Below are 54,944 nucleotides of genomic sequence, written 5' to 3'. Positions count from 1 at the left end.
CCCGCCGGTCCTTGCTGTCGGCGCTGCCCGGCATCGTGGGCCTGACGCTCACGGTGCAAGCGGCATTCACCGCGCTGCTCGCCTTGGGCGCCTACCTCGCGCTAGGCGGAAATATCGGTGTAGCAGAAGTTTTGGCGATCCTCGTGCTGGCCGCCCGCTGTGCGGATCCGCTGCTGTCGCTGTCGGAAATCGGTGGACAGATGCGCGGCGCGCGTGTCGGGCTCGCCGGACTCGACACAGTCTTGCGCACCGAGCCGCTGCCGGAAGCTCCCGAACCGATTCAGCCGGTCGGCCATGACGTGGCGTTCGAGTCCGTCGCCTTCGAGCACGGCGACCGCACGGTGATCGACGACGTATCGCTGCTCGTGCCCGAGGGACAGCGGCTTGCCGTTGTCGGACCGTCGGGTGCGGGTAAGAGCACATTGCTGCAGCTGCTCGCGCGGTTCTACGACGTGAACGCGGGCACGGTGCGTGTGGGCGGGGTGGATGTGCGCGCGATCAGCACCGACGTGCTGATGCAGCAGATCGCCATCGTCTTCCAGGACGTCTATCTCTTCGACGGCACCATCGAGGAGAACGTGCGTCTCGGCCGTCCCGATGCCGACGACGCCGACGTGCGGGCGGCAGCGACCGCGGCACGGTTGGACGAAGTGATCCAGCGACTGCCCGGCGGATGGGCGGCCAACGTCGGCGAGGGCGGCGCGTTGCTTTCCGGTGGTGAGCGCCAACGCGTTTCGATCGCGCGGGCGCTGCTGAAGAACGCGCCTATCGTGCTGCTGGACGAGGTGACCTCCGCACTGGACCCGGTCAACGAAGCCGCGGTCCACGAGGGAATCGAGCGTCTGATGGCAGGCAGGACAGTGGTGATGGTCGCGCATCGGCTGCGGACTGTCCGGCGCGCCGATCGCATCGTCTTCCTGGACAACGGCCGGATCGTGGAAGAGGGCAGCCACGACGAACTGCTGCGCAGCGGTGGCCGCTATGCCGACTTCTGGAGTGCGGCCCTGACACCACTAGCGAGCGAATGAGTCGCCGTACTGTGGCCGAATCCCTCCACGCCGTCGCCGCAGGCAACCAGCCGGACCTGGCCGAGACTCTGGTAGCGCACTCGCGGTGACGGCAATAGTCCACAACGTCGGCACCGTCCGCGACACCCACCGGGACGGGTTCGCGGTCGGAATGTTCAGCTCGGGCCACCCGTGGCTACCGCGCCATCCGCAACCGCCGCAATAGTTGGCGCCGACTATTCGGTATGGCTACCATCGCACGCGATGCATGTTGATCTAATGCTCGATTCACTCGATGGACTGTCTGTCGGGGATGCGTTGGGGGCGGTATACCCCATCATGGGCCGATCGATTCCGGATCTTCGGGCAGGCAATCTCCCTGCCCGACAGTGGGGATGGACCGACGACACCGAAATGGCCTGCACCGTGGTCGCCGAACTCTGCGGTCACGGTGGAATCGACCAGGATCGGCTTGCCGCCGCCTTCGCGCGACGGTTCGACCCGAGCCGGGACTACGGCTTCCTAGCAGCCGACACATTGCGCCGGATCCGGGACGGCGCGCACTGGCGGCAAGTGGCCGGAGCCGTGTTCGATCACCAGGGTTCCTGCGGCAACGGCGCAGCCATGCGGGTCGCCCCGCTGGGCGCCTTCTACGCGGGCGATCCGGAAAAAGTTGCCGCCGAAGCGGTCCGGTCGGCGCAGGTGACGCATCTGCATCCCGAAGGCGTCCTCGGTGCGGTCGCGGTGGCGCTCGCGGCCGGTCAGGCCGCTCATGCCCGCTTGCGCGGGAGTCGGCCCACATCAGAGGAATTCATCACCGCCGTTCTCGACCGACTCGACGACGGTGACACGACCCGACTGATTCGCCGCGCCCGCACCCTGCTCGGAGGCTCCCCGAGGGAGGCCGCGAGTGAACTCGGCAACGGATCTTTGGTAACCGCCCAGAACACGGTTCCGTTCACGATGTGGGTCGCCGCAACGTACCTGGACGACTACCCGGCCGCGATCACCACATGTATTGCGGCAGACGGAGATATCGACACCACCAGCGCAATCGTCGGCGGGATCGTCGCCGCCTACACCGGCACCAGCGCTCGCCCCGGTCCGAGCGCCGGAGTGCCGCAAAGCTGGCTCGCCGCGCGAGAACCGTTGCCCGGGTGGTTCAACCCGAACCGGGGAACACAACGGCGCAAGAATTCCGCATCCGGCCGCGTTCGACGATGGTTATCCGGCGCGTCGTGAGACGACCCAACCGATCGATCTCGCTGCTGATCGGCCGGTCAAGGACAAGTCCGGGATCGGAGATACACGGATGACCGACGCATCTCAACCGACCTACATCGATGCTCTGACGTGGGACAAGCAAGCGAATGCCGCCTACCTCGCCATCCGAGCCGAGGACGCCGGACAACGGCACGCAGCTCTTACGCTCACAGTCGAGACCGAGGACGGCACGGTTGTGGCCGCACTGGACTTCGGAGCTGACGGCACGCTGATGGGAGTGGAACTCCTCGACGCCGACAGGCAATTGACCGCCGCCATGAAGGCGTCCGCGACCGACATCACCTGAAGGCGCAGAGTTCCGATTCGACATTCCGTCGTGATGATCGGGCTCGGCGCCCGAGTTCGATCGCATGGCGGACACTCGAAGACATGCAAGATCTTACGATCCTCGAGCATGGGACCGGACCCGCGGTGGCACTCGTGCACGGTGGCTCCGGGCCGAAGACAACCTGGACCGGGCTGCACGCGCTCTCCGCACGGTGGACGCTGCTGCTCGTGCACCGACGCGGCTTCGGGGCTGGTCCGCCGCCACCGGGTGGGCGACAGGACTTCGAGATCGACGCGGACGATCTCGAAGCTATATTCCGGGACCGGCGCCCGCACGTGGTCGCCCATTCCTACGGGGTACTCGGAGCGCTTCTCGCCGCCGCCCGGGCACCCTGGACTGTGCGCTCGCTGACCCTCATCGAACCACCCCTGTACTTCCTCGCCCCTGATGATCCTGAAGTGGCTCGGCTGGAGATGCTGGGAAATACGGTGCTCACCGATGGTCTCGACGCCGACCCCGCAATACTGCGCGAATTCCTCACTCTCGCAGGGGCACCGGATACAGAAGGGATTCGGCTGTCCGATCGAGCCATTCGCCGCGCGTGGGGCGCTCGTCTGCCGGGACAAGCACGACCGAACCTGACCGCCGTGCGCGCGGCCGGGATTCCTGCGCTGGTCGCATCGGGCGGACACTCTCCTGGCCTGGAACGGATCTGCGACCTGCTGGCCGACGCACTCGGGGCACAACGGCTCATTGCACCGGGTGCGGGCCATTTCGTCCCGGCGGCACCGGATTTCGCCGACCGGCTCGAGGATTTTCTCTCCAGTGCTATCGCCCGCTGATCGGGCGATCCGGGACGGGGTCTGTCGGCCACCGAAGTCGACGCCGATTGGGGCGTGCGTAACGCCCCATCCGGTGTGATGCCAATCGGTCGTAGTTGTGAACAACCTTTCGATGGTGTGATCCATGCCACTGCTGTAGGAGTCGCGGCATTCGGACCTTGTCCCAAACCTGGACGTAAGTAACCAGGCCCCGAAGTGCGGTCTTCCCGACACGGCCAGCGGCAGTCACCATCGAGTCCGGCGCCGACACGATGTGCAGAACCGTACTGGAAGAGGAACGAAATGATGGCTGAGTCAGCTGGTTCGGTGACGGTTATCGGGCTCGGACCGATGGGGCAGGCCATGGTTCGGTCGTTGCGTGCGTCCGGCACGAAGGTGACGGTGTGGAATCGCAGCTCCGAAAAGGCCGAGGCGGTAGTGCGATTCGGCGCCATGCGAGCGGATACCGCGGCAGAAGCGTTGAGCGCCGGCGAGGTGATCGTCCTCAGCCTGACCGACTATGCCGCGATGTACGACGTGCTCGAGCCCGTGGCCGAGCTTCTGCCGGGCAAGACGATCGTCAACCTCTCTTCGGACTCGCCGGACAGCACACGCACAGCGGGGGCATGGATCCGTGCACGTGGTGGTCGATTTCTCGCCGGCGGGGTCATGGCCGACAGCGATGGCGTGGGAGGTTCGGCCGCCTATATCTTCTACAGCGGCCCCCGCGATGTTTTCGCTGCATGTGCCGACGTGCTGCGGCCGCTGGGCCGGCCGGAGTATCTCGGCGAGGACGATGGGCTCGCGCAGCTGTACTACCAGGCGGTCCTGGCAATGTTCCTGCCCGCACTGCTCGCGTTCGAGCAAGCACTGGCCATGATCGATCGATCAGGCGAATCGATCGAACGGTTCCTGCCGTACGCACAACGGTCGATGGGCGATATGGCGGGCCTGTACGCCGCGGTGGCAGCCATGGCCGCCACCGGCGGTTGGCGCGATATCGCCCACCTGCGGATGATGGCGGCCGGGGCGCAGCATGTCGTCCAAACCGCCACGGCTGCCGGAGTAGATACGGCGTTGGCGCACGCGGTGCGGACCTACTGGCGTCGTGCCCTGGCCGAAAGCGAGCGAGCAGGTGTACCGGTATCGACCCTCCAACTGCTCCGAGGCGACGTGGAACCAGCAGCCCGAGCGAACTGGAATGCCGATTGAACCGCCGCCGCGACATGTCCACCACGGCCGCTACAGTGACTGCGACAGAACCGCTACAACCGGGGGCCGAACGTGGGTTATGACATCAGCTTTCACCCTGTCGACATGGGCCTGGCCGAGGAACGGGTCATTCCGTTCCTGGCCGGTCACGGTGCCGACAACGATCTGGATGATCTGATCGCCGACGCGGTACGGCAGGCGAAGGTCCGCTTCCGCGCGAACGCGTGGGGCCTCGGCGTCCGAAAGGCATACAACGGCGGCGATTTCGATACGTCGCTCTACATCTGGGGCAGGCCGTTCTTCGTCACCGCCGACGATCCGGCGACCGTCGCCGAAACCGTTGTCCGCTATTGCGATTCCACCGTCGACCAGGTAGACGACCTGGCCCGCAGCCAGATCGCACTCCTCGATCCGGCCCTGCTGAAACATGTCGAACCCGACATGAACGGCACCCTGCCCGCCGACGAACAGCTCGCCGCCGGCTTCCGCTGGAAGCTCGACCTGCTCCGCGAGGCGGCGTCCGCCGTCCGTTCGGGCCGCGCGAGTACTCGCAACGGCGACGGCGACGAGATCTCCGCCGGGGGCGCGCTGACCGGCAACGCCCAATTCTGTCTGGTCGAATTCCTCGCCGCCTTGCTCCCCGGCTGGATCGAGCGCGGCAAAGTGTGGCCCACCGAACTGGCCGAACACGCCTCAACCGACGGCTACGCACCATTTTCCGACAATGCGCCGCTGTTCGGTTCTCTCCCCACCGAATTCCCGTCGCTGGATTGGGAATCCAACTGGACCATTTCCTCCAACTACACGATCGGCGGCTATGCCGCGCCCTCGAACATCCGGCCGCTGCGAAACTGGCTTTCCCACAATGCCGAACCGCTCACCGCTGTAGGCGACCAATGGGACGACCGCCCCTACGTTCGCAAGGCCCTCCGCAAGATCGATGAAGCCCTGGCTCTGGCCGAACTGACCGGCTCGGCCTTCGTCGAAGCCGCCGAAATCTACATCCCCATGCAGGGCACTATGAACTGACACTCACCCTGGGACATCCAGAAGCCGAAGAAATTGGCCGCCGACCCGAGTCCCGACGCGATGATCACGGGGACCCGGCCAGCGGTTTCAGGGCTGACCAGCAGACCCAGCGCGTTCGGGGCATAACGGCCGCATCCGCAAGCAGATCGGGTAGGCGGCTATTTCGCGGGATCCGAGCGGCCGGTAGCGCCGGGCAGCGCGAAGCCGGTTTGGTGTAGAAGGCTGCGCAGATATGCGGTCAGGTCGGATGGTTGCGGGCCTTCGGTGGTTTGGGACCGGGCGGGTTCCAGCAGCAGGTGGTGGATGATGGCGCCGTTGAGCATGTCGAGCAGGATGTCCAAGTCGGCGGTCGGTGTGAGGACGCCGGCGGCTTGGGCCTGCTGGAGCAGGGCGCGCGAGCGTTCGCGCCGGGGCAGCACATGGTGGTGCCAGTAGGCATTCAGCAGTGCCGGGTGGCTGGGGCCTGCTCCGAGCAGACGTGCCGCGAGCAGGCGATACCTGGGGTCGGCGAGGGCCGCACCCCACTGCGGGAGCAGTGCTTCGATCAGGTCGGGCAGGGCGGCGGCAGTGGTAGCCGGTGGCACGCCGGGAATGTCTTCGCGCGCCTGCTCGATAGCGTGGGCAAGCAGGTCCTCCTTCGACTTCCACCGTTTATAGACGGTGACCTTGGCGACACCGGCGCGTTTGGCGATGGCCTCCATACTGGTGTTGTCGATGCCGCGTTCGATGAGCAGATCGACGGCGGCACGCAGGATGGCGGCGTCGGCGTTGGGATCGCGAGGACGTCCCGGCCCTTCGCGTCGCGGGGTGTCGGTGCTCATGCCCCCATCCTGGAGTAGAGCGTGTTGGCGAACCAACCGTGCAGCGCGCTGGGGGCGTCGCCGCGCCAGGCGAGGTGTCCGTCGGGACGGACCAGCAGCGCGGGGTGCGGAGCAGCACGGTCGGTCAGCACGGTGACGTTCGAGTCGAGATGTTTCGCGACCACGCCGGCGAACGCATCGGCGGACGTATCGGGCCGAGCGAGGACGACCCAGGCGGGCTGCAATTCGGCATACAGGCGGGTCGAGGTGCCGTCGAGGCGCGCGCATTCGCGGTCGGGGATGCGGTCTCCAGGCCGGGGTCCGGGGCCTCGGCGGCTGCCGAGTGGTCCTTTCCGATAGGTGACCCAGAGCTGGGACGCGGTGCGCGTCGCTTTCTGCTGCACTTTCGCAGAATCGAGCAGCGGGATGAAGATCCGGTCCCGCACGAAGCGCGCCAGAATGCCATCGCCGACAAGGATTCTCGTGTTGGCGGTGGTGGCGCGGAGCACCTCGGTGGCCAGTGGACGCCGCTCGGCGCTGTAGGTGTCGAGCAGCCTCGCGTCCGCGCGACCGCCGACCACCAGGGCCAGTTTCCAGGCCAGGTTCTCGGCATCACCGATTCCGGTGTTCATACCCTGCCCGCCGATCGGGCTGTGGATGTGGGCGGCGTCGCCGGCCAACAGCACGCGACCGGACCGGTAGTCAGCGGCAAGCCTGCGGTGGATCCGGAAGACCGAGGTCCACACCGCTTCTCGGATACGGACCCCGGCGTCCCCCGCCCGTTCAGGCAGCATTTCCTCGAAGCGGCCGACGATATCCTCAGCCGAGAGATGCCGATCGGCGGGCGGGACATCTGCCATCAGCCGCCACCGATCACCGCGATCCTCATTGCCGCGCATGGGAATTGCCAGCAACAGACCGTCGCGGTGATAGAAGCCCGCCGAGATGGAGCGGTCACGGTCCCAGTCCGCGTGCACATCGGCGAGCAGGAACTGCTCCACCACCGGCACCCCGGGGAACTCGATCCCGGCGGCATCACGCACCACGCTGTGCGCCCCATCGCAGCCGACCAGCCAATCCGCCCGCAGCCGCGTCCCGTCTGTGAATTCCACTGTGACTCCATCGGCATCCTGGGTCGCGGCCGTGACTGTCCGGTCCCACTCGATATCCACCCCCAGCCCGGCGAGCCGTTGCCGCAACTTCTCCTCGATCAACGCCTGCGACACGAACAAGGCCTGCACCGACTCCCGGTCGTCCGGTGCGAACCGCATCGTCGCGATGGGACGCGACCGCACATACATCCGCATACCGACCGGCGCCAACGACCGTTCCCGCAGATCACCCATCGCCCCCAACCGCTGCAACACCTCGACACCCCGCGCATGCAGAATGTTCGCCCGCGACGTCACCGCCGGGCCGCTCGCCTTGTCGACCACACGAACCGCGACCCCCTGCGCCGCCAACCCACACGCCAGCACCAGACCCGACGGCCCCGCACCCACCACTACAACCGCTACCCGTTCCATCGCTACTCCAATTAATATACGGATACGTTTGCGTATGCTAATTCCGCCTTGGTCGGCCCGTCAACCGGTTCGGGACACGCTTCTTCGCGTTCCGGGCTGGCGCACTCTGGCGGACCGATGTTTGAAGTAGGGTTCGATCAGCCGCAGGCACAATGAGTTTCGAAGGCATCCGAGGCAGGAGTCAGCATGAACAGCCTGTTCAAGGGTGCGGTCGTGGTTCGTCGCTGATGCTTCCTTCCTCGCCAGCTGAACCTCGGCCCACAGGCAGGCGCTGCCTCCATTGATCTGGCTGGCGCGCATCGCGGCAAGCGCCAATGTAGAACGGGGAATGCCCGAATCGCGCTCCTCCCCTGCGTGATCACTGCCGGATTGATCCAGCCGGATGTAGCCGATCGCGACGTCTGCCATGCCCGCCCCTCGCTCGATTCGTGTGACGCGGCACCCGGCGCAGGGGATCTCGCGACCCTCCCCGCGTCGCCATAGACGCCGGTGGTGTGCCCGGATGAAGAACGGGCTCTCACCCCGCGCCGGGGGCCGGAACATGACTGTGACGACGAACAACACTGCGAAGCGGCAAAAGATTTGTCACTCTGGGGATAAGGGAAACTGTGGAATGGGATGCGTGATGACGATGACCCACGAATCCGGTGTCGGCGAGAAGGTGCGCATAGCGCGGAAGCTCGCGGGATGGAGTCAGGAGAAGCTTGCGCAGGAAGCCAACTTCTCGGCGAGTTTGGTCCGCAAGGTCGAGCGCGGCCGTGCACCTGCATCACCGGCATTCGTCGCGGCATGCGCCCGCGCTCTGCGCTTGAACCTCGCAGATCTCCTCGAGCAGCCCTACCCGCGGCAGACCCGCGATGAACAGCGCGTTCACGCCGGAGTGCCGGAGATCCGGCGCGAACTGGCCGTGTACAACATCGAGCCCGACGGCAGCATGAACCCCCGCCCCGAGCAGGAACTCGCCGCTGACGTCGCGAAAGCCTCCAAATTGCGGCATTCCGTCAACCTCGGCGACCTCGGTAGACTGCTGCCCGGCCTGCTCGCGGACCTCCGTGTCGCATGGCACTCTGCCACCGGCTCAGAACGCGAGCGTATCTTCGGGCTTCTCGCGGAGACGTTCGCAGCAACTGGGCAAGTCGTGTACAAGCTCGGCTATATCGACCTCTCCTCGCTGTGCGTCGACCGATACGAATGGGCAGCCGCACAGTCCGGCGATCCGCTGGCCGTCCTCGTGGGTGACTATCAGCGCGCGGGCGAACTGATCGGCGCGGCCGACTGGACGACCGCCATCCGGTTCCTCGAATCAAGCCGTGCCACAATCGAATCGGATATCTGCGGCAACGATCCAGCCGTTCTCAGCATGTGGGGCAACCTGCACCTGAAATCCGGCCTCGCCGCCGCCCGCGCAGGTCGCCGCGACGTCGCCGACGCGCACCTCGCCGAAGCGCGGGAAACCGCCGAGCGCATCGGCGTCGATCGTGACGATTACCGGCTGTGCTTCGGCGTTACGAATGTCGACATCTGGTCGGTCGGCCTGGCGGTCGAGATGATGGACGGCACCGAAGCCGTGAAACGCGCAGAGCGCGTGCATCTTCCAGCTACAACGCAACGAGAACGCGCAGGCCACCACTACATCGACTTGGCCAGGGGATACCTTCTCCACGGCGACCGCACGAAAGCCCTCGCCTCCCTCTTCGAGGCCAAGGAGATCGCGCCGACACAAACCCGCTACCACCCCATGGTCCATGAGACCGTCCGCGTGCTGGCACGCGACGACGCTCGAAGCAAAGAGAGCGTGCGCGGCTTTGCCGCCTGGTGCGGCGTCGACCACGCCTGAGCAGTTTCGGGCTGGAATCGCAACGCATACTCGCTTACTTGCGGGAGGTGCACCGCCGCCTCACGCCATACACTGCAGCGTCCTGTGCCTCGACCACGCGGACCACGCCCATGACGCGAGGAGTCCCGCGCGGTCGACCGTCCGGTGGAGTGCGCTGGCGAAGGCAGGTGGTGGACGACCGGCCAGCTGTGTAGGTATCGCTCAGAGGCGGTGGGGGCAATCGACCGCAAGCGAGCCCAGCAAACTTTCTGCCAAGTCGAGTAGTGCACTACCCACGTCATGAGCACTCGGGTGCGCCAGACTCGGAGAGTCCAGTTCATGCGTCTCGGTCTGGAGAGCGGGCGATAACGGATGCGGGCTCAGGCTCCGGAGCAGAATGATCGTCGGCAACGGCAGTCGTTCGATTACGACGCCTTCATCTCCTATGCCCATGATGATCGTCCGGTCGCCGCGGGGGTCCAGAAAGGCTTACACCGAATCGGCCGACGCATGGGTCACTTGCACGCGCTGCGGGTGTTCCGCGACGCTACCGACATCACCGCAAGCCCCGACCTGTGGGGAAGGGTCGCAGGGGCGATCGACCGCGCCCGTTATTTCATCGTGGTGCTCTCACCACACTCGGCCGCCTCGGGCTGGGTCAACAAAGAGGTTGCCCACTGGCTGCGGCGGCGCGGGCCGGACAAGTTGTTGTTCGTCGTCGCCGACGGGCATCTGGTCTGGGACGAAGACAGTGGACGGTTCGATCCGGAACGGTCCGACGCGGCCCTGCCGGTGCTGACGGAGCCGGGAGCGCTGCCAACCGAGCCGTTCTACGTCGACGTCAGCGAGGATGCGCCGTGGGATCCTCGCGCGGCGATCTTCCGGGAGAAGGTTACCGATCTGGCCGCCCCGATTCACGGCAAACCCAAGTACGAATTGGCCAGCGAGGATCTGCGGGAGCAACGCCGCTTCCGGCGGTTACGGCGGGCTGCGATCGCGGGCTTGGTCGTGCTGACCGTTCTTGCGGTCACCGCGGCGGCGATCGCGTTCGTGCAACGACAAGAGGCGGTACGCCAACGCAACGAAGCGATAGCCCGGCGACTGCTGTCGGAAGGCCAGGCCATACTCGCCGGCGTCGACCTCAGCGGCGACGCACGCGCGCTGAAGCAGATTTTGGCCGCGCAGTCGATCGCCTCGCAGCCGGACGAGGGCGCACTGCTCGGGGCAGCGCTCGAGCGGCGCAGGGTGCTCTCGATCATCGAGTCCACCGTGCGGGTGTCCAGCGTGGCGGTCAGCCCGGACGGGCAGCGGATCGTCTCCGACGGTGCCGACAACACCGTGCGGCTCTGGGACGCCAACACCGGACAACCCATCGGCCAACCGATCACCGGACATCAAGGCCGGGTGTTGAGGGTTGCGTTTTCCCCGGACGGGCGGCGCATCGTCTCCGGCGGCACCGACAACACCGTGCGGCTCTGGGACGCCAACACCGGACAACCCATCGGCCAACCGATCACCGGACACCAGAACTGGGTGCGGAGCGTCGCGTTCGCCCCAGACGGCCGACGCATCGTTTCCGGCGGAGACGACAACACCGTGCGGGTCTGGGACGCGAACACCGGACAACCCATCGGCCAACCGATCACCGGACACCAGAACTGGGTGTTGAGCGTGGCGTTCGCCCCAGACGGCCGACGCATCGTCTCGGGTGGCACCGACGAAACCGTTCGATTGTGGGATGCCGCTAGCGGACAACCGATCGGCGGACCTATGACCGGGCACCGAGGCACGGTCGAGAGCGTTGCGTTCGCCCCGGATGGAGAGCGAATCGTCTCCGGTGGTTTCGCAGGTCGCGCCGGACACATCCTGTTGTGGGACACGAATACCGGAGCACCGATCGGCGAACCGATCACCGGACACCGAGGCCCGGTCAGGAGCGTCGCGTTCGCCCCGGACGGCCGGCGCATCGTCTCCACCGGCGATGACGGCACCCTGCGGCTGTGGGACACGAACAACAGAACGCCGATCGGGGAACCGATCACCGGACACCGAGGCCCGGTCGGGAGCGTGACGTTCAGCCCAGATGGGCAACGTATCGTCTCCGGCGGCGCCGATGGCACGGTGCGAGTGTGGGAGGCGCGCACCGGCATACCAACCATCCCGGGCATCGTGCGGAGTGTCGCATTCAGCCCGGACGGGCGGCGGTTCGTCTCCGGCGGTATCGACGTGCGGTTGTGGGATGCGACTACTGGCCGACCTGTCGGCGAGCCGATGACGGGTCACCAAGACTCGGTGACGAGCGTGAGCTTCGCCCCAGACGGGCGGCGTATCGTCGCAGGCGGTGAGGATGGCACCGTGCAACTGTGGGACGCGACCACCGGCCAACCTATCGGCGAACCAATGACCGGGCACCATGAAGCGGTATTGAGTGTGGCGTTCAGCTCGAACGGGCAGCGCATTGTCTCCGGCGGCGCCGACAACACCCTGCTGCTCCGGGACGCGACCACCGGAGCGCCGATCGGCGAACCGATGACCGGACACGGGGACTGGGTGTTCAGCGTCGCCTTCGACCCTGACGGGCGGCGCATCATCTCCGGCAGCTCCGACACCACCGTGCGGCTATGGGACGCGGCCACTCGCCAACCCATAGGCAAGCCGTTGACCGCACCGGTCCGGATTTCCAGCGTGGCCTTCAGCCCGGACGGCCAACGGATCATCTCCGGCGGCGCCGACGGTACCGTCGGGCTATGGGATGCAGCTAGTGGCCAACCCATCGGCGAACCGATGGGTGCACACCAGGGAACAACGTGGAGTGTGGCATTCAGCCCGGACGGGCAGCGCATCATCTCCGGCGGGGTCGACGGTGCCGTGCGACTGTGGGACGCCACCAGCCGCGAACCCATCGGTCCTCCCATGACCGGACACCCCGGAACGGTGTGGAGCGTTGCATTCAGCCCGGACGGGCAGCGCATTCTCTCCGGCGGAGACAACGGCAGCATCTTCATGTGGGCCGCAACACCCGCTGAGTGGACAAAGGGTCTGTGCAGCAAACTCACGCGCAACATGAGCCACAAGCAATGGGACGACTGGGTCTCGCCGGATATCGACTACGTCAAGGTCTGCCCCGAACTACCGATTCCTCCCGACGACCCCCAGAACTGAAAGCGAGCGGCCCCCCGGCTTGCGCCGAACTGGTCGCCGTAAACACCTCGCCGAGAAGAAGGAATCCGCTCAGGAACACGACAACACGTCAGGAAGAGGGACAGTGCACCAGAACGACAGCCGGTCCGAACTCCGCCACCGACTCTGGAGCGACCCGGACGACAGAACCGGGCCCGCGCGCGGCACCACCTACGACAGCGTGGTACTCGAGCAGTACCGCCTCTACGTGGAGATGGCCGACCGCATCAGCGCGCGACGCGGCCTGACGAATTCGTTCTTCGTGACACTCAATACCGGCATCTTCACCCTTGTCGCCGCATTTGGGAAAACCCCACCGTCGAACAAGGAAGGGTGGCTGGCCATCCCGCTGGTCGCGATCCTCGGCCAGTGTTTCGCCTGGTTCTACCTGGTGCGCAGCTACCGGCTCCTCAACAGCGCCAAGTACCAGGTCATCGGCGCCCTCGAAGAACGACTCCCCGCCTCACCCTTCTGGCGCGCCGAATGGTGGGCCCTAGGCGAAGGGAAGGACCGCTCACGGTACTGGCCCCTCACCCACATCGAGCAATGGATCCCGATTCTCTTCGGCCTCGCCTACATCGCAGGGTTCCTCGCACTGGTTCTCGCTTGAGTTCGCTTCGCCGACTTCGGTTTACACGCCGAAAGGGCAGGCGGTGCGTACCGCCTGCCCTCTGGGTTCCGCTGGAATCAGTCGCCGAGCGTGCGGAAGAACTCTCGGATATCGCCGACCAGCAACTCCGGCACCTCCAGCGCCGGGAAGTGGCCGCCGGAGTAGAACTCCGACCAGTGCGTGATGTTGTGGGCGCGCTCGGCGAAGCGGCGGATGGCGTAGTCGCCGTCCTTGAACACCGCGACACCGGTCGGCACGGTGCCCTTCGGCTTCGGCGCGAACATGCTCGCGTCGTGGAAACGCTCGTAGTAGAAGTTCGCGACGCTGCGGGCGGTGTCGGTGAACCAGTAGATGCTCACCGTGGCCAACATCCGGTCCTTGTCGACGGCGTCCTCGGGCAGCTCGTGTGCGGAGTCGGTCCACTCCTGGTACTTCTCCGCGATCCAGCCGAGCTGGCCCGCCGGGGAGTCGGCGAGCAGCTGCGCGATGGTGTTCGGGCGCGAACCTTTCAGGTTCATGTAGGCCGAGCCGTCGTCCTGGAACTTCTTCATCGCGCCCAGCCGCGCCTTCTCCGCGCCGGTCAGTGCGGCCATGTCGGCGGGGTCGCCGGTCGGGAAGGTGACCAGCGCGTTGACGTGCACGCCGACCACGTGCTCGGTGTCGATCCGCCCGAGCGCCGGGGCGATGAACGCGCCGTGGTCGCCGCCCTGCACGCCGTAGCGGTCGTAACCGAGGCGCACCATCAGCTCGCCGAGCGCTGCCGCGATCCGGCCGTCGTTCCACCCGGTCTCGGTAATCGGGCCGGAGAACCCGTGTCCAGGCAGCGACGGGATGACCAGATGGAAGGCCGGAGCGTCGGGGGCGCCGTGCGCGGCGGGATCGGTGAGCGGGCCGATCACGTCGAGGAAGTCGACCACCGAACTGGGCCAGCCGTGCAGCAGCAGCAACGGGGTGGCGTCGTCCTTGGCGGAGCGGACGTGCAGGAAGTGCACGTTCTGGCCCGCGATGGTGGTGGTGAACTGCGGGTAGGCGTTCAGCTCTGCCTCGACGGCCCGCCAGTCGAACTTCTCGGCCCAGTACCCGGCCAGGTCCTTCAGGTAGGCGGTGGGCACGCCGCGTTCCCAGCCGGTGCCGGGCAGGTCGTCGATCCAGCGGGTGCGGGCCAGGCGCAGGCGGAGGTCGTCCAGGTCGGCCTGCGGGATGTCGATGCGGAAGGGGCGGATTTCGGTGTTCGTCATGCCAGTAATACTTCGGGTAACCAGGGGGTCGCCGAATCACGAGAATTCGTTATTTTGCCCTCGGATGTCTCTTTACCCGGCGGGGTTCTTCACCTTCGCACTTGGCAGCGACCGCAAGCTCCGGGCATGATCGCGCCCGTGGTGAGCCTTCCCGTATGCGGTGCCTTCGTCGGGCGGGCCGCCGAAGTCGCGGCATTGCAGGACGCCTACCGGGACCCGGCGGTGCGTACCGTGCTGGTCGCGGGCGAGGCGGGCATCGGCAAGTCGCGGCTGGTCGCGGAGTTCACGACGCGGGTCGGCGCGCAGACGGTGGTGTTGTGCGGACGTTGTCCGGAGTTCGGCGCCAAGGGCGTGCCCTTCGCGCCGTTCGTCGCGGTCATGCGAGCGCTGTTGCGAGACCAGGGGGTGGACGGGCTCGCGGCCCTGCTTCCGGTGGCCCAGCCCGCGCTGGCGCGCTGGCTTCCCGAGTTGGCCGCGCGGTCGGGAGCGGCGGAGACCGACACCGATCGGATCCGGTTGTTCGGTGAGATCCTGACCGTGCTGGAACAGCTGGCTTCGGTCCGGCCCGTCGTGGTGGTCCTGGAGGACCTGCACTGGGCCGATGACGCCAGCCTCGAGCTGCTCGCCTTCCTGGTGGCCAACCTCGCTCAGCGGGATCTGCTGCTGGTCGGCACCTATCGGCCCGCCGATTCCGAACCACTGCGCAGGCTGGTCGCCGGATGGCGCCGCGACCCAGGGGTCCGGCTGCTGACTCCGGCGCCGCTGACCAAGCACGAAGTGGGCCGGCAGCTGGCCGCGCTGCTGGGCCGCGAGCCGGAACCAGGAACGATCGCACGAGTCTTCGAGCGCAGCAAGGGAATTCCGTTGTTCGTCGAGGCGCTCGGTCCCGCACCCGAGGACACGCCCGCCGACCTGTCGGAGCTGTTGCTCGGGTACCTCGCCGACCTGCCCGACCACACCGGTTCGGTATTGCGGCTCGCGGCGGTGGCCGGGTCACCGATTCGCCACACGCTGCTCGAGCGTGCCGGCGACATCGGCGAGGACGCGCTCACCGCCGCCCTGCACCAGTTGGTCGACCACCAACTCCTGGTTGCCACCGACACCGGCTACGAGTTCCGGCACATTCTCATTCGCGACGCCGTCTACGACGATCTGCTGCCAGTCCAACGGAAACGACTGCACACCAAGATTTCCCAGGTGCTCGCCGCCGACCGGGCCGAGTTCCCCTCCGGCGAGCTGGCCTATCATGCGTACGCGGCGAGCGACCTACCGCTGGCGCTCGAAGCCGCGTGGTACGCCGCGTCGGATGCGGAAAGCGCTGGTGCACATGGCGATCAGGTACACCACTTGGATCGGGTGCTCGAATTGTGGGACCGGACGCCGGAAGCCGCGAGCCGGGTGGACGCCGATCGGCTCGGTGTGCTGGAAGCGGTCGTGGCGGCATGCCATCGCGGCGGCGTCATCGAGCGCGGCATCGCGGCCGCCGACGAGGCGCTGGCGGCCATCGATGCGACGGTCGAACCGGAGCGCGCCGCGCGGCTGCACCACTATCGGGCCGGATTGCGCAATCAGAGCAGCAGCGGCGGGGATGACGACCTGCTCGCCGCGCTGGCGCTGCTTCCCGCGGACCAGCCGGCGGTACTGCGTGGCGAGGTGCTCGCGGAACTCGCCGCCGCGCGGGTGTTCAGCGGCGACGCGGCCGCCGCCGAAAGAGATGCGCGTGCCGCCGTCGACGTGGCCGAACAGCTGGACGAGTGGGCACTGGCCGCGCGCGCGTATGCATATCTCGGGCTGGCCACTGCAGACCGCCCCGAGATAGCCATGGCACATTTCGAACGGGCGCATGCCGCCGCGACAGCCGCGGATGATCCACGAACGCTGTTGACGGTGGTGCTGTGGGAGTCGGCACTGCTCATCGCGGCGGGTGCGAACGAGGCGGCCATCGCCGCCATCCAGCAGGGGCTGCGCGCCGCGCACGAGACCTACCGTTTCGTCGAGACCGGACCGATTCTGCTGGTCAAATGGGCCCAGGCGCTCACCGCGCTGGGCCGCTGGAACGAGGCGCTGGATCTCATCGACGAATGGCTGACCGAACGGCTGCCGCCGCTGAGCACCGCCGCACTCCTGCTGTGTCACGCCAAGATCATGCTGGCGCGTGGTGACGCGGACGCCGCGCAGACCAGCACCAAGACCGCGCAGCCCTTGCTCGGCGACCGCCGATGGGCCAGGCAATACCAGATCCAGCTGCACACCGTGCAAACCGAGATCGCGCATGCGACGGGCAACCCGCAGCGCGCCGCTGAGATCGGCGCCGTGACCCTGACCGCCGACGATCTCACCGCGCATCATCACGAGGCGTGGGCGCTGGCCGCCGCGGTAGCGCGAACCCGCTGCGCGACAATGGTTCTCGACTCCGTCACGGAAAGGCTACCGGTGACCACGGCGGTCGACGCCGCCCACCGGGACACCTGCCGCGCCGTGCGCAGTGGCCGTCCCGCAGATTGGTCGGCGGCGGCGTCTTCCTGGACAGCACTGCGCCAGCCGTACGAGCTGGCACGCAGCCTGCTCGAATCCGGCGAAGCCGAACTGGCCACAGGCGATCGCGCGGCGGCGCGCACCGCATTGCGCACGGTCCTGGAGCTGGCCGGCGAATTGCAGGCGCCGCCGCTGCGCGAGCACGCCGAGCAGCTGGCCGACCGCGCCGGGATCGTTCTCGATGGCCCCGGGGACCAGCCGCCGGTCACGCAGCGACCGAGCACCGGGGGGCTGACGCCCAGGGAACTCGACGTGCTGCGGCTGGTGGCCACGGGCGCGAGCAATCGCCAGATCGCGGCCGAGCTGTTCATCAGCGCCAACACCGCGGGCGTGCACGTCTCGCGCATCCTCGGCAAGCTCGGCGCGGCCACCCGGACCGAGGCAGCCGCGATCGCGCGGGACCGCGGACTGCTCGTTGCCGACAGCTGACGGTCCAGCTACGGTCCTAAGATACACTGGCTCGAACATGTCTCGAAAGGACGGGCTGATGCGGTCGACCTTGTTGTCCCGGCGCGATCTGGATTTCCTGCTCTACGAGTGGCTCGACGCGGAGGGGCTGACCAAGCGCGAGCGGTACGCCGAGCACTCGCGGGAGACCTTCGACGCTGTGCTCGAGCTCAGCGAGCAGCTGGCCACCAAGTACTTCGCGCCGCACAACAAACTCAACGACGCCAACGAACCGACCTTCGACGGCGAACGCGTGACCATCATCCCCGAGGTCGGCCGCGCACTGGAGGCCTTCGCCAAGGCCGGGTTGCCCTCGGCGGCAATGGATTACGAACTCGGCGGCGCGCAACTGCCCGCCACCGTTGCGCAGGCGAGCTACGCCTGGTTCCAGGCGGCCAACCCGGGCACCGCGGGCTATCCGTTCCTCACCGTGGCCAACGCGAATCTGCTCGTCTCCCATGCCGATGGGCAACTCGTGGAGCGGTTTGTCCTTCCGATGCTCGCGGGCCGGTTCTTCGGCACCATGTGCCTGTCGGAGCCGCAGGCCGGTTCGTCGCTGGCCGACATCGTCACCCGCGCCGAGCCGCAGGACGACGGCACGTACCGGCTGTTCGGCACGAAGATGTGGATCTCCGGCGGCGATCACGAACTCGGCGAGAACATCGTGCACCTCGTGCTGGCGAAGATCCCCGGCGGACCGGCGGGCACCAAGGGGATCTCGCTGTTCGTGGTGCCGCGCTTCCTGGTCGGCGACGACGGCGCGATCGGCGAGCGCAATGACGTCGCGCTGGCCGGGCTCAACCACAAGATGGGCTTCCGCGGCACGGTCAACACCGTGCTGAACTTCGGCGAGGGCCGCTGGACTCCCGGCGGCGTATCCGGCGCCGTCGGCTACCTGGTCGGCGAACCGCATCGCGGGCTGACCTACATGTTCCACATGATGAACGAGGCGCGGATCGGCGTCGGCCTGGTCGCCGCCGCGCTCGGCTACACCGGTTACCTCGAGTCGCTCGACTACGCCCGCACCCGTACCCAGGGCCGGGCCAAACTGCCCGCCGACCCGGCCGCGCCGCAGCGCCCGATCATCGAGCACGCCGACGTGAAGCGAATGCTGCTGGCGCAGAAGGCTTATGCCGAAGGCGGACTGGCGTTGGTGCTGTACTGCGCCCGGCTGGTCGACGACCAGCGCACCGCCGAGTCCGAGGAGGACCGCCGCGCGGTTACCTTGCTGCTGGACATCCTGACCCCGATCGCCAAGAGCTGGCCCTCGCAGTGGTGCCTGGAGGCCAACAGCCTCGCCATCCAGGTGCTCGGCGGCTACGGCTACACCCGTGAGTACAACGTCGAGCAGCACTACCGGGACAACCGGCTCAACCCGATCCACGAAGGCACCCACGGCATCCAGGGCTTGGATCTGCTCGGCCGGAAGGTGACCCAGCAGGGCGGCGCCGGACTGCTCGCCCTGGGCGCGCGGGTCGAGGCGACCATCGCCGCGGCCCGCACGGCGGGTGGCGATGCGGCCGAGCTCGCCGCCCAGCTGGATACGGCGTGGCGGCGGCTGGTGGAGGTGACCGCCGGACTGTTCGCCTCCGGCGACATCGAAGCCGCGCTGGCCAACAGCTCGGTGTACCTGGAGGCGTTCGGGCACATCGTGCTGGCGTGGATCTGGCTCGAGCAGTTCCTCGCCACTGGGGACCGTCCCGGCGACTTCTACGATGGCAAGCGGCACGCGGCTCGTTTCTTCTATCATTTCGAGTTACCCAAGACCGCACCCGCGATGGATCTGCTCTCCCGCCTGGACCGGACTACGCTGCAGATGCAGGATGCCTGGTTCTGAGCATGATCTGTTTCGATACACGTTCTAAACGATGTATCATTTTTCGATGATCGATTCCAGTCAGCGGACCACCCGCCCTCCCGGCCGGCCGGCCTCCGCGACCAGGGAACAGGTCATCGAGCACGCCCGCAAGGCGTTCCTGGCCGGTGAGCGCGTGGACATCCAGGCGATCGCCGGGCAACTCGGACTCAGCCGCGCCTCGATCTACCGCTGGTTCGGCTCCCGCGACGGCGTGCTCGGCGCGGTACTGGCCGGGGAGTTCGAGGCCCTGCTCAGCCGCGCCGACGCCCGCCGCCGCTCCACCGGCGCCCGGCGCATCCTGGATGTGCTCTACCGGGTCAACCGCTGGATGACCGACAACGAACCGTTCCGCCGCTACTTCGAGAACGAGCCGCTGTCCGGGCTGCGCATCCTCACCACGAGCGACGGACCGGTGCAACCGCTGATCGTCGGCATCGTCCAGGGGCTGATCACCCGTGCCACCGAGGAGGACGGCTACCGCCCGCCACTCGAACCCGCGCTGCTCGCCTACGCGCTGGTCCGGCTCGGCGAAGCGTTCCTGTACAACGACAATGTCGCGGGCATCCGCGGCGATATCGATCGCCTGCACGAGGTGCAGGCGGCGCTGCTGGGCATCCCTGAGGCGATCAAACCATGACCGGGGCGCTCCTGCATGAGCATTTTCCCGAGGTGACCGACACTTTGCCGTTTCTCCGGCTCGGCACCGCGCCGACCCCGGTGCGCCGGTATGACCTCGGCACCACAGCCGAGTTGTGGTGCAAAGACGAGAGCGGATACGGCGACGGCGGCTGGGGCGGCAACAAAGTGCGCAAGCTGGAGTGGCTGCTGCCCGAGGCGCGGCGCCGCGGCGCGCGCACCATCCTCACCGTCGGCGGCACCGGCACCAACTGGGGTCTCGCCACGGCCTTGTACGGCCGCGCCCACGGCATCGATACCGCTCTCGCCCTGGTCGACCAGCCGGTCGACGACCATGTCCGCGCGCAGCTGCGGCGACTGGAGAACTCCGGGGCCACACTGCATTTCACACACAGCAAGCTGCGCACGATACTCGCCGCGCCGTGGCTGTATCTGCGCCACCTGCGTGGCGGAACGCGCCCGTATTTCCTGCCCGCAGGCGGCTCGTCGCCGGTCGGCGCCCTGGGTTACGTCGAGGCGGCGTATGAACTCGCGGCCCAGATCGCCGCGGGCGAACTCCCCGAGCCCACGCACATCGTCACCGCCGTCGGGTCCGGCGGCACCGCGGCCGGTCTCGCACTGGGGCTGCGACTGGCCGGGTTGCGCACGCGCGTTGTCGGCGTCGTCGTGAACGACACGCTGCCCCTCGACGCCGCGCACATCGTCCGCCTCGCCGAGCGCACCGAAAACCTGCTTCGGTCCCGCGGAGCCCGCTTCGCCCCGACCGGACTACGGCCAGACGACGTCACGATGACCACCGAGTGGCTCGGCCCCGGCTACGGCCACACGACCCCCGCCGCGCGAGATGCCGAACAGCGAGCAGCTGCGGTCGGACTGCGATTGGAGACCGTCTACACCGCCAAGGCATTGGCCGCGCTGCTCGAGCTGGACGCCACGAACGCCTTCGGCGCCGGCCCCGTGCTCTTCCTCGACACCTACGGTCCGCGCCCAGCGGCGCACTGAAGGGACGAGCGAAACCAGCGGCACCGGGCAGCAGCGACGCTGCTCCTATCCCCTGCCTGTCGCTGGAACTCGGCCCGACACCGGAAGCTGTGGGGACGTTGTCGTGCCCGCAGTAGTCCCACCCGCCGCACGATCTCGACGGCGGGATGACGTACGCGCACGGCAGCACGAACCGCCGCACGACGGGAGTGGTCCGCGCCTTCCGACCCGAGGCCGATCGTGCCCGGGTCGGCGCGGTGCAGAAAACCTACGATCCGTCTCCGTAGATCAACCGGTCACGCCGCACACCACGTGGAATTCGGATCCGCGTGATCGGAATTCGCTCGCCGTCGCGAGGGTGGCGGATTGCTCGCGCCGCCGTGCATAGTGCCAGGTCGGGACGGGGCCGCCCCGGCGCAATAGCCTCCCCTGATTCTCCGGCGGTTCGACGCGGACCCAGGGGTGCCCCGCACCGCACTATCGTCGCTATCCGTGCAGGTCAGCGATAGAAAGGCGGAGGCTGTGGCGGCGGAACCCACACCCGTGCGGCAGTTGCGCGCCGATCAGGCGCGGCGGGTGGCCGACATCCTGCGCCACCAACTGCACGCGGGCGCGTTCGACAGCACGCTGCCGAGCGAGCAGGAGCTCGCCGCCGAGTACGCTGCCTCGCGCAACACCGTCCGCGATGCCTTGGCGCTGTTGAAGGACGAGGGCCTGATCGACCGCGCACCCAAGGTCGGCACCCGGGTGGCCACCCGCAAATACGACCACGGGCTGGACGCGCTGCTCGGTTTGCAGGAGACCTTCAAAGGCCACGGCACCGTGCGCAACGAGGTGCGCGCCGCAATGCACGTCACCGCGCCGCCCGCCGTGGCGCGCCGCCTCGGACTCGCACCGGGCGAACGCGTGGTCTACCTGGAACGGCTGCGCTACCTCGCGGATCTGCCGCTGAGCCTCGATCTCACCTATCTGGCGCCCGACATCGGCACCGAGGTCCTCGGCCACGACCTGGTGCACACCGACGTGTTCGTGCTGCTGGAACGCATCAGCGGCCACTGCCTGGGTTCGGCCGATCTGGCCCTCGAGGCCGTGCCCGCCGACCCGCACACCGCCTCGACCCTCGACGTCCCCGGCGGCGCGCCGCTGCTGATGCTGGAACGGCTGACCCGGTTCGATGACGGCCGCCCGGTCGATCTGGAGTACATCCGCATGCGCGGCGACCGAATCACCATGCGCGGCAGCCTGACCCGCAGCATCCCCGAATGGAAGGTCCGCTAGATGGCACTCGTGAATCAACGCGCCGACATCCCCGTCACCATCGACGAGTCGCTCTGCATCCAGGGGTGCACGCTGTGCGTCGAGATCTGCCCGCTGGACTCGCTGGCCATCAACCCTGAGAACGGCAAGGCCTTCATGCACGTGGACGAGTGCTGGTACTGCGGTCCCTGCGCGGCCCGCTGCCCCACCGGCGCCGTCACCGTCAATATGCCCTACCTGCTCCGCTGATCTGGAAGACCGATGAAAGCAAAACTCGCCCCCGCCCTGCTCGCCGCCGCGCTCGCGCTGACCGGATGCTCCCTGGAGAAGACCGACGCAACCCCCGCCGGCACCGTCAAGGTGGTCATCGGCTACCAGTCCAAGACCATCAATACCGTCACCGCGGGGACTCTGCTACGCGCGCAGGGTTATCTGGAGCAGCGGTTACAGAAGATCACCGCCAACGGCGGCGCGAAATACCAGGTCGAGTGGCAGGACTACGACACAGGGGCGCCGATCACCGCGCAGATGGTGGCCGAGAAGATCGACATCGGCTCGATGGGCGATTACCCGCTGCTGATCAACGGCTCCCGCACCCAGGCCAACGAGCGCGCGAAGACCGAACTCGTGTCGGTCACGGGGTACAACCCGAAGGGAGCGCTGAACATGGTCGTGGTGCCGAATGATTCGGCCGCGACCGGAATCACCGATCTGGCTGGGCAGAAGATCTCCGCCAGCGTCGGTTCGGCCGGACACGGCACGCTGGTGCAGGCGCTGTCCCGGGCCGGTATCGACCCGGCCAAGGGCGTGGAGGTGCTCAACCAGCAACCGCAGGTCGGCGCGACCGCGCTGGAATCCCATCAAGTGAGCGCGCTGTCGCAGTTCGTCGCGTGGCCCGGTCTGCTCGTCTTCCAGAACAAGGCCAAGCTGCTCTACGACGGTGCCGAACTCGGCGTGCCGACCTTCCACGGCGTGGTCGCCCGGCGCACGTACGCCGCCGAGCACCCCGAAGTGCTCCAGGCGTTCCTCGCCGCGCAGCTCGACGCCACCCAGTTCCTGCGCGACAAGCCGTTCGAAGCGGCCGAGATCGTCGCCGACGGCTCCGGCCTGCCGCAGGAGGTGGTGTACCTCTACAACGGTCCCGGCGGAACGAGTTTCGACACCACCCTCGAGCCGAGCCTGATCGCAGCGCTGAAAGGTGATGTGGCGTACCTGAAGTCGATCGGAGACTTCGCCGATCTCGATATCGACCGGTTCGTCGAGGACGCCCCACTGCGCGAAGCGTTCGCCGAGACCGGCCGCGACTACGACCGCGAACTGGCCGACAAAGCCAACCCCACACGGGTCACCGGCACCGATCCCGTCTGCGGCACCGCCGCGCAGAACCCCGCGCTGGCCGGGGAGCTGTGGCTCGACGGTGCGGACAAGCCGCAATCGGCGACCGACCCGACCTGCCTGCTGCGCGCGATCCAGGCCGCGAAGGCGCAGGGCACGACGATCCGTGCCGCCTACGTCCCGGACGCCGAGCTCGGCACGCGCTGGTTCGCCGACAAGGCGGTGTGGCTGCGCGACGGCGCCACCTACCTGCCCTTCACCACGGCCGCCGCGGCGCAGCGCTACCGCCGGTCGCACCCGTCGGCCACACCGGTCGGTTATGACCAGGCCGTCACGGAAGTACGCGGATGACAAGCGAACTCGCCGCCCCCTCGGCGCGGGTCAGCACGTCGGCGCCTGCCGCGACCCGGTCGGCCCCGACGCCGCCCTCGGTGTGGCGCTCGCGCCTGCTGCGAGTCGTGTCGGTCGCCGTCGCGGTCGGCGTGTGGCAGCTGCTCACGATCAACAACGTGCGGGCGGGCCTGCGCTTCGACACGCTGCCCACCGTCACCGAGATCATCGCCGAATTCGGCACGCAGCTGCGCGCCGACCAGTACTACCTGGATATCGCCCAGTCGCTGCTGCGGATCGGCACCGGCTTCGGGCTGGCCGCGGTGGCCGGCGTGATCGCGGGCATCGGCCTCGGCCGGTCCCGGCTGCTCGCAGGCACCCTCGGCCCGCTCGCCGAACTGGTGCGGCCGATTCCGGCGATCGCGCTGGTCCCGGTCGCGATCCTGCTGTTCCCCAGCGACGAATCCGGCATCGTGTTCATCACTTTCACCGCGTCGCTGTTCCCGGTGCTGGTCAGCACACGGCACGCGGTGCGCGCGCTGCCGACCATCTGGGAGGACGCGCTGCGCACGCTCGGCGCGTCCCGGCTGGACGTGCTGGCGCGCGTGGTGTTCCCCGGCATCCTGCCCGGCGTATTCAGCGGCCTGTCGGTCGGCGTCGGCGTGGCGTGGATCTGCTTGATCTCCGCGGAGATGATCTCCGGGCGGCTCGGCGTCGGCTACCGGACCTGGCAGGCGTACACCATCGTGGACTACCCGGCGGTGTTCGTCGGCATGATCACCATCGGCGTCCTCGGTTTCGCGACGTCGGCGCTGGTCGAGCTGGCCGGCCGGCGCATCACCCGCTGGCTGCCCAGGGAGGTCGAGGCATGACCACAGTGATCGAAGCACCGGCGTCGACCGGCATGCGATTGAGCCTCGACGGCGTCCGGATCGCCTACGGCGGCGAACCCGTGCTCGACGGGCTCGACCTGACCATCGCGCCGGGGGAAATCCTCGTGGTGGTCGGCAAATCCGGCTGCGGCAAGTCGACGCTGCTGCGCGCCCTCGCCGGACTGCGCGCACCGGAGGGCGGCGCGATCCTGGCCGACGGCGCCGCCGTCACCGGACCCGCCGCTGACCGCGCCCTGGTGTTCCAGGACGACGCGCTGCTGCCGTGGCGCACCGCGCGGCAGAACATCGAACTCGCGCTGCGCCTGCGCGGAACCTCCCGCGCCGAACGCCGGACCACAGCACTGCGCTGGGTGCACGAGGTCGGGCTCACCGGGTATGCCGACTATCTGCCCCGCGACCTGTCCGGCGGCATGCGCCAGCGGGTCCAGCTGGCGCGCAGCCTGGCGGCCGCACCGCGCGCCGTACTGATGGACGAGCCGTTCGGCGCACTGGACACGCAAACGCGGGAGACCATGCAGCGCCTGCTGATCGACACCTGGCGCACCCATCCCACCACCGTCGTCTTCGTCACCCACGACCTCGACGAGGCGCTGCTGCTCGGCGACCGGATCGCCGTGCTCGGCGGCGGCACCCTGCGCACGCTGGTGCGAGTGCCAAGCCCACGCGAGGCGATCGACCGGTCCGCGACGAAGGCCGAGATCCTGGAGAAACTGTGAACATTCCGCCGCTGCCGGAACGGATCCGGCTGGACTGCGACGTGCTCGTCATCGGCGGCGGCACCGCGGGCACCATGGCCGCGCTCACCGCCGCGGAGCAGGGCGCGAACGTGCTGCTGCTGGAGAAGGCGCACGTGCGGCACTCCGGTGCGCTGGCCATGGGCATGGACGGGGTGAACAACGCCGTCATTCCCGGCAAGGCCGAACCGGAGGACTACGTCGCCGAGATCACCAGGGCCAACGACGGAATCGTCGACCAGCGCACCGTGTACCAGACCGCGACCCGCGGCTTCGCCATGGTGCAGCGACTGGAACGCTACGGGGTGAAATTCGAGAAGGACGAGTACGGCGAGTACGCGGTGCGCCGGGTACACCGCTCCGGTTCGTACGTCCTGCCGATGCCCGAGGGCAAGGACGTCAAGAAGGCGCTGTATCGAGTGCTGCGGCAACGCACTATGCGCGAGAAGATCCGCATCGAGAACCGGCTCATGCCCGTGCGTGTGCTCACCGACAGCGGACGCGCGGTCGGCGCCGCCGCACTGCACACGCGCACCGGCGAATTCGTGGCCGTCGGCGCGAAGGCGGTGATCCTGGCCACCGGCCCCTGCGGCAGGCTCGGGCTGCCCGCCAGCGGATATCTGTACGGCACCTACGAGAATCCGACGAACGCGGGCGACGGATACTCGATGGCCTACCATGCGGGCGCCGAGCTCAGCGGCATCGAATGCTTCCAGATCAATCCGCTGATCAAGGACTACAACGGCCCGGCTTGCGCCTATGTCGCCAACCCGTTCGGCGGCTACCAGGTCAACGCCGAGGGCGAACGCTTCGTCGACTCCGACTACTGGTCCGGACAGATGATGGCGGAAGTGAAGCGCGAGATCGAGTCCGCGCGCGGACCCATCTACCTCAAGGTCTCCCACCTGCCCGACGAGACGCTGAGCACGCTCGAAGGCATCCTGCACACGACCGAGCGCCCGACCCGCGGTGCCTTCCACGCCAACCGCGGCCACGACTACCGCACCCACGATATCGAGATGCACATCTCCGAAATCGGCTTGTGCGGCGGGCACTCCGCCTCCGGCGTGTGGGTCGACGAGCACGCGCGCACCACGGTGCCCGGCTTGTACGCGGCAGGCGATCTGGCGTGCGTGCCGCACAACTACATGATCGGCGCGTTCGTCTTCGGCGATCTGGCGGGTGCGCACGCCGCGTCGACGCTCGATGAGGTCGCGGCGCCGGTTGAGCTGCCCGAAGACCAACTGGCCGCGGCACACGAGCTGATCTACCGCCCGCTGCGTCATCCGGACGGGCCGCCGCAGCCGCAGGTCGAATACAAACTGCGCCGCTTCGTCAACGACTATGTGGCGCCACCCAAAACCGCCACCAAACTGGCGATCGCGGTGGAAACCTTCGAGCGGATGCGCGGTGAGATCGAGGGCATCGGCGCACGCACCCCGCACGAGCTGATGCGCGCGGTCGAAGTGTCGTTCATCCGCGACTGCGCGGAAATGGCCGCCCGCAGCTCCCTGACCAGGACCGAATCCCGTTGGGGCCTCTACCACGAGCGCGCCGACCTTCCCGGACGCGACGATGTCGAATGGCGATACCACCTCAACCTCCGCAAGAACCCGGACGGAACCATGGCATTCCTCAAGCGGCCGGTGGCCCCATACCTGGTTCCGGTGCCCGGACTCGACGACCTGCCCTCCGCCGATAGCGCGGCGGTGCCGCTGCACCAGCCGCAACCGGCCGCGGGCCGTACGCCGCATACCGGCGTCGCCGCTGAGCACGGCACCGGAGCCGGGAAGCAACCAACCACTCCCCCGTCACCCCGCATCGTCGCGTTGCTCGCGCTCGACGAGCCGACCGTGCCGCAGCTGTCGACCTATCTGACCGATCCGGACGCGGGCGTGCGGGCGGCGGCGATCTCGGTGCTTACCGAGCACACACCGGACGGCTTCCCGGCCGCCCTGATCGACGCGCTCGACGACGAGGCGGCCTCGGTCCGGCGCGCGGCCGCGGCGAGCCTGCGCGAACTGGTGGAGGTCTTGCCCTCGGCGGCCGGGCTGTCCGACCGGCTCGGCTCGCCCGACCCGGTCGTTCGCGCCACCGTGATCGATCTGCTGCGCGCGCTTCGGGCGGGAGCGGCACCGCAGTACCGCGCCGCGCGCACGGACGTGGATCACCGGGTGCGCATCGAGGCGGTCCGCGCCTTGGTCTCGCTGGACGACCGCGACGGCGTCACCGCCCTCGCCGACGACGACAATCGCGAGGTGCGCATCGCGGTCGCCCAAGCGCTCGCCGCGATCGGCGACGGCGGCGCCGAAGTGATTCGCAGTTTGGCCGGCGACCAGGACCCGCTGGTGCGCGCCGCCGCACTCACCGCGTTCGCGCAACTCGGCGCCGAGTCCGACGACGTCACCATGCTGGAGGCGGCGCTGCGCCATACGGCCTGGCAGATCCGGGTGGGCGCGGCGCGCGGACTCGCTGCGGCCGACCCTGATCTCGCGGTACCGATCCTGGCTGCGGCACTGGGCGACCCGCATCTGGACGTGCGCAAGGCTGCGGTCTTGTCGCTGGCTGGGTGGCCGGACCTGCCCGCCGCGCACGACGCGCTGCGCGGCGCGATCGACGACACCGACGCCGATGTCCGCGCGTATGCCCGGCGGGCGCTGGCCATCCAGCCCACCGCCGAAGGGAAGCTGGTTGCCGCAGCTCGAATCGCTGATTAGATTAGCGGCTCGACCGTTGCCGATCCGCTAGCCGAGTCATGACCGGGGCGGCGACGTCGGCCGTCGGCGGCGACACCGCAGGCGTTCTCGATGATCAGCGACGGGAGTGTGGCGTTGACCTTGCCGAACTGGCTGGATCTCGCCGTGCTCGTCGCGCTCGTCGGCGCCGCGGCGCTCGGCTGGCGACGCGGCGCGATCGTGGCGCTGCTCGGATTGGCGGGCGCGTTGGCCGGTGCGATTCTCGGTGCGACACTCTCGGCCACGGCGCTGGCGAACCTCGCCCCCGGCGCCGTGCGGCTGTTGCTCGTGCTGATGGTGATCACCGGATTGATCGCGTTCGGCGCGATCGCCGGGCACCGGGCCGGGTGTACCGCGCGCACGGCCGTGTCCACACTCGCCGCCCGACGCGCGGACGCCGTCTGCGGATGCTTGGTCCATGCGCTCGCGGTTCCGCTGGTGGTGTGGTTGTTCGCCGCACCGGTGGAGTCGGCAACCCTGGTGCGTGATTCGACCACCGTGCGGACCGTCGACGAGATCGCGCCATTCTGGTTGGCAGGGCTGTCCGAAGTGCTCACCGCGCCGATCGCGGACGCCGGGCTGGTCCGCCCGCTGGCGCCGCCCGACCCGGCCATCACCGACGGACCCCTGCCCGCCGAGTTGCGGCCCAGCGTGCTTCGCATCCAGGATCTGGCGCCGACCTGCGGAGTTCGCCAATCCGGTTCGGGATTCGTGATCGCGCCGGAGCGGGTGCTGACCAACGCCCACGTCGTCGCGGGGTCCACCAGGGTCTCCGTCGACGCCGCGGACGGGCCGCTCAGCGCGAGCGTCGTGCAGTTCGATCCGACCTTGGACATAGCGGTGCTCGCCGTCCCCGGTCTCACCGCGCCCGCCCTGAGAGCTGCGCCGCGGCCGGCCGGAACGGGTGCCGACGCGATCGCACTCGGCTACCCGAGAGGTGGGTCCTACACCGCGGTCGCGACCCGGGTGCGCAGCCGCGCCGCGCGCCAGGTGCGCGACATCTACCGCACCGGTCTCGGTGAGCGCGAGATCTACACCCTGGACGGCTCGATCCAGCACGGTAATTCCGGCGGACCGCTCGTCGACCTGAACGGCCGCGTGCTGGGCATCGTCTTCGGTGTGGACGAGAACAACGACAGCGTCGGATTCGCCACGAGTCTGCCGGAAGTCCTCGATCGACTCGATCACAGTTGGCTCTCCGACCGGCCGGTCGACACCGGCCCTTGCGCCACATAGCCGCACGCCTACACCGTGCTTGGGCTCGGCCGCACGTGTGCGACACCGGCCCCTGCGCCACATAGCCGCACGCCTACACCGTGCTTGGGCTCGGCCGCACGTGCCCGGGTAGTGCGTGCTCGGTTCCAGCCTCGATGCCCCTGACGCCTACACGTCGCCCGCACTCCATCGCATGCGGCTACGCGCCGCCTCCACGATTACTCGCGGACGCACATTCGCGACTACACCCTGCTGACGATCGGGTTCGTCGCGCGCGACCGGGCGCAGTGTGCTCGGTTCACTTGCCGACGCTCCCCACGACCACACCTCGGCCGCGCGCAGCTCGATCGCGCGCTGTGTCCTCGGTCGGCGCGCCGACGCTCACTCACGACCCGCGTACAGCTCCGTCGGTCGCATCCCTGCGATTCCGCTCGCTGAGCTCACTCACGACGCGTCGGCGACGATCACCACGCCGCTGGACGCATCGAGCAGCGGGATCGTCCGCTCCGCGGCGTCGTCGACGTGCACGCGCGGGTGGGTGGGCAGCTCGGTCTCGTAGTAGGTGCCCGGGCCGTAGAACTGGCCGTACTTCACCACCACGCCGTCGATATCCAGCACCGCTGATTCGTGCTCGCGAATCACCGCGCCTCGCCCCGCGGGCGGCTCCCAGGCGATGCTCTGCGCGAGAAAGCGTTTCGCTCCGGCGGCCCGCGCGGCGGCGATCAAGTTGCGGGTGCCTTCGGTGCGAATGCGCGCATTGGCCTCGGCGCGTTCGGCAAGTAGCGCCGCGTCGTCCGGCAGATCGGTGAGCTGGTGCATCACCATCTCCGATCCGAACGCGACCACGGCCGCGGCCAGCGCCTCCGCGTCGTAGACGTCGCACACCACCGGCGTTGCCCCCGCAGCCCGCACCTGGTCGGCCTTCGCCGCCGACCGGGTCATCCCCGCGACCTCATGCCCCGCCTCGACGAGCAGCGGAAGCAAGCGGACGCCGATCACGCCGGTCGCACCGGCCAGGAAGATGCGCACGGTGTCATTCTGCCGGACTTCGTCGCGGCGTGTTAGCTGCCCCCTCGGTCGACGAGATCGCTCGATCACCGCACTGCCGAGCGCGAGTCCTCCCGGCATCGCTCGCGGTTCCGCCCGCGTCCGAGCGAGCAAGAGCACCGGCGAACGACTCCATTGCCGCTGGCGGTAAAGCCATTTCGAGAGCATGGGTTAGGGTCCTCCGGACCCGCGCGCTGGCGATCCAGCTGCTCGGGCGGTCATGTCGTACACCGGAATCGAGGCAAGTGAATGAACCACAAGCTCTGGTTGCTCGGACGGTCGGTCACAGTCGGCGCGCACATCTTGGGCGAGAAGCTGATCCGGCCGAAAGCACGGGACGTCCACGACGTCCCGGTCTCCGGTGAAACTCTCACACCGCAGTGGCTGACGGCCGTCCTATGCCGCGATGTCCCCGAGGCCGAGGTGCTCTCGTTCGAAACCTCCAACGGCAGCCGCGGAACATCCACTCGCGTCGCGATTCGCGTGGAGTACAACGATGCGGGCAAGCAGGCGAACTTGCCTGCCGATCTCTTCGCCAAGACGACAACTGCCTTCTCGCAACGGATTCTGCTCGGTGGCGGGAAGATGATCGACGGCGAAACCCGCTTCTTCCGGGATTTCCGTCCCCAGGTCGATATCGAGGCTCCGTTCGGCTATTGGGGCGCCGCCGATGCTGGGTCCTGGCGTTCGATCGCTCTGATGGAAGACATCGCCTCGACCCGCGGTGCGCAGTTCATCGAGCCGAACGCCCCGATCGCCCGCGACCAGATCGAAGATCTGGTACGCAATCTCGCCCGGCTGCACCGCACTTTCTGGAACCACCCGTCGATCACGGACCTCAAGACCACGACCGAAGCGCTCCAGGCGTATCTCGCCGCCATCGACATGAAGAAGCGGTGCGAGGTCGGCCTGCGGCGAGCCGAGGAAGTGGTTCCCGAGGCCCTGCACGGCCAGAGCGAACGGCTGTGGGCAGGTGTCGAGCGAGCGATCGAGAAGGCGACCGACGAGCTACCCCAGACCCTGCTGCACGGCGACCCGCACATCGGCCAGACCTACCGAACCGGCACGGGGCGAATGGGATTCGTCGACTGGCAGGTGGTGATGCGGGGCGGCTGGGCGCACGACTTCGCCTACACCGTCAACTCGGGATGCGAGCCAGAGGATCGGCGGGCGTGGGACCGCGAACTGCTGGCGGCCTACCTGGACGAGCTCGGAACCCTCGACGGGCAGGCGCCGTCTTTCGACGACGCCTGGCTGGCCTACCGGCAGCAATCCATGTTCGCCTACGCGGCCTGGGCGTTCACGATCGGCAGGGCTGCCTACCAACCCGAGATGCAGCCGGTGGAGACGTGCTTGACGCTGTTGAAGCGAATCACCACGGCCATCGACGATCACGATTCCCTGGACGCACTCGGCGTCTGACACCGATCGATTCCGCTGCCAAGCACGCTGCCGCGGCCGGACGGGCAGTCCGACCGCGCACAGGCTCGAACAGCATTCTGCAAGGGTAATTTTCATGTGCGCTGAGAATGCTACGTCCAACGCGCTATACCATCGACCGGTTCCAGCGTAGATCCGGTAACTCGCTCCTGTGCAGCGTCTGGGCACGGAGCGAGCCTTCAGCAATCGTGCAGTGCCCTACGAACAGTTGGGAGTTTGCTCCTTTGAGTACGCCGCAGTCGCAGGTTCCGGCCCAATCGTGCCCGGTCGTCCACGGCTCTCCGATCGATTCCGACGACCCCCGGGTGCCCCTGTACTCGCCGGAGTTCGCAGCCGATCCACACCGCGCCTACCGGGAAATGCGCAGGCGCTATGGATCTTTGGCGCCGGTGGAGTTGTCACCCGGCGTACCCGCCACCTTGGTGATCGGCTACAACACCGCGGTGCGGATCCTCAATGACCCCGAGCACTTTCCCGCCGACCCCCGCGCCTGGCAGCAGAACATTCCCGCTGACTGCCCCATTCTCCCCCTCCTGGAGTGGCGGCCCATGGCCAGTCGCAGCACCGGGGCCGACTTCGCCCGCTACCGAGGGGCGATCACCGCGAGCATCGACGAGGTCGACCTGTACGCCCTGCACACCATCGTGGAGGGGCTTGCCATCCCACTGATCAACTCCTTCTGCCGCGACGGATCTGCCGACCTGATCCGCCAGTACGTGTTCCCGCTGGTCTTCGAAGTCGTCAACTATCTACTCGGCTGCCCACCGGAGATCGGCGGACAGGTCGCCGCCGGTACGGCCGCTTTGCTCGAAGGTGTCGACGCCGAGAAGGGCAACCAGATGCTCGGGGAGGCACTGATGAGATTGGTGACACTCAAACGCGCCGAACCGCAACGCGATATCACCTCGGTACTGCTCCAGCATCCCGCCCGGCTCGACGACGTAGAGGCCTCCCACCACGTGTCCCAGGTCTACGGCACCGGGATCGAATTCGAGCTGAACCTGATCGCCAACACCCTGCTGCTGATGCTCACCGACGAGCGCTTCGGCGACAGCATCCTCGGCGGCAACCTGTCCTCCCGCGATGCCATCGACGAAGTCTTGTTCAACGACCCGCCACTGGCCAACCTGCTGATCACCTACCCCCGCCACCCGATCCTGATCGACGACGTCTGGCTGCCCGCACACCAACCCGTCGTGATCAGCATGGCCGCCTGCAACAACGACCCCGCGATCCGCGCCGACGACCTGACCGGCAACCGGTCCCACCTGGCCTGGGGCCTCGGCCCGCACGCCTGCCCCGCGCGACCCGTGGCCTACCTGATCGCCCAAGACGCCATCGACCAACTCCTCGACGCACTCCCGGAGATCAGGCTGAACCTGCCGGACCGGACACCCAACTGGCGACCGGGCCCCTTCCACCGGGCACTGACCGAATTGCCGGTCACGTTCCCACCCACCGCCCCGCTGAACACCTGACAGCCGGATTGTTCCAGTGGCCCGCGGAGCGAATCAGCCACAGCCTTGTCGCTGACTCGTCGTGCCAGCGTTTGACGGCATACCCGCGGCGTCCCCCGCTCTATGCTCACAGCGTCGCGTCCAGGAGAGGAGAGCCGGTGGCAGATCGGGAAGTGCTGACCTGGGAGTCTTTCGGAACGGCGAGCCGGGAACTCGCCACGACCATCGCGGAGGACGGCTTCGAGCCCGACCTGATCCTCTCGATCGCCCGCGGCGGGCTGTTCGTCGCAGGCGCGCTCGGCTACGCGCTGGAGGTGAAGAACCTGCACGTGATGAACGTGGAGTTCTACACCGGCGTCGACCAGCGCCTGGACCTGCCGGTGATGCTGCCGCCGGTCCCGCAGGCCGTGGACCTGGCCGGAGCCACCGTGCTGGTCGCCGACGACGTCGCCGACACCGGAGCCACCCTGAAGCTGGTCCGCGACTTCTGCTCCGGCCAGGTCGCCGAGGTGCGCTGCGCGGTGATCTACCAGAAGCCGTGGTCGGAAGTCGACAGCGAGTACGTCTGGCGGCGCACCGACCGCTGGATCAACTTCCCGTGGTCCACCGAGCCGCCGGTGGTGCGACGCCGAGCGCAAGTGCTCGACGCGTAACCCGCCTCAGTTCCCGGGATGTTCGCACGCGACGGCGTCCAAACGCTCGCCGAGCGCGTTGACCTGATCGCGCAGCGCGACGACGCACTCGATGGGATACCCGACGGCGGCCAACACCGACTGGACCATCTCCCTGGCTCGCCGCCGCAGCGCGTGTCCGGCCTCGGTGGAGCGCAACTCGACCGATCGGCGGTCGTGCGGGCAGCGCGCGCTCTCCACCAGGCCGCGCGCTTGCAGGCGCTGGATGAGCGGCGAGACGGTCCCGTAGTCCAGACGCAGCTGTTCGCCGAGTTCCTTCATCGTCATGCCCGGTCTCTCCCACAACGCGAGCAGGGCGAGGTACTGCGGATAGGTGACCTCCATCGCGTCCAGAAAAGGACGGTAGGCGGCGGTCATCGCCCGCGAGGTCGAGTAGAGAGCGAAGCACAGCTGGTTGGCGAGCGCGAGCAGGTCGTGCTCCGCGTCTCGTGCGGTGACGGGCGCCCCGGCCGGGTCGAGACGCACCGCTGAAGAAGGATGCGCTACATCGGACATCAGGACACCTTACTGGACCGTATTCGCCTGCGGATATGTGTTGTGACCGGAGTGCTCGCACATTCGCGTGCTGTTCGGCGACTCCGACCGCGCCACCACCGATGCTGGAGACCGCGACCACGGCCAGTGGAGAAAGCCGACTCTCCCGGTCTCCCGGTCTGCCGGCACCCGGTGCCGGCGCGTCAATGTGCGGATCGGCAAGCAGCGAGCTTCTCGGTGGGGACGCCGAATTCTCGCAGTGCCGCGATCGCGGCGTTGTATCCGCTCATTCCGTGTGCTCCGGGTCCCGGCGGGACGGCAGCCGAGCAGATGAACATGCGGTCGGCTATATGGTACGGGCGCACGGTGATGCGCGGTCCGCCGCAGATCAATTGGCGAATGTTCTTGTCGCCGGTAAGGATATCTCCGGCCACGTAGTTGGGGTTGTAGGCCTGCATGTCGGTAGGTCCGACCACGGCGGCGGCGACGATGCGGTCCCGGAACCCGGGTGCGAACCGCTCTATCGCGTCGAGCAGTACGTCGGTGGCGTCCTTCGAATATCCTTGTGGCACATGAGCGTACAGGTCGATCGGATGTACGTTTCCTCGTGACCGCGTTCGGTCGGCGAGGTACTGCTGTCCGACGACGATGAAGGGGCGCTCAGGAAGCTGTCCTCGACGGATCGCACGTTCGGCGCGAACCACATCGGCGGCGTTCCCGCAGACGTGCAAGCTTCCCGCCTTGCCGGCCTGCGGGTTGGTCCACGGGATGCCACCCTCCACGGCCAAGCTGACCTTGTAGGCGGCCGGTCCGTACCGGAATCGCCGGTACGCTCGGGAGACCCGCGACGGCAGCCGGTCCCCGGCGATGTCCGCGATCGCGGCCGGGGCGAGGTCGAACATCACCATGTCGGTCGGCGGCAGCTGGCCGAGCGACTCGACCCAGAGGCCGGTCTCGATCTTTCCACCCAGGTCCGTCAAGGCGGCCGCCATGGCGTCGGTGATTGCTCGCGAGCCGCCCACCGCGACCGGCCACCCGTAACGATGTCCGGCCGTGGTGATACCGAGACCGATCGCTGCGGACAGGATCCGGTGCTGTGGTTGCCAGCCGTGCGCCATGTTGCCGGCGAACAGCGCCCTTCCCTGCTCGGTCCGGAACAACCTACCCAGCGCGGTGGCGGGCATCAGCGTCGGCAGCCCGAATCTGGCCAACCGCAGCGGATGTGACGGTCTGCGCACAAGCGGTTGCATGAAATCCGTTGCCAGCAGGTCGTATCCGGCAGACGGGCCGGCGAAGACGCGGCGCCAGGCCGAGCCGTCGCGACCGAGGCCGGCGGCGGTGTCATCGACGGATCGATACAGCACTCCCGCTGTTCCGTCGTCGAGCGGGTGCACGCAGTCGATTTCCGGCCACGCCCATTTCAATCCGTACCGGGCCGCGTCGATTCCGGTCAAGAACGGTGACCCGACAGCCATGGGGTGGGCCATTGCACAGTGGTCGTGCAGCAGGCCGGGGAGGGTGAGCTCGCCGGAGCGGGTGCCGCCGCCGATAGTGGCGGCGCCCTCGAGCACGGTGACGTCGACGCCGTGGCGGGCCAGCGTGACGGCGGCGGCCAGCCCGTTGGGCCCGGAGCCGATCACGATCGCCGTGGTCATCGCACACCCGCCGAAGGCCACATCCGGGTGTCTTCGCGGCGGACAGGGTGAACCGGGAACGAATCGCCCGGCTCCGGCCACGGCTGGCGGGCCAGCATGTCTTTCACCAGCACATAGCCCTCCTCGATGACGCCGCATGCGGCGTCGACGATGCGATATGCCTGGCGTTGCCGGTGGATCGGCTGGGACTCGAGGATGACGACGCGCAGCTCGCCTTCCTCGAACCGGCAGCGACGTTGCAGCGCTGCCAGCAACTGTTCGTTGTGCAGGTGCCCTTCCCCGAAGTTCCAGCCCAGCAGCGGGCCGGCGACGATCTCTCCGTCGCGGACGGTGTAATCGTCTTCGTTCTCGACAGCTCGAGCGATCAGACCGTTGAGCGCCCGGCCGTGGGTGTGCATCGAGCGCCAGCCCATTCCGGTCTGGATCACTATGTCGGCAATCTCCGGGCCGTAGAGCTTGGTCAACTGGATGACCGGCAGCGCGGCGCTCTTGGTCACATGCTGCTCTAGCTTCAGTTCGGCGTCTCCACGGAAACACCAGGCGCTGGTAGCCCAGTTGCCAGCGTAGTAGCGCATCGCTGCCAGGAACGAAACCCATTGCGGGCGAACATGTCCGAGGATGACAACGACTGCGGAGAACGAAATCAGCGCGAGCACCAGCGGTGATCGAAGCTCTTGGACGTGGATGTACCCGTAGTGCCCGAACAGGTAGAACAGGCTGAAGATGAAGAAGATGTTCCATTCCAGCGGCACGCCCATCGGCACGGTGGAGATGATGTGCAGGTGGAAGACCGCCATGAAGATGATCGCTGCCCAGGTCAGTGGGCCACCATGGCCGAGGAAAACCAGGTAGGCGGGAACCAGGTATTCCACGACGGTGCCGCCGTGGGCCAGCAGGGCGGGTATCCGTGACGGGCGCAGATCCCGTGGCGGGTCGCGGTACATCTTGCGCTTGAGCCACGAGATCCGCAGGGCCGGGCTGTTGCTCATCATGACCGCTACCACGTGGCCGAAGTGGTGGTTGAGCTTGGACGTGGCCGCCCCCCACCACAGTGCCAGCATGACCAGCTTGAATCCGATCACCATGTCGGCGAAGGGGACGAAGAACATCAGCAGCATCAGCAGGTAATGCTCTGGGCGGGCGGCCAGAAACACCGTCTTGTCCCGCAACCCGAGCAGGCCGAGAGCGACGACCAGAGCGACGACGACCATGGGGTCGAGCAGGCCTGCGTGACTGCCGTCCACCGGCGGCGCGCCGTGGCCGGTGGCGAGCAACGCGCGAATTCCGGATCCGACGACGACCGCGTACAGGATGACGTCAATGATGCCGCGCTCGTCACCGCGGGTGAACGGCACCTTCCCCGGCCACGGCGGCAGCCGCAGAGTGCCGGGCCGCAGGAAATACAGCAACCCGCCGACCGGCGGCAGGAAGCGCGTGGTGAGCGGCCCGAAACCACATCCGAGGCCGAGGATTTCGAACAGCAGGGTCCAGACGACCAGTTTCTGGTAGACGATCGGCTCGGTCCACCACGAGGTGACATCGGTGAGCGCTCCGAGACCGGGCGTCAGGGAAATCACCGCCCCCGCGCCGAGTACGTACAGGGCGCACTTGACGACATAGAGTACATAGACGGCGTACGGGGTGCCGAATCCGTGCTCGACCCAGTGTTGCGCGACGGTGCGGATCCGTTCACCGCGCGGGCGGGTCTTCCATTCGTCGTAGTCGATGTCCGGAAGGTCCGGTTTTGCAATTCCCATGGCAGGCCTGTCTTTCGAGAGGAAAACTGAAGAGTCAGAGTCGCGCTTCCACCGAGCGGGCGCGCAGAGTCGGCTTGTCGATCTTCCCGACCGGGTTCTTCGGGATCTCGTCGACGGTCACGATCAGTTCGGGAAGTTTGTACTTGGCCAAGGACTTCCGGAGATGCTCGAGCATCTGTTCCGGCTCGACCGCGGTGCCATCGCGATAGCAAACGAAGGCGACGGGCACTTCGCCGTATACGGGGTGGGGTCGCCCGATCACGGCGGCCTCGAACACCTCGGGGTGGGTGTAGATCGCGGACTCGATCTCCTTGGGAGAGATGTTCTCGCCGCCGCGGATGATCATGTCCTTGACGCGGTCGACCAGCGTGAGATAGCCGTCGGTGTCGATGCGGCCGATGTCTCCGGTGTGCAGCCAGCCGTCGACGATCACCTTCGCGGTCTCCTCCGGCCGGCCCAGATATCCCCGCATCACCGTCGGGCCTTTGATCACGACTTCGCCGGCTGATCCGTCGGTGCGGAAGGTGCCGTCACTGTCGACGACGGCGATCTCCTGTCCCGGTAGCGCGATGCCGACGGTGCCGGGTTTCCGAACACCGTCGAGCGGATTGCTCGCGCTCGCACACGTTGCCTCCGAGAGGCCGTAGCCTTCGTAGATCGGGATTCGGTAGCGCTCCTCGAACCGCACGAGCAGCTCGACAGGCATCGGAGCGGCACCGCAGAGGGCGAATCGGACCGAGGAGGTGTCGGGCCGGACGGACAGGGGCAGCGCCGACAGCAGGGCGTAGATGGTCGGCACCGCGGAGAAGTAGGTCGGCCGCGCCGCCTCGAGCTTCTCGAAAAACGTCTGTGGCGAGAACCGGCCCGCGACTGTGGTCCGGCCGCCGGCCAGCAGCGGCGACAGCACGCTGACGACGATGCCGTTGACATGGAACAGCGGCAAGATGAGCAGGCTGTGATCATCAGCGGTCAATCGCATGCTCGCGACCATCGTTTCGGCCATCGCCATGATGTTCGCGTGGGTGAGCTCGACGCCCTTCGGGCTTCCGGTGGACCCGCTGGTGTAGATGATCAACGCCAGTGTGTCGTCGGAGAACTCGGTCGCGTCTACGCCGCCCGCACGGCCTTCGTGCCGATCCAGCTCCGGCACCGACAGCCGCGGCGGCACATCGACATCACCGGACTCGCCGTCGTCGGCACAGACCACTACCCGAGCGTGGGCATCGTTCAACTGGTATCGCACCTCGGCCGGGGTCAGCGACGGGTTGACCGGTGTCGCCGCGGCACCCAGCCGCCAAGCCGCGAACAACGCCACGATCAATTCGAGCCGGTTGGGCAACATCACGGCGATAACGTCGCCGTACCCGATCCCGGCCTTCGACAACCGATCGGCGTACTTCCGCACGAGGTCGAGGAACTCTCCGTTGGTGATCCGCCGCAGGTCGTCGGCAAGACACGGGTCCGCGGGGAAGATCCCGGCGCGTACATCCGGGAGGGCGGCGAAGTGCATGTCAATCTCCTTGCTAACGCAGCAGCTCGCTGCGTGAACGCCACGTTAGGAAGGTGATGTGACCCGGACCATAGTGCGGGCGCATGAAGATATGCGGAGTGATCGTGCGCGCCGCACGACAGTTGTCTCAGCCGTTGCCCGGTTGCAGTACGGTCGCCCCCAACCATCGGCAGGCCAGCAGGGCGACCTCGACGTTCAGTCGCCCCTCCCGCAGCGGATGCCCCAGTGCTGCCTCCGCCTTGCGGACCCGGTACTGGACGGTGTTGCGGTGCAGGACCAGCCGCTCAGCCGTCGCCTGGAAGCTGCCGTTGGTCTCCAGGAAGACGCGAGCCGTCTCGCGGAGCTGCGCGGTGGCATCGTCGTCCTGCGCCAGCGGCCCGAGGATTTCGCCGATCCATGCCCGGGCGGCGGCCAGATCGGAGCACATCAGCGCGATCGGCCCGATATCCGCCGAACACGACACCGCGGCACGCTGCGGCGCGGGGGCAGACATCGCGACCACCTGCGCTTGTGTCGCTTGACGGTGGGTCAGTCGGAAGCCATCGAGCCCGGTGGCAGGCCTGCCTACCGAAACCCATGTCGCCTTCGGCGTGTTCACCACGGCCGGGTCGATGTCCAGTTCCGGTTGCGGAAGCCACGCCCACAGGGTCGATTCGTCGGCCGGGATCAGCAGCGGTTGTCCTTGGCAGCGCAGGTGGTCGGCGATGGCCGTCGCCAGTTGTTTGGCCGCACGCAGTTGATCGGCGCCGGCATCGGACCAGACGACCAGGCCGACATGCGTCCGGTCGAGTCGATACCCCAGCGCGCGTTCGCTGTCACCCCGGTCGACGCGCTGCCCGGACAGGAGCGAGCGCACCCGGGCTGTGCGGACCGCCATCTGGTTCTGCAGCCACCGGTCCCGCTCGTCCTGGTAGGCAGTCACGACTTGCTGCGTGACCCGATCGGTGTAGGCGAACGAGCGGTCGGTCATTTCGGCCACCGCCGCCGCGACCAGTTCGCGGTCGTTCGTCGCGGTGGTGATCTCAGCGAGCATATGGTCGATGAACAGCCGCTGGCCGATGCGGTACGCCCGTAGCAGCGCGGTGACCGAGGTGCCGCGCTGGGCCATGCGGCGGGCGTACTCCAGCGCCTCGGCCGGGGCATCGAGCTCCTCGATGTCCAGACCCAGCTCATAGACGTGCAATGCGATCACCACGTTGCCGGTGACGCTGGCGCGCAGCAGAGATTCCACCCGGCCGTCGCCACGCAGTTCCGGCTCGATCGCGAGCATCTGCTCCGTCAAACGCTCGGACAAGGCCAGGGCATGCTGATTCAATCCGCCCGCGATCTTCGCGAGCAGTTCGGCGCCGTTGCTGTGCCGCATGTCCGGATCACCTTGTGATGCCGCCCGACCCGCACGAGCGGGCTCGGCATTCCTACTTTCCGCCACCGACTATTCGGAGTGCAAGCTCCACGTAATAGTCACCGATGTCTTCCGGTGACCAGGAACCGTCCTCACGGTACCAGCGCGTGATATCGATCCCCAGCGAGAGCAGGGCGGTGGCGGTCATGTGAGTATTCGAGTTCTCGAACGCCCCGGTGGCGATACCTTTCTCGATCAAGCTCCTGACCTCGCTTTCGATCGCCCGCCGGATTTTCCTGATCTCTTGCTGGTGTTCGTCGCTCATGGCTGTGAGCTCGTAGTTGATGATCCGCGCCACGGTGTGGGCACGTGCGTGATGGATGGCGAACTCCCGCATGAACGCCATGAGTTGGTCGGCGGGATCTTGTGCCGAGGCGATGGCAGTGCGGACACGCGCCAATGTGTCCAGATGACCGGTACGCGAGATCGCGCAGAGCAACTCTTCCTTGGAGCGGTGGTGTACATAGATGGCTCCGGTGCTCACTCCGGCGATCGCTGTGATGTCGCGGGTTGTCGAGCCGTGGAAGCCCCGTTCCGCGAAGGCGGCCACGGCTGCGTCGAGCAGCCGTGCTCGGGTTTCCTCCGCGCGCGAGCGGTCCGCTGTATCGGTCACCTGGACCGGATGGCTCGACCAGCGAGCGCTGGTCCGCCGGTGTCGGCACCACTGAACAGCACGTTCAGGGTTACCACGTGGTCTCCTCCCGGGAGGTGCGATCGCTGTCCAGCGGCAGCCCGACGAGGTCTGCCAGAACCGCCCGATGGTGGCCGGGACTTCCCAGTCCGATCTGGTCTGCCTTGGCGCGTTTGAGGTACAGATGTGCCGGGTGCTCCCACGTCATGCCGATCCCGCCGTGCAGTTGGATGGCCTCCTCAGCGGCACGCACCGCGATGTCACTGCAGTACGAAGCGGCGACGGCGGTGGCGATCGCGCTGTCGGAGTCGGCCGCGGCGTGCGTTCCCGCCGCATATCGTGCGGCAGCCGAGGCCGACTCGACCTCGACGTAGAGGTCGGCGAGGCGGTGTTTGAGCGCCTGGAATCCGCCGACCACCCGGCCGAACTGGCGGCGCAGCTGCAGATATTCGACGGTTGACTCCAGGCACCGGACCGCGAGCCCCGCTTGCTCGGACGCCAGCAGCGCGGCGCCCAGCGTCAAGCCCGATTGCAGTGCTGCCGAACCCGATTCGGCTGGGACAACGATCCGGCCTGGCACGGAGTCGACCCGGACGTCGGCCAGGGGGCGGGTCATGTCCAGGGAGACCACCGGCTCGATCGCGACCGCGGCGGCCGCCAGCGCGTGGACTTCCGTACCGTTCGCGGTCTGCACGGCGGCCAGCAGCACATCGGCGTCGAGCGCGCCGACGACGCTGGTGACGCGGCCCGACACCCGGCCGGCAGCATCAGCGGTCAGTGTCGGGACCTCATGCACCGACACGGTGGAGAACGGCGTCAGAAGCGCTGCGGTGCATTCACCGCCGCCGAGCTGGCCGACCAGGGCGGAGTCCCCGGCGAGCAAGACGGTCGCCGCGATCACGCTATTGGTCAGAAACGGTACCGGCGCGACGAAGCGTCCGAGCTCCTCGAGGACGACGGCGGCATCACGAGCCGTGCCGCCGGCTCCGCCGCGGTTCTCGGGGATGAGGAGCCCAGCCAGCCCGAGGTCGTCGGCGATCGATTTCCACAGTGTGCGGGTCAGTGTCCGATCGCCCTCGTAGGCCCGCGCCACCGCGGCCGGATCACATCGCGCGGTGAGCAGGTCACGCACCGCGCTCCGCAAGGAGGTCTCGACATCGGTGTCGAGCAGCAGGATGTCGCTCATCGGCTCAGGTCCTTCCAGGCGATGTCCTTGTCCGCCCGAGCTTCGCCCGGCAGGCCGAGGACGCGTTCGGCGATGATGTTGCGCAGGATCTCCGAGGTGCCGCCCTCGATCGAATTGCCTTTGGCCCGCAGAAAGCGGTAGCCGGCGCCACGCCCGGCGAAATCGACCCGGTCCGGGCGCACCATGGTCCAGTCGTCGTATCGCAGGCCATCTTCACCGCGCAGTTCGACTTCCAGTCCGGACACCTGCTGGTTGACTCGCGCGAACGACAGTTTGACCGCGGATGTTTCGGGTCCTGGCTGACCGCCCGCAATCTGCTGGCGCAGCCGGGTTGCCGCCAGGCGCGAGACCTCGGCTTCCACCCACAAACGCAACAACCGATGGTGCAGTTCGGGGGTGCGCTTTTCCGGGGATTCTCGCCAGAGACGAGCGGCGACACCGACAACTCCGCTCTCGCGGGGTACTGCGCGCCCCCCGATCGAGACGCGCTCGTTGTTCAGTGTGGTAGTCGCAACTCGCCAGCCCTCCCCTTCCTTGCCCAGACGGTGCGCGTCCGGTATCCGCACGTCGGTGAGGAAGACTTCGTTGAATTCGGCCTCACCGGTGATCTGCCGCAGCGGCCGGACCTCGACACCGGGGGCGGCCATATCGCAGATGAAGTAGGTCAGGCCCGCGTGCTTCGGCCGGCTGGGATCGGTGCGCGTTACCAGGATCGCCAGCTGCGCCTTGTGCGCGGCCGAGGTCCACACCTTCTGCCCGTTGACGATCCAGTCGTCGCCGTCGCGTACTGCCCGAGTGGCGACCGCGGCCAGGTCCGAGCCGGCACCCGGTTCACTGAACAGCTGGCACCAGATCTCCTCCCCGCTCCACAGCGGACGCAGGAAGCGCTGCCGTTGTTCCGCTGTGCCGTAAGCGAGGATCGTCGGCGCGGCCATGCCCAGACCGATACTGTTGATCTCCGCCTTGTTACCCGGAGATCCGGCCTGCTCGAACAAGGCGTCGACGAACGGCTGCAGTTCCCGGTCGACCGCCAGCCCACCGAGACCCATCGGAAAGTGGACCCAGGCCAGACCAGCGTCGAACCTGGCTCGATGAAAAGTCACGGCATCGGTAGTGGCCGGATCATTCTCCGCGAGTACGGCTTCCACCCGGCGGCGCAGATCATCGCGAACCGCGTCGGGAGTCGTCATTTGTCATCCTCCTGATCGGTGATCACGGCACCAACACCGCGACCGTCTCGGCCATACACGCGGGTTTGTCCGAGCCCTGGAGCCGCCAGGTCACCCGGCTCACCGCCAGCAACGCGTTGTTGCGGTTACGACAGGCGCTCGAGCACCATTGCCATCCCCTGACCACCACCGACACACATGGTTTCCAAACCGATCTGCTTGTCGTGGAACTGCAGCGAGTTGATCAATGTGCTGGTGATTCGGGCGCCGGTCATGCCGAACGGGTGTCCGACCGCGATCGAGCCGCCGTTGACGTTGAGCTTGTCGAAGTCGACCCGCAGCTCCCGCGCCGAGGGGATGACCTGCGCGGCGAAGGCTTCATTGATTTCGACCAGGTCGATGTCGTCGATGCTCATCCCCGCACGGGCCAGCGCCTGCTTCGACGCCTCGACCGGTCCCAGGCCCATGATCTCGGGGGACAGCGCGCTGACTCCGGTCGAAACGATCCGGGCCAGCGGCGTCAAGCCCAGCTCGGCGGCCTTGGTGTCGGACATGATCACGACCGCGGCGGCGCCGTCGTTGAGCGGGCAGCAGTTGGCGGCCGTCACTGTCCCGTCGGGCCGGAAGACCGGCTTCAGTTCGGCGACCTTGTCCAGGGTGACTCCGGGCCGCGGGCCATCGTCCTTCGAGACGATGGTGCCGTCCGGCAGGGTGATCGGAGTGATGTCACGCTCCCAGAACCCGTTGGCGAGGGCGGCCTCGGCGAGGTTCTGGCTGCGCACGCCGAACGCGTCCTGTTCGGCACGGGTCACACCGCACAGCTGCGCCACGTTCTCGGCGGTCTGCCCCATCGCGATGTAGATGTCGGGCAGCAGATCATCCGTGCGCGGGTCGGTCCAGATCTCGCCTCCCGCGGCGAATTTCGCGGTCCGGCCTACCGCGTCCGCGAACACCGGGTTCTCCGTGCCGGGCAGGCCGTCGGCGCTTCCCTTGACGTAGCGGCTCACGGTTTCGACACCGGCGGAGATGAAGACATCGCCCTCTCCGGCGCGGATCGCATGCAGCGCCATCCGGGTCGTCTGCAGACTCGACGAGCAGTACCGGTTGACCGTGGTGCCGGGCACACGGTCCAGGCCCGCCAGAATCGCCACAACACGCCCGAGATTGAAGCCGGACTCGCCGGCGGGCTGGCCGCAACCGAGCATCAGATCATCGATGTCGTTCGCACCGAGGGCGGGCACCTTCGCCAGCGCGGCCTGCACGATCTGTGCGGCCAGGTCGTCCGGCCGCAGGTCCTTCAACGACCCTTTGCCGGCACGACCGATCGGCGAACGGGCGACGGAGACGATGACGGCTTCGGGCATGACTGCGGACCTTTCACGGGCTTACTAAGCGCTTGTTAACTTTGTGCCACGATTGCGGAAGGACTCCCAACGGTCAATACCCAGGCGCCATATCCGGACTGTGGGACAACACACATTGACACCGACGGCATCACTCGTTAGAGCCCACGCTCCCGGGCCGAAGACCAGCGTCCAGAGCTAGCCGAGCGTGGCCGACCGCACACGCCTCGCAATTCATCCCAGGATGTTATGCGGCACGGTCCGATCGTGCGCGTGTCGTTACCATCCGGATTTTCTAATGGAACTGATCTCTGAAATTCCGCAACTCGCAATCGGATTCGCGGTTTATTATCAGATTCGTCTCAAACTCGCTGCCGTGTACGGCAATTCGCCCGGTTCGCCCAGGCCGATGTCGCGTACCGGTTTTCTGTGCACTACTCGTCAGATCCGACCGAACGCAGTTCTCGACAGCACCATCGTAGATCCTCTCGGTAGCCACCTCGGGGGTGCTGCAGGCCGCGCGCTACTTCGCCGACGCCGCGGTCGCGAGATCCATCCAGAGAGAACGGAGTCGCTGCATGGCCATCGAGTTTCTCATCCCTGCGCTCACCGCGCTGGTCGCGGTATCCGTCCTCGTGGCCGGGGATCGTCTGCATCCGAAGACGTGGCGGCAGACCGACGACGACACCGTCGGCGCGTTGGTGCTCAACTTGATCAATACGATCTTCATGGCAGTGGTCGCGTTCATCGTGGTGATCGCCTGGCAGCAGTACGACAATGCACGCAATCACACCATTGCCGAAGCAAAGGCACTCATCGATACATATTGGGCGGCGCACGGAATGCCGGATCCCGACCACACGCGAATCCAAGGCCTGGTACGCGATTACACCGCACAGGTCATCACCGAGGAATGGTCCGTCATGGCCGACCAAGGTCGGCTCAGTCAATCCACCCAGGACACCCTCGATACACTGCGCGATTCGGTGGCGTCGGTGAACGCGGCGGACCCCGAGGCGGACAGCCTGCGCGCGAGTGCGCTGACCAGCCTGGAGGCGGTGGCCCAAGCTCGCGCCGACCGTGCGCTGGACGCCGGTTACCGCGTTCCCGGATTCCTCTTCCTGGCTATGTGGGTCAGCACGGTCCTGCTGCTGCTCAGCGTGGTCCTTTCCGGCGTCCAAGTCACCAAACGCAGTGTCGTGACGACCGCGCTGCTCGGCGCCGTCGTCGGTGTCGTGATCCGGGCGATCTACAACCTCGACCAGCCGTTCTCGGGCGGGAACCTGGTCCCGAAAGACGCCTTCGAGCTTGCTCTGTTCCGCTATCAGCACACGTCTTGATCTTTACGCGAAGTTTCGACAACGACGAGGCGACTGCATATGCGACACAATCGAGGCGCAACTCGAACACGGGGACTCGCAAAGGGATTCGCCGCGGCGATGCTCCCACTGACCATTGCCGCACTCGCGGCCCGGCCGATAGAAGCATACGCAGAGGCGCCACCATGGCAACCCGTCGGCGACCTCGCAACCGGAAGCGCGGGGCCGGGGGTCGGCTCCGACCCGGCGGGCAGTCCTTCGGTCCCCGGCGCCTCGCCATCAGGCAGCGCCTTCGGTTCCGATACCGAGGGCGCGTCTTACGGCGAGCCTTTGGGTCTCGGCCCAGTTCGTATGCCTTCTGGCAGCGCCGGGGTCGCTCGCCCCGGCCATCTCTCCACCAGCAGTGCTGACCCTGATAGTGCCGGCCTCCTCGGCACCGCCGATGCGGGACTCGACGGCACAGCGGATGCCGCACCTGACCTGCACGGCATGACAGGTAGTCCAGCCGAGGCACTACAACTTGATACCGGCAGCGTCCAGCTGGCGTGTACCGGCAGCGCCCTGGCCGGAAGCGCATTGCTTCTGCTCGGATCGGCCACCGGCAGCGGCTTCGGCTCCTCCGGGTCGAGCCTCGTCGGCACGGGGTCGAACGGATCAGGGCTCGGCAGCGCCGCCGTCGGTAGCGCGGCCACCGGCAGCGCGGTGCTGACCTGCCTTCTCCTGCTTCCCACCGCGCCGCCGCCGGTGCCGATGAGCCCACTCCAACTCGGCCCGCCCGCACCGGAATTCGTTCCGGTTCCAGCCAGCGTCCACGCGCAGACACCCCCGTTGCAGGCGGAGCTCCCCCGCGCCGAGTCGCCCCCGAACCGCCAACGGCCGAGGGACCCGCAAACCGCAGAACCGACCACAGACCCTCTCACCTGGAACCTCGTAAAGCTGATGACGGTATTGGTGGTCACCGTCTTCACCATCGTCCGCGTCCGTACGTCGCCCAGCCCGAGGCGAACCCCCTGACCACAGTGTCAGTCGATCCTGTTCCGACCTGCCACGAGCGGCAATATGGCGGGTTGACGAGCTCGACCGGGGCGATGTTATTTGTCTCAATGTGCACGATCCGCGGTTGTGGCGCGATAGTTTCGCTACCCTCTGGCGCGGGTATTGGGTGAGGTGCCGTCCGGGCCGGACGGAACCGCGTCGGAGGTAGGGCATTACGCGTGAGCAAGTGGGCCGAGCTGCGCAAATTCGCTGTGGGACTGGCGAGGTCGAGTCAGCGAAATGTCCGTGGCCGAGTCGGTGTACGCGTGCGGCTATTGGCGATCGTGCTGATCTCCAGCGTTACGCTCCTCGCGATCGGCGTCGGCGCGGCAGGCTATCTGGTGAATTCCAGCCGGGCGTCGAAGGAATGGGCGGAGCTGGCCGGCAGCACCACGGGGCCGGCCATTCTCATGGTGCAAGCGTTCCAAGAAGAGCGGCGGTTGTCGCTGCTGTATTTGGCCGGCGATGCCGAACTCGCGCAAGGGCTTGCCGCGGCGCGTCAACGCTCGGACGCGGCGCTGGCGGCGGTGATGGCCAAGGGTGATGCCGCCCGCAAACTCAATCCCGGCGGTTCCGCGAGCGATATCGAGGGTTACAACAAGCTGTTCGCCATGGTTCCGACGCTGCGCGGCGGCGTCGACGCGCAGCAGGTCCCGCCGAATCAAGTGTTCGAATTCTTCAGCCAGGTCATCGGAACGATCATTGCCGCGTCGATGCTGGCCGCCCGGGTAGCGCCGGAAGCCGACCTCGCCGTCGAACTGGGCTATGGCGTCGATCCGCTGCGAGCGGCCGAGTCGCTGTCGATGGCGGACACGTCGGGCGCGGTAGCGCTGACCCTCGGCGAACACACTCCCGCGCAGCTCACCGAGTTCAACCGTCTGGTGGGCGAATTCCGCAGCGAGGTGGCGTATTCGGGGCGGGTGCTGAAGGGCACCCGGCTCGCTCAGCTCAACGCGATCACCGCCGGACCGGCTTACCAGACGGTGATCGCGATGCAGGACGCGGTCATGCTGCGCGGCCCGGTGCTGCCGAACGACGCCACCTCCAACGAGTCGACTCGTCTGAATGAGAGTGCCGGGCGGTCCCAGGACTCACGCTCCACCGCCACGCTACCGATGAGCGTCGCGGCTTGGCAGGAGGCATCCGGCCAGGTGGTGTCGGCCCTGCTGAAGCTCTGGGAGGACCAGAGCCGCGACGCGCACGACATCGCATGGGACCACGGCGACCGGACCGCGCAACAGTCCCTGCTCGGCGGCGCCGCGGTGCTGTTGATCGCGACCCTCGCCTTCCTGGCGGCATTGATCCTGGCCAACCGCTTCATCGGTCGCATGCGGCAATTGCGCCGCGACACGCTGGAATTGGCGGACCATCAGCTGCCCGATCTGATGCGCAGGCTCGGTCAGGGCGAGAACGTCGATTCGACGGCCGAGACGTCGCATCTGGATTTCGGTACCGACGAACTCGGCCAGGTGGCCGACGCTTTCAACAGGGCCCATGTCGCCGCCGTGTCCGCGGCAATCGCGGAGGCGAAGACCCGCGCGGGTGTCAACGCGGTGTTCCTCAACATCGCCCATCGCAGCCAGGTCGTGGTGCATCGGCAGCTCACACTGCTCGACCAGGCCGAACGCAAGGAGGAGAACGCCGACCAGCTCGAGCTGCTGTTCCAGCTGGACCACCTGGCCACCCGGGCCAGACGCAATGCGGAGAACATCATCATTCTCGGCGGCGAGCAACCGGGCCGCCGTTGGCGCAAGCCGGTTCCGCTGCTGGAGCTGGTCCGCGGTGCGGTCGCGGAAAGCCTCGATTACGCCCGGATCCAGACCGGCCGAATGCCGGAGGCGCAGGTGTCGAGCAAGGCTGTAGCCGACCTGATCCACCTGATGGCCGAGCTGATGGACAACGCGACCGCCTTCTCACCCCCGCAGGCACGGGTCGAGGTGTCCGGCGTCGTGGTCGGGCGCGGCGTCGCGATCGAGATCATCGATCAGGGCTTGGGCATGTCGGATGCCGACTTCGCCGCACGCAACGAATTGCTGTCGGATTCGCCGGACTTCAGCGTGGTGTCGCTGTCCAGCGACGCCCGGCTGGGGTTGTTCGTGGTCGCGAAACTGGCCAACCGGCATGGTGTTTCGGTGCGGTTGGGCGAATCGGTCTACGGCGGTGTCCGGGCGGTGGTGCTGATCCCCACCGCACTCCTGCAGCCGCAGAGCCATGAGGCCACGGGCACCACCGCGCAGGACGACGCGACACCGCAACCGGCAGCGCGGCTATCGGCATGGTTCACACCGCACTCCGAACAGGGCTCGTCCTCCCCGGCACCGAGCACGAGCGTGCACGACGAGGGCAGCGAATCGGACTCTGCTGCCGCGGCGACCGCGGATCCCAGGCCGGCACTACCGCGACGCCGCCGCCAGTCCGAATCCCCGACCGAGACGGCGACGCCCGCCATCGCTCCGGTACGGCAGCGGACCGCCGACGAGGCACGCAATCTGATGAGTGCCATCGAGAACGGCACCCGCCAGGGACGCCGGACACCGCCCGACGCCGACTAGACCGCGATGATGAAACTCACCATGAGAAGGCGATGATGACTACTTCCCCGACAACCGGCCTCGGCTGGCTGCTCGACGAGCTGGTCGAAGGACTACCCGGCGCCCGGTCGGCCGTGCTGCTGTCCTCGGACGGGCTGCTGCTCGGCTATTCGAATCAGCTGGACCGGACCGATGCCGAGCGGTTCTGCGCGATGGCGTCGGCCCTGCACAGTCTGTCGCGCAGCGTGGGCCACCATTTCGATGCCGGCGGGGTCAGCCAGACCGTGGTGGAACTCGACCGCGCGGTACTGTTCGTCACCGCGGCGGGTGCCAACGCCTGCTTGGCGCTGCTGGCGTCCGAGGATGCCGACATGGGCATGGTGGCCTACCAGATGAATCAGACGGTGCAGCGGGTCGGCACACATCTGTCGGTCGACATGCGCCCGCAGCCGCCCGCTTCGCAACAGCCATGAGTTATCCGCGCGAACCCTGGTACGAGGAGGACGCCGGCCCGCTGGTCCGGCTCTACGCCATCACCCGCGGCCGGGGTCGTGCCGTGCGACCGGAACTGAACGTGGCCAGCCTGGTGGTCGACGCCGGGCACGGTACCGTGCTGCGACGCACCGAACCGGAATACGCCGCCATCGTCCAGTTGTGCCGCACCCCGCAGTCGGTGGCCGAGGTGGCGGCGCAACTCGGCCTTCCTTTGACCATGACGAAGGTTCTCGTCAGCGACCTGATCGATGACGGCCTGCTGGTCTCCCGGGCGGAACCGCCCGCCGGCGAGGCCAACGCCGACCTCGGCCTGCTCCAGGCCGTGCTGAACGGCATCCGGGCGATCTGAACCCTGTGCTGCGACCACATCAAACAAGCTGCGCGGCAAGGCGCTTCGCGTTCATGTAGGCGATCGCCTCGATCGACACCATGGGGTTGACACCCGACGCGGTCGGGAAGGACGAGGCGTCGGCGACGACGATATTCGGCACCTCCCAGGTGGCGCCGTCGGGGTTGGCGGCCGACATGTCCGGTGAGCCGCCCATCCGCGCCGAGCCCATGATGTGCAGGGCGCCCATCGAGCATTGTCCCGGTCCATACCCGGCGGCCTGGCAGGCGGCGGCGAAATCGGCGTGCGACCCGCGCTTACCTGGTTCGTAGGAGATGCCCGCCTGATGCCCGGAGAAGATACGACGTGCGCCGGCCGCCTCCAGAATGCTTGCGGCCCCGACTACCCCGGTATGCATGTGGGCGGCGTCATAGTCCGACAGCCGGTAATCGACGAACGGCTCACCGCTGCGGTCGATGGAGACAGTACCCGGATCGCGGTCGCGGGTGATGATGCCGATGGCGTTGGTACGCGCGAAGTCGAGCATGACGGCACGGTGGTCTGTCGCGCCGCGCCAGCTCATGAATCCGGTGGCGAGACCGGGGTGCACCGGCCCGGTCTCGTAGATGACGCCGTAACCGTTGCCGTCCAGATTGCTGTGGTGGCGGCAGATGCGGGTCTGCATGCCGCCCTCCCAGGGACGGATCTCCTCGTCGAACACCCCGAACACGGCGGCGGCCGGATGCAGGCGCAGATGGCGGCCGATGTTCTTGTTACGCAGACCGGAACGCCGCAGCAGGGCGGGCGTCTGGATCGCCCCGGCCGCGACCACCACCGCGCGAGCGTGCACGTCGATCTCCACGCCGTCCGAAGTGCGTGCCGAAACACCCTGTGCCCGACCGTTCTGCACGATGATCCGCCGCACGTCGGCGTCCACCACCAGCCGCGCACCCTGGTCGGCCGCATCCGCGAGCCAGGTCTTGGTCACCGACTGCTTGGCGCCCAACCGGCACCCGTAACCGCATCGGCCGCACTCCACACCGGCATCGCAGGCGTCGGAGACATTGCGCGGCAGCGTATCGACGTCCCAACCCAGCGCGAGGGCACCGCGCTCCAGGACGCCGTCGCGCGCCGACAGCGCAGAGCGCCGGTCGGTCACGCCGAGCCGCCGCCGCACCGCGTCGAGCGCGTCGCCGAATTCGGCCTCGGCGAATTGCGGGGCGCCCAGCGCGGCCCACTCCGCCCGGACGTCGTCGGGCGTGGGCAAGGAGGTACTCCAGTTGACCACGGTTCCACCGCCCAGGCACGTGCCTGCGACGAGGGTGATCTGACCTTCCGCGGACGCGGACGGGCCCGGCGCGTACAGGTGCTGCAGGGCGCCGAGTTCGCCGGTGCCGAAATCCCGGTCGTCGTAATAGTTTCCGCGTTCCAGCACCACGACGTCGAGACCGGCTTCGGCCAGCACCGCGGCAGCGGCACCCCCGCCTGCGCCCGACCCGACGACCACCACATCGCAGGACAGCTCCGTGTTCGCACCGCATCGCAGCGGAGTCAAGGAAGGCTCGGGCGCCGTCGGCAGCGGGCCCGCCGGGGCGGGATAGCCGATCTCTTTCCACAGCGGGTTGGTCCCCGATGGGCCGGGAGTGACGTTGTAGGACAGCAGCGAAGCTTGTTTGAGCGCCTGGAAGATCACGCGCACCGACGCGAAGCGCGAATCGGCGAGCCGTAGCAGCGCACGCTCCCGCTGCTGCTGCGACAAACTCGAGAACCGTCGGGGGCCGCTGCCGGTGAGCATGCCGGTCAGCGGCGAGTCCCACAGGTTCAGCAGCAGGGCCAACTGCTTCTTCTCGGCCTGCCGCGGATTGCGGCCGAGCAGTTCGAAGACCGTATCGACCGCGCCGAGCGCACTCGCGCCGGGCAGTGCCAGCCCGTCGCCGGGGTTGAAGGTGTCGCAGATGATGCTCAGCGCGGCGCGCTGCTTGGCCGTTGGTTCCATGTCGAACAGTCCCCTTTGTATCCGCTGGTAGCGTTGTATCACATCATCCGAATGAGCGCTTACAAATCATGTATTTACCGGCTTCGAACTGCTCAATTTGTATAGAATAGGCAGCCACATAGTGGCGTATGGAGCGTCCGCGGGCCGCAGCTCCCCGGCCGGTGCGCGGGTCCCACCGGCAACTCCGCCCCAGGAAAGTCGTCGGCTCGTCGGTGGAAGCTTGCGTGCGCCGGTCACACGTCCTTGCCGGGCTCGGCCGGTCAGCGGCGGGGTGGGTCGAGACCGAGGTCCGTGACCCGCGCTCCCGGCGTATGTCCGGGATGACCAGCCGCACGCCGACCACGCGACACCGATGCTCGGCACGATTGCACCGACAGCGGTTTCGGCTCGGACGGCGGCTCGCTCCGATCCAGGTCCACGCGAATGTCGAGACCGGCGACATATCCGCCGTCGTCGAACTCGATGTCGCCCGCGACGCCGTCGCCACTGAATTCGAGCCACCGGTAGTCATCGGCAAATCCGGTGCGCAGGCCCCGCCGGGTCAGGTAGCTGTGCACGGCGCGGCGGTGGTCGCTCAGCGGCAGCGCACCGACGCCGAAGGCCAACACCCGCGCGAGGCTGGACGCGGTGGGCGGCGGCAGCAGGAACGCCGGATGTTCGACGAGAAACGCCACGCACGTCCCGTCGGTGACACCGCAGTAGGAACTCCAGCGCCCCCAGACGATCTTCGCGGCGTCGGCGAGCAACCCGGCGACCTGGTGCGGCTCCGGAGCCGCACCCGCCAGGGTGATGGGCAGCTCCGCCGAGCACAATTCGGCGATGCGGTACCGAACGCCGAAGGCGCGCACCGTCTCCGCGGCCTTGAGCAGCGACGGGGGATAACCCCACGGATTGGCCCATCCCCACAACCACGACTCGGCGTCGGCCGTGCCGATCAGATGGACCTTGGTGCACACGAATGTGCCCGCTTCGCCGACGAATTCGAGCCGCCGTCCGTCCAGATCCGCGTGCCACTCGTGCTCGCCCAGCACTTCTTCGAGATGAAGGCGATGCTCGAGGGACAGCAATCCCGCGTCATCGAGCAGGCGCGTCAGTGGCACAGGTTCGGACACCTGGGTCAGCGTACTGAAATGCCACCGCTGCGCTGCTGATCGGATCGCCTGGGCGGACGTGGTCTCGGTCACCATGCGGGCGAGTCCGGCATGGCCGTACTTCAGCTGTTGGCGTCCACCGCGCCGGACTCCTCCTCCGCGCTGGACGGTACGTCGACGACAAGCGCGGTGGTGTTGTCGGTTCCTCCGGCACGCAGGGCGGTGTCGACCAGCGTGCTCGCGACGGTTTCGATCGTGCCGCCTGCCGCGAGCAGGGCTTTGATCGTGGCGATGCCGAGTTGCTTGTGCACTCCGTCGGTGCTCAGCAGCAGCCTGCCCGTGCTCGTTCCGGTCACGGCGTAACCGATCTCGTCCGGTCGCACGGTGCGCACGGAGGTGGTGACGAGATGACCCATCCGTGGCGAAGGAACGACCCCGCGGGCGCGGCACAACTCCTCGACAGTGTGGTCGGTGGTGATCTGGTGCAGCACCCGCCCGTTCCACCGGTAGGCGCGACAGTCACCGACCCAGGCCACCTCGCAGGGTCCCTCCGGCCTGTTCGTAGCGGGAAGCACCGCGACGACCAGCACACTGTCCGCCGATGGCTCCGGCACCGCCTCTCGCAATTCACATTGCGCC

At 67.5% G+C, this 54,944-nt stretch carries 45 protein-coding genes; 28 read left to right on the top strand and 17 right to left on the bottom strand.

Annotated features, from left to right (window positions below):
• The 6 genes from NA4_RS18390 to NA4_RS18365 all read left to right on the top strand — a co-directional run.
• Positions 1 to 1,028: ABC transporter ATP-binding protein (locus NA4_RS18390; RefSeq protein ID WP_157129112.1), on the top strand; the 1,028-nt coding region annotated here is incomplete at its 5' end.
• 243 nt (positions 1,029 to 1,271) lie between these two features.
• Positions 1,272 to 2,249 carry an ADP-ribosylglycohydrolase family protein gene (locus NA4_RS18385; protein WP_245671464.1) on the top strand — a complete coding sequence of 326 codons (978 nt, stop codon included), beginning with the start codon at positions 1,272 to 1,274 and terminating at the stop codon, positions 2,247 to 2,249.
• Between the two features lie 70 nt (positions 2,250 to 2,319).
• Positions 2,320 to 2,577, top strand: coding sequence for a DUF2283 domain-containing protein (locus tag NA4_RS18380; RefSeq protein WP_067471076.1), 258 nt, complete (start codon positions 2,320 to 2,322; stop codon positions 2,575 to 2,577).
• A gap of 83 nt (positions 2,578 to 2,660) precedes the next feature.
• On the top strand, positions 2,661 to 3,401 hold the full coding sequence (locus NA4_RS18375; protein WP_067471074.1) for an alpha/beta fold hydrolase: 741 nt from the start codon (positions 2,661 to 2,663) through the stop codon (positions 3,399 to 3,401).
• A 195-nt stretch (positions 3,402 to 3,596) separates the two neighbouring features.
• Positions 3,597 to 4,592 (top strand): NAD(P)-dependent oxidoreductase, encoded by a 996-nt coding sequence (locus NA4_RS18370; RefSeq protein ID WP_281180032.1) that lies wholly within the window; start codon positions 3,597 to 3,599, stop codon positions 4,590 to 4,592.
• Between the two features lie 105 nt (positions 4,593 to 4,697).
• Positions 4,698 to 5,621, top strand: a complete 924-nt coding sequence (locus NA4_RS18365; protein ID WP_067471072.1) for a hypothetical protein — start codon at positions 4,698 to 4,700, stop codon at positions 5,619 to 5,621.
• Positions 5,622 to 5,779: 158 nt separating this feature from the next.
• Here the strand turns inward: NA4_RS18365 and NA4_RS18360 are convergent, their stop codons facing one another.
• From NA4_RS18360 to NA4_RS40490, 3 genes are read right to left on the bottom strand one after another with little or no spacing between them, the layout of a single operon-like run.
• A complete protein-coding gene (locus NA4_RS18360; protein WP_067471070.1) occupies positions 5,780 to 6,442 on the bottom strand; it encodes a TetR/AcrR family transcriptional regulator in 663 nt (220 codons plus the stop codon).
• A complete protein-coding gene (locus NA4_RS18355) occupies positions 6,439 to 7,947 on the bottom strand; it encodes an FAD-dependent monooxygenase (RefSeq protein WP_067471068.1) in 1,509 nt (502 codons plus the stop codon). The genes NA4_RS18360 and NA4_RS18355 overlap by 4 nt, the downstream gene beginning before the upstream one ends.
• A 60-nt stretch (positions 7,948 to 8,007) precedes the next feature.
• Positions 8,008 to 8,355 carry a carboxymuconolactone decarboxylase family protein gene (locus NA4_RS40490; protein ID WP_169811064.1) on the bottom strand — a complete coding sequence of 116 codons (348 nt, stop codon included), beginning with the start codon at positions 8,353 to 8,355 and terminating at the stop codon, positions 8,008 to 8,010.
• A gap of 217 nt (positions 8,356 to 8,572) precedes the next feature.
• On the opposite strand from NA4_RS40490, the gene NA4_RS18350 reads away from it, so the two are divergent.
• The 3 genes from NA4_RS18350 to NA4_RS18340 all read left to right on the top strand — a co-directional run bounded on the left by NA4_RS18350 (position 8,573) and on the right by NA4_RS18340 (position 13,553).
• Positions 8,573 to 9,784 (top strand): helix-turn-helix domain-containing protein, encoded by a 1,212-nt coding sequence (locus NA4_RS18350; protein ID WP_067471096.1) that lies wholly within the window; start codon positions 8,573 to 8,575, stop codon positions 9,782 to 9,784.
• 351 nt (positions 9,785 to 10,135) lie between these two features.
• Complete coding sequence (locus tag NA4_RS18345; protein WP_067471066.1) at positions 10,136 to 12,925, top strand: toll/interleukin-1 receptor domain-containing protein; 2,790 nt, start codon at positions 10,136 to 10,138, stop codon at positions 12,923 to 12,925.
• A gap of 103 nt (positions 12,926 to 13,028) precedes the next feature.
• The gene (locus tag NA4_RS18340) at positions 13,029 to 13,553 is read left to right on the top strand and encodes a RipA family octameric membrane protein (protein ID WP_245671462.1); all 525 of its coding nucleotides are present in this window, start codon (positions 13,029 to 13,031) and stop codon (positions 13,551 to 13,553) included.
• A 77-nt stretch (positions 13,554 to 13,630) separates the two neighbouring features.
• On the opposite strand, the gene NA4_RS18335 is transcribed toward NA4_RS18340, so the two are convergent.
• The gene (locus tag NA4_RS18335) at positions 13,631 to 14,791 is read right to left on the bottom strand and encodes an epoxide hydrolase family protein (protein ID WP_067471064.1); all 1,161 of its coding nucleotides are present in this window, start codon (positions 14,789 to 14,791) and stop codon (positions 13,631 to 13,633) included.
• 126 nt (positions 14,792 to 14,917) lie between these two features.
• Between NA4_RS18335 and NA4_RS18330 the strand changes: the two genes are divergently transcribed.
• From NA4_RS18330 to NA4_RS18280, 11 genes are all read left to right on the top strand, one after another.
• Positions 14,918 to 17,755, top strand: coding sequence for a helix-turn-helix transcriptional regulator (locus NA4_RS18330; protein WP_084497205.1), 2,838 nt, complete (start codon positions 14,918 to 14,920; stop codon positions 17,753 to 17,755).
• Positions 17,756 to 17,813: 58 nt separating this feature from the next.
• Positions 17,814 to 19,610, top strand: a complete 1,797-nt coding sequence (locus NA4_RS18325) for an acyl-CoA dehydrogenase (RefSeq protein ID WP_067471062.1) — start codon at positions 17,814 to 17,816, stop codon at positions 19,608 to 19,610.
• A 46-nt stretch (positions 19,611 to 19,656) separates the two neighbouring features.
• Positions 19,657 to 20,268 carry a QsdR family transcriptional regulator gene (locus NA4_RS18320; RefSeq protein WP_157129110.1) on the top strand — a complete coding sequence of 204 codons (612 nt, stop codon included), beginning with the start codon at positions 19,657 to 19,659 and terminating at the stop codon, positions 20,266 to 20,268.
• Complete coding sequence (locus NA4_RS18315) at positions 20,265 to 21,269, top strand: 1-aminocyclopropane-1-carboxylate deaminase/D-cysteine desulfhydrase (RefSeq protein ID WP_067471058.1); 1,005 nt, start codon at positions 20,265 to 20,267, stop codon at positions 21,267 to 21,269. Before NA4_RS18320 ends, NA4_RS18315 begins: the two co-directional genes overlap by 4 nt.
• Before the next feature lie 501 nt (positions 21,270 to 21,770).
• Positions 21,771 to 22,526 (top strand): GntR family transcriptional regulator, encoded by a 756-nt coding sequence (locus tag NA4_RS18310; protein ID WP_067471090.1) that lies wholly within the window; start codon positions 21,771 to 21,773, stop codon positions 22,524 to 22,526.
• The gene (locus tag NA4_RS18305) at positions 22,527 to 22,754 is read left to right on the top strand and encodes a 4Fe-4S dicluster domain-containing protein (protein WP_039797742.1); all 228 of its coding nucleotides are present in this window, start codon (positions 22,527 to 22,529) and stop codon (positions 22,752 to 22,754) included.
• A gap of 12 nt (positions 22,755 to 22,766) precedes the next feature.
• Positions 22,767 to 24,191, top strand: coding sequence for an ABC transporter substrate-binding protein (locus NA4_RS18300; protein WP_067471056.1), 1,425 nt, complete (start codon positions 22,767 to 22,769; stop codon positions 24,189 to 24,191).
• Complete coding sequence (locus NA4_RS18295; protein WP_067471054.1) at positions 24,188 to 25,042, top strand: ABC transporter permease; 855 nt, start codon at positions 24,188 to 24,190, stop codon at positions 25,040 to 25,042. Before NA4_RS18300 ends, NA4_RS18295 begins: the two co-directional genes overlap by 4 nt.
• A complete protein-coding gene (locus NA4_RS18290; protein ID WP_067471053.1) occupies positions 25,039 to 25,779 on the top strand; it encodes an ABC transporter ATP-binding protein in 741 nt (246 codons plus the stop codon). Before NA4_RS18295 ends, NA4_RS18290 begins: the two co-directional genes overlap by 4 nt.
• Complete coding sequence (locus tag NA4_RS18285; protein WP_067471051.1) at positions 25,776 to 28,514, top strand: fumarate reductase/succinate dehydrogenase flavoprotein subunit; 2,739 nt, start codon at positions 25,776 to 25,778, stop codon at positions 28,512 to 28,514. The genes NA4_RS18290 and NA4_RS18285 overlap by 4 nt, the downstream gene beginning before the upstream one ends.
• 90 nt (positions 28,515 to 28,604) lie before the next feature.
• Entirely contained in the window at positions 28,605 to 29,768 is a 1,164-nt protein-coding gene (locus NA4_RS18280; protein ID WP_084497204.1) for a MarP family serine protease, read from the top strand.
• Between the two features lie 423 nt (positions 29,769 to 30,191).
• Here the strand turns inward: NA4_RS18280 and NA4_RS18275 are convergent, their stop codons facing one another.
• The gene (locus NA4_RS18275; protein ID WP_067471086.1) at positions 30,192 to 30,776 is read right to left on the bottom strand and encodes an NAD(P)H-binding protein; all 585 of its coding nucleotides are present in this window, start codon (positions 30,774 to 30,776) and stop codon (positions 30,192 to 30,194) included.
• 267 nt (positions 30,777 to 31,043) lie between these two features.
• Between NA4_RS18275 and NA4_RS18270 the strand changes: the two genes are divergently transcribed.
• The 3 genes from NA4_RS18270 (at position 31,044) to NA4_RS18260 (ending at position 34,344) form a co-directional block, all read left to right on the top strand.
• A complete protein-coding gene (locus NA4_RS18270; protein WP_067471049.1) occupies positions 31,044 to 32,216 on the top strand; it encodes an aminoglycoside phosphotransferase family protein in 1,173 nt (390 codons plus the stop codon).
• A gap of 242 nt (positions 32,217 to 32,458) precedes the next feature.
• Positions 32,459 to 33,712, top strand: a complete 1,254-nt coding sequence (locus NA4_RS18265; RefSeq protein WP_067471047.1) for a cytochrome P450 family protein — start codon at positions 32,459 to 32,461, stop codon at positions 33,710 to 33,712.
• Between the two features lie 137 nt (positions 33,713 to 33,849).
• Positions 33,850 to 34,344 carry a phosphoribosyltransferase gene (locus tag NA4_RS18260; RefSeq protein ID WP_067471046.1) on the top strand — a complete coding sequence of 165 codons (495 nt, stop codon included), beginning with the start codon at positions 33,850 to 33,852 and terminating at the stop codon, positions 34,342 to 34,344.
• A 6-nt stretch (positions 34,345 to 34,350) separates the two neighbouring features.
• Here NA4_RS18260 and NA4_RS18255 read toward each other — a convergent pair whose 3' ends face one another.
• From NA4_RS18255 to NA4_RS18215, 9 genes are all read right to left on the bottom strand, one after another.
• Positions 34,351 to 34,878 (bottom strand): MarR family winged helix-turn-helix transcriptional regulator, encoded by a 528-nt coding sequence (locus tag NA4_RS18255; protein ID WP_067471043.1) that lies wholly within the window; start codon positions 34,876 to 34,878, stop codon positions 34,351 to 34,353.
• A gap of 182 nt (positions 34,879 to 35,060) precedes the next feature.
• Entirely contained in the window at positions 35,061 to 36,512 is a 1,452-nt protein-coding gene (locus tag NA4_RS18250; RefSeq protein ID WP_067471041.1) for a phytoene desaturase family protein, read from the bottom strand.
• Positions 36,509 to 38,269 (bottom strand): DUF3556 domain-containing protein, encoded by a 1,761-nt coding sequence (locus NA4_RS18245; RefSeq protein ID WP_067471039.1) that lies wholly within the window; start codon positions 38,267 to 38,269, stop codon positions 36,509 to 36,511. The genes NA4_RS18250 and NA4_RS18245 overlap by 4 nt, the downstream gene beginning before the upstream one ends.
• 34 nt (positions 38,270 to 38,303) lie before the next feature.
• Entirely contained in the window at positions 38,304 to 39,779 is a 1,476-nt protein-coding gene (locus tag NA4_RS18240) for a class I adenylate-forming enzyme family protein (protein WP_067471037.1), read from the bottom strand.
• A 127-nt stretch (positions 39,780 to 39,906) separates the two neighbouring features.
• A complete protein-coding gene (locus tag NA4_RS18235; RefSeq protein ID WP_067471035.1) occupies positions 39,907 to 41,142 on the bottom strand; it encodes a PucR family transcriptional regulator in 1,236 nt (411 codons plus the stop codon).
• Between the two features lie 52 nt (positions 41,143 to 41,194).
• Positions 41,195 to 41,794, bottom strand: a complete 600-nt coding sequence (locus NA4_RS18230) for a TetR/AcrR family transcriptional regulator (protein ID WP_067471033.1) — start codon at positions 41,792 to 41,794, stop codon at positions 41,195 to 41,197.
• Positions 41,795 to 41,864: 70 nt separating this feature from the next.
• Complete coding sequence (locus NA4_RS18225) at positions 41,865 to 42,998, bottom strand: acyl-CoA dehydrogenase family protein (RefSeq protein ID WP_067471031.1); 1,134 nt, start codon at positions 42,996 to 42,998, stop codon at positions 41,865 to 41,867.
• Positions 42,995 to 44,188 (bottom strand): acyl-CoA dehydrogenase family protein, encoded by a 1,194-nt coding sequence (locus NA4_RS18220; protein WP_067471029.1) that lies wholly within the window; start codon positions 44,186 to 44,188, stop codon positions 42,995 to 42,997. The genes NA4_RS18225 and NA4_RS18220 overlap by 4 nt, the downstream gene beginning before the upstream one ends.
• A gap of 125 nt (positions 44,189 to 44,313) precedes the next feature.
• Positions 44,314 to 45,531 (bottom strand): acetyl-CoA C-acetyltransferase, encoded by a 1,218-nt coding sequence (locus tag NA4_RS18215; protein WP_067471027.1) that lies wholly within the window; start codon positions 45,529 to 45,531, stop codon positions 44,314 to 44,316.
• Between the two features lie 557 nt (positions 45,532 to 46,088).
• On the opposite strand from NA4_RS18215, the gene NA4_RS18210 reads away from it, so the two are divergent.
• The 5 genes from NA4_RS18210 to NA4_RS18190 all read left to right on the top strand — a co-directional run bounded on the left by NA4_RS18210 (position 46,089) and on the right by NA4_RS18190 (position 51,239).
• Positions 46,089 to 46,850 carry a bestrophin-like domain gene (locus NA4_RS18210; protein WP_067471084.1) on the top strand — a complete coding sequence of 254 codons (762 nt, stop codon included), beginning with the start codon at positions 46,089 to 46,091 and terminating at the stop codon, positions 46,848 to 46,850.
• 468 nt (positions 46,851 to 47,318) lie between these two features.
• Positions 47,319 to 47,843 carry a hypothetical protein gene (locus NA4_RS18205; protein ID WP_067471025.1) on the top strand — a complete coding sequence of 175 codons (525 nt, stop codon included), beginning with the start codon at positions 47,319 to 47,321 and terminating at the stop codon, positions 47,841 to 47,843.
• A 200-nt stretch (positions 47,844 to 48,043) separates the two neighbouring features.
• Positions 48,044 to 50,416 carry a sensor histidine kinase gene (locus NA4_RS18200; protein WP_084497203.1) on the top strand — a complete coding sequence of 791 codons (2,373 nt, stop codon included), beginning with the start codon at positions 48,044 to 48,046 and terminating at the stop codon, positions 50,414 to 50,416.
• Between the two features lie 35 nt (positions 50,417 to 50,451).
• Positions 50,452 to 50,868 (top strand): roadblock/LC7 domain-containing protein, encoded by a 417-nt coding sequence (locus NA4_RS18195; protein ID WP_067471080.1) that lies wholly within the window; start codon positions 50,452 to 50,454, stop codon positions 50,866 to 50,868.
• Positions 50,865 to 51,239 carry a DUF742 domain-containing protein gene (locus tag NA4_RS18190; RefSeq protein WP_067471023.1) on the top strand — a complete coding sequence of 125 codons (375 nt, stop codon included), beginning with the start codon at positions 50,865 to 50,867 and terminating at the stop codon, positions 51,237 to 51,239. Before NA4_RS18195 ends, NA4_RS18190 begins: the two co-directional genes overlap by 4 nt.
• A 19-nt stretch (positions 51,240 to 51,258) precedes the next feature.
• On the opposite strand, the gene NA4_RS18185 is transcribed toward NA4_RS18190, so the two are convergent.
• The 3 genes from NA4_RS18185 to NA4_RS18175 all read right to left on the bottom strand — a co-directional run.
• A complete protein-coding gene (locus NA4_RS18185; RefSeq protein WP_067471021.1) occupies positions 51,259 to 53,214 on the bottom strand; it encodes a GMC family oxidoreductase in 1,956 nt (651 codons plus the stop codon).
• Positions 53,215 to 53,474: 260 nt separating this feature from the next.
• The gene (locus NA4_RS18180; RefSeq protein WP_157129109.1) at positions 53,475 to 54,326 is read right to left on the bottom strand and encodes a DUF6882 domain-containing protein; all 852 of its coding nucleotides are present in this window, start codon (positions 54,324 to 54,326) and stop codon (positions 53,475 to 53,477) included.
• A 101-nt stretch (positions 54,327 to 54,427) separates the two neighbouring features.
• A partial coding sequence (locus NA4_RS18175) for a PP2C family protein-serine/threonine phosphatase (protein WP_373862802.1) occupies positions 54,428 to 54,944 on the bottom strand: 517 nt, incomplete at its 5' end.

Source organism: Nocardia amamiensis NBRC 102102 (assembly GCF_001612745.1).
Lineage (GTDB): Bacteria > Actinomycetota > Actinomycetes > Mycobacteriales > Mycobacteriaceae > Nocardia > Nocardia amamiensis.
This window is presented reverse-complemented; position numbering and strand designations above follow the sequence as displayed.

What these genes read in the sequence shown, in the direction of transcription:
- NA4_RS18385 (WP_245671464.1), top strand. Translation starts at nt 1,272, where the DNA reads ATGCATGTTGATCTAATGCTCGATTCACTCGATGGACTGTCTGTCGGG.
- NA4_RS18380 (WP_067471076.1), top strand. Translation starts at nt 2,320, where the DNA reads ATGACCGACGCATCTCAACCGACCTACATCGATGCTCTGACGTGGGAC.
- NA4_RS18375 (WP_067471074.1), top strand. Translation starts at nt 2,661, where the DNA reads ATGCAAGATCTTACGATCCTCGAGCATGGGACCGGACCCGCGGTGGCA.
- NA4_RS18365 (WP_067471072.1), top strand. Translation starts at nt 4,698, where the DNA reads ATGGGCCTGGCCGAGGAACGGGTCATTCCGTTCCTGGCCGGTCACGGT.
- NA4_RS18360 (WP_067471070.1), bottom strand. Translation starts at nt 6,442, where the DNA reads ATGAGCACCGACACCCCGCGACGCGAAGGGCCGGGACGTCCTCGCGAT.
- NA4_RS18355 (WP_067471068.1), bottom strand. Translation starts at nt 7,947, where the DNA reads ATGGAACGGGTAGCGGTTGTAGTGGTGGGTGCGGGGCCGTCGGGTCTG.
- NA4_RS40490 (WP_169811064.1), bottom strand. Translation starts at nt 8,355, where the DNA reads ATGGCAGACGTCGCGATCGGCTACATCCGGCTGGATCAATCCGGCAGT.
- NA4_RS18350 (WP_067471096.1), top strand. Translation starts at nt 8,573, where the DNA reads ATGACGATGACCCACGAATCCGGTGTCGGCGAGAAGGTGCGCATAGCG.
- NA4_RS18345 (WP_067471066.1), top strand. Translation starts at nt 10,136, where the DNA reads ATGCGGGCTCAGGCTCCGGAGCAGAATGATCGTCGGCAACGGCAGTCG.
- NA4_RS18335 (WP_067471064.1), bottom strand. Translation starts at nt 14,791, where the DNA reads ATGACGAACACCGAAATCCGCCCCTTCCGCATCGACATCCCGCAGGCC.
- NA4_RS18330 (WP_084497205.1), top strand. Translation starts at nt 14,918, where the DNA reads ATGATCGCGCCCGTGGTGAGCCTTCCCGTATGCGGTGCCTTCGTCGGG.
- NA4_RS18325 (WP_067471062.1), top strand. Translation starts at nt 17,814, where the DNA reads ATGCGGTCGACCTTGTTGTCCCGGCGCGATCTGGATTTCCTGCTCTAC.
- NA4_RS18320 (WP_157129110.1), top strand. Translation starts at nt 19,657, where the DNA reads ATGATCGATTCCAGTCAGCGGACCACCCGCCCTCCCGGCCGGCCGGCC.
- NA4_RS18315 (WP_067471058.1), top strand. Translation starts at nt 20,265, where the DNA reads ATGACCGGGGCGCTCCTGCATGAGCATTTTCCCGAGGTGACCGACACT.
- NA4_RS18305 (WP_039797742.1), top strand. Translation starts at nt 22,527, where the DNA reads ATGGCACTCGTGAATCAACGCGCCGACATCCCCGTCACCATCGACGAG.
- NA4_RS18300 (WP_067471056.1), top strand. Translation starts at nt 22,767, where the DNA reads ATGAAAGCAAAACTCGCCCCCGCCCTGCTCGCCGCCGCGCTCGCGCTG.
- NA4_RS18295 (WP_067471054.1), top strand. Translation starts at nt 24,188, where the DNA reads ATGACAAGCGAACTCGCCGCCCCCTCGGCGCGGGTCAGCACGTCGGCG.
- NA4_RS18290 (WP_067471053.1), top strand. Translation starts at nt 25,039, where the DNA reads ATGACCACAGTGATCGAAGCACCGGCGTCGACCGGCATGCGATTGAGC.
- NA4_RS18280 (WP_084497204.1), top strand. Translation starts at nt 28,605, where the DNA reads ATGATCAGCGACGGGAGTGTGGCGTTGACCTTGCCGAACTGGCTGGAT.
- NA4_RS18270 (WP_067471049.1), top strand. Translation starts at nt 31,044, where the DNA reads ATGAACCACAAGCTCTGGTTGCTCGGACGGTCGGTCACAGTCGGCGCG.
- NA4_RS18255 (WP_067471043.1), bottom strand. Translation starts at nt 34,878, where the DNA reads ATGTCCGATGTAGCGCATCCTTCTTCAGCGGTGCGTCTCGACCCGGCC.
- NA4_RS18250 (WP_067471041.1), bottom strand. Translation starts at nt 36,512, where the DNA reads ATGACCACGGCGATCGTGATCGGCTCCGGGCCCAACGGGCTGGCCGCC.
- NA4_RS18245 (WP_067471039.1), bottom strand. Translation starts at nt 38,269, where the DNA reads ATGGGAATTGCAAAACCGGACCTTCCGGACATCGACTACGACGAATGG.
- NA4_RS18240 (WP_067471037.1), bottom strand. Translation starts at nt 39,779, where the DNA reads ATGCACTTCGCCGCCCTCCCGGATGTACGCGCCGGGATCTTCCCCGCG.
- NA4_RS18235 (WP_067471035.1), bottom strand. Translation starts at nt 41,142, where the DNA reads ATGCGGCACAGCAACGGCGCCGAACTGCTCGCGAAGATCGCGGGCGGA.
- NA4_RS18225 (WP_067471031.1), bottom strand. Translation starts at nt 42,998, where the DNA reads ATGAGCGACATCCTGCTGCTCGACACCGATGTCGAGACCTCCTTGCGG.
- NA4_RS18220 (WP_067471029.1), bottom strand. Translation starts at nt 44,188, where the DNA reads ATGACGACTCCCGACGCGGTTCGCGATGATCTGCGCCGCCGGGTGGAA.
- NA4_RS18215 (WP_067471027.1), bottom strand. Translation starts at nt 45,531, where the DNA reads ATGCCCGAAGCCGTCATCGTCTCCGTCGCCCGTTCGCCGATCGGTCGT.
- NA4_RS18210 (WP_067471084.1), top strand. Translation starts at nt 46,089, where the DNA reads ATGGCCATCGAGTTTCTCATCCCTGCGCTCACCGCGCTGGTCGCGGTA.
- NA4_RS18205 (WP_067471025.1), top strand. Translation starts at nt 47,319, where the DNA reads ATGACAGGTAGTCCAGCCGAGGCACTACAACTTGATACCGGCAGCGTC.
- NA4_RS18195 (WP_067471080.1), top strand. Translation starts at nt 50,452, where the DNA reads ATGACTACTTCCCCGACAACCGGCCTCGGCTGGCTGCTCGACGAGCTG.
- NA4_RS18190 (WP_067471023.1), top strand. Translation starts at nt 50,865, where the DNA reads ATGAGTTATCCGCGCGAACCCTGGTACGAGGAGGACGCCGGCCCGCTG.
- NA4_RS18185 (WP_067471021.1), bottom strand. Translation starts at nt 53,214, where the DNA reads ATGGAACCAACGGCCAAGCAGCGCGCCGCGCTGAGCATCATCTGCGAC.